This window comes from Psychroserpens sp. BH13MA-6, from assembly GCF_052983595.1.
In genome coordinates this window covers 230687-288357 of sequence record NZ_JBRJGE010000001.1, presented here as the reverse complement: position 1 = coordinate 288357, position 57671 = coordinate 230687, and the positions used below count along the sequence as shown (strand labels likewise).

The 57671-nt window shown below is 36.1% G+C and carries 50 protein-coding genes and 1 tRNA gene (2 of these 51 running past the window's edge); 34 read left to right on the top strand and 17 right to left on the bottom strand.

Translation table 11 applies throughout. The features are described from left to right. The 11 genes from murD to ACU8DI_RS01260 all read left to right on the top strand — a co-directional run. Positions 1–899: the 3' portion of a UDP-N-acetylmuramoyl-L-alanine--D-glutamate ligase gene (gene murD / locus ACU8DI_RS01310; RefSeq protein ID WP_447110929.1), read on the top strand. The gene continues 433 nt to the left of window position 1, outside the view; only the last 899 of its 1332 coding nucleotides appear in the window; its start codon lies off the left edge, out of view; the stop codon is at positions 897–899. Positions 900–911: 12 nt separating this feature from the next. Then, complete coding sequence (locus tag ACU8DI_RS01305) at positions 912–2105, top strand: FtsW/RodA/SpoVE family cell cycle protein (RefSeq protein ID WP_447110928.1); 1194 nt, start codon at positions 912–914, stop codon at positions 2103–2105. Then, entirely contained in the window at positions 2105–3202 is a 1098-nt protein-coding gene (gene murG, locus ACU8DI_RS01300) for an undecaprenyldiphospho-muramoylpentapeptide beta-N-acetylglucosaminyltransferase (RefSeq protein ID WP_447110927.1), read from the top strand. Before ACU8DI_RS01305 ends, murG begins: the two co-directional genes overlap by 1 nt. Beyond that, positions 3199–4551 (top strand): UDP-N-acetylmuramate--L-alanine ligase, encoded by a 1353-nt coding sequence (murC, locus tag ACU8DI_RS01295; protein WP_447110926.1) that lies wholly within the window; start codon positions 3199–3201, stop codon positions 4549–4551. The genes murG and murC overlap by 4 nt, the downstream gene beginning before the upstream one ends. Continuing rightward, the gene (locus ACU8DI_RS01290; protein WP_447110925.1) at positions 4541–5260 is read left to right on the top strand and encodes a cell division protein FtsQ/DivIB; all 720 of its coding nucleotides are present in this window, start codon (positions 4541–4543) and stop codon (positions 5258–5260) included. Before murC ends, ACU8DI_RS01290 begins: the two co-directional genes overlap by 11 nt. Positions 5261–5263: 3 nt before the next feature. Next, positions 5264–6604, top strand: coding sequence for a cell division protein FtsA (gene ftsA / locus ACU8DI_RS01285; protein ID WP_447110924.1), 1341 nt, complete (start codon positions 5264–5266; stop codon positions 6602–6604). Between the two features lie 79 nt (positions 6605–6683). Beyond that, complete coding sequence (gene ftsZ, locus ACU8DI_RS01280; protein WP_447110923.1) at positions 6684–8621, top strand: cell division protein FtsZ; 1938 nt, start codon at positions 6684–6686, stop codon at positions 8619–8621. Positions 8622–8769: 148 nt separating this feature from the next. Further along, positions 8770–9222 (top strand): GatB/YqeY domain-containing protein, encoded by a 453-nt coding sequence (locus ACU8DI_RS01275; RefSeq protein WP_447110922.1) that lies wholly within the window; start codon positions 8770–8772, stop codon positions 9220–9222. A 7-nt stretch (positions 9223–9229) separates the two neighbouring features. Further along, a tRNA-Arg gene (locus tag ACU8DI_RS01270) sits at positions 9230–9303 on the top strand. A gap of 184 nt (positions 9304–9487) precedes the next feature. Beyond that, on the top strand, positions 9488–9958 hold the full coding sequence (locus ACU8DI_RS01265) for a hypothetical protein (protein ID WP_447110921.1): 471 nt from the start codon (positions 9488–9490) through the stop codon (positions 9956–9958). Positions 9959–10097: 139 nt separating this feature from the next. Then, complete coding sequence (locus ACU8DI_RS01260) at positions 10098–10955, top strand: zinc-dependent peptidase (protein WP_447110920.1); 858 nt, start codon at positions 10098–10100, stop codon at positions 10953–10955. A 5-nt stretch (positions 10956–10960) separates the two neighbouring features. Here the strand turns inward: ACU8DI_RS01260 and ACU8DI_RS01255 are convergent, their stop codons facing one another. The 5 genes from ACU8DI_RS01255 to ACU8DI_RS01235 form a co-directional block, all read right to left on the bottom strand. Beyond that, the gene (locus tag ACU8DI_RS01255; RefSeq protein ID WP_447110919.1) at positions 10961–11542 is read right to left on the bottom strand and encodes a hypothetical protein; all 582 of its coding nucleotides are present in this window, start codon (positions 11540–11542) and stop codon (positions 10961–10963) included. Between the two features lie 80 nt (positions 11543–11622). After that, positions 11623–12693, bottom strand: coding sequence for a nucleotidyltransferase family protein (locus tag ACU8DI_RS01250; RefSeq protein ID WP_447110918.1), 1071 nt, complete (start codon positions 12691–12693; stop codon positions 11623–11625). A gap of 51 nt (positions 12694–12744) precedes the next feature. Next, positions 12745–13878: a hypothetical protein gene (locus ACU8DI_RS01245; protein ID WP_447110917.1), complete on the bottom strand. Its 1134-nt coding sequence runs from the start codon at positions 13876–13878 to the stop codon at positions 12745–12747. A 10-nt stretch (positions 13879–13888) separates the two neighbouring features. Beyond that, positions 13889–14050: a hypothetical protein gene (locus tag ACU8DI_RS01240; RefSeq protein ID WP_447110916.1), complete on the bottom strand. Its 162-nt coding sequence runs from the start codon at positions 14048–14050 to the stop codon at positions 13889–13891. 377 nt (positions 14051–14427) lie between these two features. Next, a complete protein-coding gene (locus ACU8DI_RS01235; RefSeq protein WP_447110915.1) occupies positions 14428–17976 on the bottom strand; it encodes a T9SS type A sorting domain-containing protein in 3549 nt (1182 codons plus the stop codon). 274 nt (positions 17977–18250) lie between these two features. Between ACU8DI_RS01235 and ACU8DI_RS01230 the strand changes: the two genes are divergently transcribed. The 21 genes from ACU8DI_RS01230 (at position 18251) to ACU8DI_RS01130 (ending at position 43079) form a co-directional block, all read left to right on the top strand. After that, positions 18251–19693, top strand: a complete 1443-nt coding sequence (locus ACU8DI_RS01230) for a lipopolysaccharide biosynthesis protein (protein WP_447110914.1) — start codon at positions 18251–18253, stop codon at positions 19691–19693. Positions 19694–19707: 14 nt separating this feature from the next. After that, a complete protein-coding gene (locus ACU8DI_RS01225) occupies positions 19708–20694 on the top strand; it encodes a GNAT family N-acetyltransferase (RefSeq protein ID WP_447110913.1) in 987 nt (328 codons plus the stop codon). Then, positions 20687–21697: a hypothetical protein gene (locus ACU8DI_RS01220; protein WP_447110912.1), complete on the top strand. Its 1011-nt coding sequence runs from the start codon at positions 20687–20689 to the stop codon at positions 21695–21697. Before ACU8DI_RS01225 ends, ACU8DI_RS01220 begins: the two co-directional genes overlap by 8 nt. A gap of 7 nt (positions 21698–21704) precedes the next feature. Further along, positions 21705–22625 (top strand): sulfotransferase domain-containing protein, encoded by a 921-nt coding sequence (locus tag ACU8DI_RS01215; protein ID WP_447110911.1) that lies wholly within the window; start codon positions 21705–21707, stop codon positions 22623–22625. Positions 22626–22688: 63 nt separating this feature from the next. After that, complete coding sequence (locus ACU8DI_RS01210; protein ID WP_447110910.1) at positions 22689–23789, top strand: glycosyltransferase family 4 protein; 1101 nt, start codon at positions 22689–22691, stop codon at positions 23787–23789. A 1-nt stretch (position 23790) separates the two neighbouring features. Next, positions 23791–24525, top strand: coding sequence for a sulfotransferase family protein (locus ACU8DI_RS01205; protein WP_447110909.1), 735 nt, complete (start codon positions 23791–23793; stop codon positions 24523–24525). Beyond that, positions 24522–25661, top strand: a complete 1140-nt coding sequence (locus ACU8DI_RS01200) for a glycosyltransferase family 4 protein (RefSeq protein WP_447110908.1) — start codon at positions 24522–24524, stop codon at positions 25659–25661. The genes ACU8DI_RS01205 and ACU8DI_RS01200 overlap by 4 nt, the downstream gene beginning before the upstream one ends. After that, positions 25639–26817: a glycosyltransferase family 4 protein gene (locus ACU8DI_RS01195; RefSeq protein ID WP_447110907.1), complete on the top strand. Its 1179-nt coding sequence runs from the start codon at positions 25639–25641 to the stop codon at positions 26815–26817. The genes ACU8DI_RS01200 and ACU8DI_RS01195 overlap by 23 nt, the downstream gene beginning before the upstream one ends. Then, entirely contained in the window at positions 26801–27874 is a 1074-nt protein-coding gene (locus ACU8DI_RS01190) for a glycosyltransferase family 4 protein (RefSeq protein WP_447110906.1), read from the top strand. Before ACU8DI_RS01195 ends, ACU8DI_RS01190 begins: the two co-directional genes overlap by 17 nt. Continuing rightward, a complete protein-coding gene (locus ACU8DI_RS01185) occupies positions 27858–29567 on the top strand; it encodes an asparagine synthase-related protein (RefSeq protein WP_447110905.1) in 1710 nt (569 codons plus the stop codon). Before ACU8DI_RS01190 ends, ACU8DI_RS01185 begins: the two co-directional genes overlap by 17 nt. Continuing rightward, a complete protein-coding gene (locus ACU8DI_RS01180) occupies positions 29564–30688 on the top strand; it encodes a glycosyltransferase family 4 protein (protein WP_447110904.1) in 1125 nt (374 codons plus the stop codon). Before ACU8DI_RS01185 ends, ACU8DI_RS01180 begins: the two co-directional genes overlap by 4 nt. Then, positions 30678–31844 (top strand): glycosyltransferase family 4 protein, encoded by a 1167-nt coding sequence (locus tag ACU8DI_RS01175; protein WP_447110903.1) that lies wholly within the window; start codon positions 30678–30680, stop codon positions 31842–31844. The genes ACU8DI_RS01180 and ACU8DI_RS01175 overlap by 11 nt, the downstream gene beginning before the upstream one ends. Next, on the top strand, positions 31841–32299 hold the full coding sequence (locus tag ACU8DI_RS01170) for an acyltransferase (protein WP_447110902.1): 459 nt from the start codon (positions 31841–31843) through the stop codon (positions 32297–32299). Before ACU8DI_RS01175 ends, ACU8DI_RS01170 begins: the two co-directional genes overlap by 4 nt. Further along, positions 32296–33525 carry an O-antigen ligase family protein gene (locus tag ACU8DI_RS01165; protein WP_447110901.1) on the top strand — a complete coding sequence of 410 codons (1230 nt, stop codon included), beginning with the start codon at positions 32296–32298 and terminating at the stop codon, positions 33523–33525. The genes ACU8DI_RS01170 and ACU8DI_RS01165 overlap by 4 nt, the downstream gene beginning before the upstream one ends. A gap of 4 nt (positions 33526–33529) precedes the next feature. After that, positions 33530–35668, top strand: a complete 2139-nt coding sequence (locus ACU8DI_RS01160; protein WP_447110900.1) for a bi-domain-containing oxidoreductase — start codon at positions 33530–33532, stop codon at positions 35666–35668. Then, a complete protein-coding gene (locus ACU8DI_RS01155; protein ID WP_447110899.1) occupies positions 35658–36863 on the top strand; it encodes a delta-aminolevulinic acid dehydratase in 1206 nt (401 codons plus the stop codon). The genes ACU8DI_RS01160 and ACU8DI_RS01155 overlap by 11 nt, the downstream gene beginning before the upstream one ends. Beyond that, a complete protein-coding gene (locus ACU8DI_RS01150) occupies positions 36853–37551 on the top strand; it encodes a WecB/TagA/CpsF family glycosyltransferase (protein WP_447110898.1) in 699 nt (232 codons plus the stop codon). The genes ACU8DI_RS01155 and ACU8DI_RS01150 overlap by 11 nt, the downstream gene beginning before the upstream one ends. A 23-nt stretch (positions 37552–37574) precedes the next feature. Continuing rightward, on the top strand, positions 37575–38663 hold the full coding sequence (gene wecB, locus ACU8DI_RS01145; protein WP_447110897.1) for a non-hydrolyzing UDP-N-acetylglucosamine 2-epimerase: 1089 nt from the start codon (positions 37575–37577) through the stop codon (positions 38661–38663). A gap of 120 nt (positions 38664–38783) precedes the next feature. Then, positions 38784–39920: a glycosyltransferase family 4 protein gene (locus ACU8DI_RS01140; RefSeq protein ID WP_447110896.1), complete on the top strand. Its 1137-nt coding sequence runs from the start codon at positions 38784–38786 to the stop codon at positions 39918–39920. Between the two features lie 61 nt (positions 39921–39981). Then, on the top strand, positions 39982–40743 hold the full coding sequence (locus ACU8DI_RS01135; protein WP_447110895.1) for a polysaccharide biosynthesis/export family protein: 762 nt from the start codon (positions 39982–39984) through the stop codon (positions 40741–40743). A gap of 2 nt (positions 40744–40745) precedes the next feature. After that, complete coding sequence (locus ACU8DI_RS01130) at positions 40746–43079, top strand: GumC family protein (RefSeq protein WP_447110894.1); 2334 nt, start codon at positions 40746–40748, stop codon at positions 43077–43079. Here ACU8DI_RS01130 and rpe read toward each other — a convergent pair whose 3' ends face one another. The 10 genes from rpe to rpsO form a co-directional block, all read right to left on the bottom strand. Beyond that, positions 43080–43742: a ribulose-phosphate 3-epimerase gene (rpe, locus tag ACU8DI_RS01125; RefSeq protein WP_447110893.1), complete on the bottom strand. Its 663-nt coding sequence runs from the start codon at positions 43740–43742 to the stop codon at positions 43080–43082. It lies immediately after the preceding gene. Positions 43743–43935: 193 nt separating this feature from the next. Then, positions 43936–44799, bottom strand: coding sequence for a sigma-70 family RNA polymerase sigma factor (locus tag ACU8DI_RS01120; RefSeq protein WP_094967995.1), 864 nt, complete (start codon positions 44797–44799; stop codon positions 43936–43938). Positions 44800–44890: 91 nt separating this feature from the next. Beyond that, a complete protein-coding gene (locus ACU8DI_RS01115) occupies positions 44891–45265 on the bottom strand; it encodes a hypothetical protein (protein ID WP_447110892.1) in 375 nt (124 codons plus the stop codon). A gap of 233 nt (positions 45266–45498) precedes the next feature. Further along, on the bottom strand, positions 45499–46563 hold the full coding sequence (locus ACU8DI_RS01110) for a hypothetical protein (protein ID WP_447110891.1): 1065 nt from the start codon (positions 46561–46563) through the stop codon (positions 45499–45501). Positions 46564–46688: 125 nt separating this feature from the next. Then, on the bottom strand, positions 46689–47888 hold the full coding sequence (locus ACU8DI_RS01105; protein WP_447110890.1) for a glutamate-5-semialdehyde dehydrogenase: 1200 nt from the start codon (positions 47886–47888) through the stop codon (positions 46689–46691). Positions 47889–47909: 21 nt separating this feature from the next. Next, the gene (gene proB, locus ACU8DI_RS01100) at positions 47910–48689 is read right to left on the bottom strand and encodes a glutamate 5-kinase (RefSeq protein WP_447110889.1); all 780 of its coding nucleotides are present in this window, start codon (positions 48687–48689) and stop codon (positions 47910–47912) included. A gap of 2 nt (positions 48690–48691) precedes the next feature. Further along, complete coding sequence (proC, locus tag ACU8DI_RS01095; RefSeq protein ID WP_447110888.1) at positions 48692–49495, bottom strand: pyrroline-5-carboxylate reductase; 804 nt, start codon at positions 49493–49495, stop codon at positions 48692–48694. Positions 49496–49809: 314 nt separating this feature from the next. After that, positions 49810–51246 (bottom strand): glycosyltransferase, encoded by a 1437-nt coding sequence (locus tag ACU8DI_RS01090; protein ID WP_447110887.1) that lies wholly within the window; start codon positions 51244–51246, stop codon positions 49810–49812. Between the two features lie 175 nt (positions 51247–51421). Beyond that, positions 51422–53668, bottom strand: a complete 2247-nt coding sequence (locus ACU8DI_RS01085) for a polyribonucleotide nucleotidyltransferase (RefSeq protein ID WP_447110886.1) — start codon at positions 53666–53668, stop codon at positions 51422–51424. 197 nt (positions 53669–53865) lie between these two features. Beyond that, a complete protein-coding gene (rpsO, locus tag ACU8DI_RS01080; RefSeq protein WP_447111556.1) occupies positions 53866–54135 on the bottom strand; it encodes a 30S ribosomal protein S15 in 270 nt (89 codons plus the stop codon). 180 nt (positions 54136–54315) lie between these two features. Here rpsO and ACU8DI_RS01075 point away from each other — a divergent pair, with 180 nt between their 5' ends. Together ACU8DI_RS01075 and ACU8DI_RS01070 are read left to right on the top strand one after the other, a co-directional pair. After that, positions 54316–55161, top strand: a complete 846-nt coding sequence (locus ACU8DI_RS01075) for a hypothetical protein (protein WP_447110885.1) — start codon at positions 54316–54318, stop codon at positions 55159–55161. A gap of 166 nt (positions 55162–55327) precedes the next feature. After that, positions 55328–56425, top strand: a complete 1098-nt coding sequence (locus ACU8DI_RS01070; RefSeq protein ID WP_447110884.1) for a PAS domain S-box protein — start codon at positions 55328–55330, stop codon at positions 56423–56425. A gap of 89 nt (positions 56426–56514) precedes the next feature. Here ACU8DI_RS01070 and accD read toward each other — a convergent pair whose 3' ends face one another. Together accD and fbaA are read right to left on the bottom strand one after the other, a co-directional pair. Beyond that, on the bottom strand, positions 56515–57372 hold the full coding sequence (accD, locus tag ACU8DI_RS01065; protein ID WP_447110883.1) for an acetyl-CoA carboxylase, carboxyltransferase subunit beta: 858 nt from the start codon (positions 57370–57372) through the stop codon (positions 56515–56517). A 36-nt stretch (positions 57373–57408) separates the two neighbouring features. Then, on the bottom strand, positions 57409–57671 hold the 3' end of the coding sequence (gene fbaA, locus ACU8DI_RS01060; protein WP_447110882.1) for a class II fructose-bisphosphate aldolase. The gene runs 805 nt beyond the window's last position; the window shows 263 of its 1068 coding nt (coding positions 806–1068); its start codon lies off the right edge, out of view; the stop codon is at positions 57409–57411.

The following is a 57671-nucleotide window of genomic DNA, read 5'->3' as shown; positions in this document are numbered from 1 at the left end:
TAGAGAAAGATTATGCCAATTATGTTCTGGAGATAAGCAGTTTTCAGTTAGATGGTATCATTGATTTTAGGCCAAATATTGCCGTATTAACCAATATTACACCTGATCATTTGGATCGCTATGATTACGATTTTGAAAAGTACATCGCTTCAAAATTCAGAATAACAGAGAATCAAACTAAGTCAGACTATTTTATATATGATGCTGATGATCCTGTTATAGTTGAATGGTTGAAACAACATCCAGTTCAATCCACATTATTGCCATTTTCATTGACAAAGGTCATCGAGAATGGCGCGTATTTAGACAATAATAAAATTAAAGTAACAATAGATAACAATCAGATAATTATGCCGACAGCAAATTTAGCATTAGAGGGAAAACACAATATTAAGAATGCCATGGCTGCTACCACAGTCGCGCACTTACTAAAAATTAGAAAGCAAACCATTCGTGAGAGTTTAGAGAATTTCCAAGGTGTAGAACATCGGCTGGAGCATGTCCTAAAAATTAATAAGGTACAATACATTAACGACTCCAAAGCCACCAATGTGAATGCCACCTATTATGCATTAGAAAGTATGGATACACCAACCGTTTGGATTGTGGGTGGTACGGATAAAGGGAATGATTATCAGGAGCTCTATCAGTTTGTTAACGAAAAAGTTAAAGCCATCATTTGTTTAGGTGTTGATAATGAAAAGTTAATGAAAAATTTTGGTGGAATGGTTGATATCATAGTGGAAACACAATATATGAGTGAAGCCGTTAAAATCGCTTACAAAATCGCTCAGGCTGGTGATAGTGTCTTATTATCTCCTGCTTGTGCCAGTTTTGATTTATTCGAAAACTACGAAGACAGAGGGCGACAATTTAAAGAGGCCGTAAGAAATTTATAGACTAGTAACATCGTGCAAGCACTATTTAAAAACATAAAGGGCGATAGGTTAATTTGGGCAATAGCAGCGCTATTGGCTATTTTTTCATTCCTGCCAGTGTATAGTGCAGCTAGTAATTTGGCTTATGTTGGTGGCACAGGAAATACATTTGGTTTTTTTCTAAAACACTTTATGCATTTGTTTTTAGGATTCGCTATCATGTATGGCGTTCACAAAATACCGTATCGCTATTTTAGAGGCTTATCCATGATCATGATTCCTATTGTTTTGGTATTATTGGTGGTAACCATGCTTCAAGGTACAACCATAGATGGTGCAAATGCGAGTCGGTGGATTCAAATTCCCTTCGTAGGGATGTCTTTTCAAACGTCTACGTTGGCAGCGGTCGTGTTGATGGTATATGTCGCTAGATATTTATCGAAAATACAAGATAAAGAAGTCACATTTGTTGAAACCTTATTACCGCTTTGGGCGCCTGTATTCTTTATTTTGATATTAATTCTTCCTGCCAATTTTTCCACGACGGCTATCATATTTTTAATGGTGATGATGTTGGCTTTTATTGGAGGTTATCCTATCAAATATTTAGTTGTAGTAATTGGAAGTGGTATTGTAGCGCTTACGATGTTTATTTTGGTTGCCAAAACCTTTCCTACTATTATGCCTAATCGTGTTGATACTTGGATGAGCAGAATTGAAAATTTTGCGAATGGCGAAGATACAGAAGCCGATTATCAAATTGAGAAGGCTAAAATTGCCATTGCATCTGGAGATGTATTTGGTAGAGGACCAGGAAAAAGCCAGCAGAAGAATTTCCTTCCTCAATCATCCTCAGATTTCATTTTTGCGATAATCATAGAAGAGTATGGTCTTCTAGGAGGTTTATTTCTATTAGCCCTTTATTCATGGTTGTTATTTAGAATCGTTATTGTGTCTCAAAAGTCGGACACAGTTTTCGGAAAACTACTAGTGCTTGGTGTTGGCTTGCCAATCATTTTTCAAGCACTTATCAATATGGCAGTGGCTGTGGAATTATTCCCAGTAACAGGCCAGACATTACCACTTATAAGTAGTGGTGGAACTTCCATTTGGATGACCTGTTTGGCTATAGGCATCATTTTAAGTGTAAGTGCGAAACGCGAACAATTAAAGGAACAAGAAATACAAGAAGATAACCCATTGGAAATTTTAAGCGAAACCATATAATGAGTCACTATAAAATCATATTGTCTGGTGGTGGAACAGGAGGTCATATTTATCCTGCAATTGCGATTGCCAATGAGCTTAAATCTCGTTTTCCACAAGCCGAATTTTTATTCGTGGGTGCATCAGATCGTATGGAGATGGAAAAAGTTCCTCAAGCTGGATATGAGATTGAAGGATTATGGATCTCTGGTATTCAGCGTAAACTCACCTTAAGCAATTTGGCTTTTCCATTTAAATTGGTAGCGAGTTTATTAAAATCAAGAAAAATAATCAATACGTTTCAACCAGATGTGGCTATTGGAACAGGAGGCTATGCTAGTGGTCCGCTTTTAAAAACAGCCGTGTCAAAAGGAGTGCCTAGTTTAATTCAGGAGCAAAACTCTTTCCCTGGTATTACCAACAGGTGGTTGTCTAAGAAAGTCGATAAAATATGTGTGGCCTATGATGGTCTCGAGAGCTTTTTTCCTAAAGAGAAAATCATTTTAACAGGAAATCCTATTCGCAAGGATTTATTACAAATAAGAAACAAGGAAATTGAAGGAAAGGACACCTTCTCCTTAATTCATAGCAAACATACCCTTCTTGTTTTAGGTGGTAGTTTGGGTGCTAGACGAATTAATCAGTTCATTGAATCTAGGTTAGAATTTTTCAAATCAATGAATATCCAAGTGATTTGGCAATGTGGAAAACTCTATTATCAGCAATATAAAAATTACAACGATTTGGAACATGTTCAAGTGCATGCATTTTTAAATCAGATGGACATGGCCTATGCCGCGGCTGATGTCATCGTATCACGTGCAGGTGCCAGTTCAGTTTCTGAATTATGTGTGGTTGGAAAACCTGTGTTATTTATTCCTTCACCAAACGTGGCTGAAGACCATCAAACAAAAAACGCCAAAGCTATCGCAGATAAAAATGCTGCCATCCTTATTAAGGAAAGTGATTTGGAAACAGCGTTTGACGCAGCGTTTTCTGAATTGATGAATTCAAGTGAAAGACAAGAGTCGTTACGTCAGAATATTAAAGCATTGGCTTTAGAGCATGCAACCAGTCATATTGCAGATGAAGTTGAAAAACTATTAAGAAATAAATGAATTTAGAGCAAGCACATAATGTTTATTTTATTGGCATCGGAGGAATCGGTATGAGTGCCCTTGCTCGTTATTTTAAGGCGAAAGGCTTAACAGTTGGTGGTTATGATAAAACAAAAACTGAGATAACCGATGCGCTTTCAGACCTTGGAATTTCTATTCATTATGAAGACAATATCGCATGTGTGGATCACACATTTTTGGATAAGAACAAGACCATGGTGGTATATACACCAGCCATCCCTAAAAGCCACAAAGAATTACATTATTTTCAATCGGAAGGCTTTGATGTAAAAAAACGTTCTGTTGTTTTGGGAGAAATTACCAATCTCACATTTTGTTTGGCGGTTGCAGGAACACATGGAAAGACCACGACAACAAGTATACTCGGACATTTACTAAATGAATGTGATGTTCAAGTCACGGCTTTTTTAGGTGGAATTAGTGAAAATTATGATTCAAATCTGATTATTAATGGCACGGAAGTCACAGTAGTTGAGGCCGATGAATTTGATCGTTCGTTCTTAACACTGTCTCCTGATTATGCTTGTATTACATCTATGGATGCGGATCATTTAGATATCTATGGTGATGCCTCATCACTAAAGGCATCTTTTGAAGCCTTTTCAAAAAAGCTAAAGCCAAATGGTAAATTGTTTGTGAGAAATGGACTTCCTATTCAAGGAATTACCTATGGAATAGAGGATGATTCGGATTATTCAGTAAAAAACTTAAAAATAATAAATGGTAGCTATGTGTTCGATGTTAAAACACCGCATAGACTATTGGAAAATTTCAAATTTAACCTACCTGGTAGACACAATCTGTCGAATGCACTAATAGCCTTGGCGATGTCTGTAGAATATGGCCTCCCTCAGCCGCAGCTCGCCAAAGCTTTAGCATCCTATAAAGGGGTGAAACGCAGATTTACCTATCAAATAAAAAGTGACGATTTAGTGTTTATTGATGATTATGCCCATCATCCAGAAGAAATCAATGCTGTTCATCAAGCTGTAAGGGAAATGTATCCTGAAAAAAAGGTGTTAGCAGTATTTCAGCCACATTTGTTCAGCAGAACAAAAGATTTCGCGATGGAATTTGCTAAGGCGCTTTCAAAATTTGATGACATCATATTACTGGATATCTATCCAGCACGTGAATTGCCCATGGAAGGAGTGACGTCACAATGGTTACTTGATAAAATTGAAAACCCCAATAAAAAGCTTGTTGAGAAGTCTGATTTGGTGGCAACTATAAAGGCGTCTGATGCCTTCGTAGTCTTGACTATTGGAGCAGGAGACATTGGAGAAGAAGTGAAACATATTAAAAAAGCATTGAGTCTTGCGAGTTAATTATGGTTACATAAAAGTTGGGTTATTGCTACTGCTAGTGGTTTTTCTTTATGCCTTTTCATCGGTACGAAATTCAGCTAGGAAAGTGGGATTGCCTGATATTAAATTCGTGGGAGATGATAATCTTTTTATTACTCACGAGACTGTTAGTAAATTGTTAATACAAAATCAAGAGAGCGTTACGAATAAGCCTAAAGATATTATAGATTTGAATCGATTGGAATCTGCCCTAAACTCCAATCCAATGATCAAGGAAGCGCAAGTGTTTATGAGTGTTGAAGGCTTGGTTACCGCTGAAATTGAACAAAAAAAACCTATTGCAAGAGTAAGTACAAATGCCTCTTATTACATTGACGAGACAGGTTCGTTTATGCCTTTGTCAACAAATTATACGGCACGTGTGCCTTTAGTTACTGGATTTGTAGAGAAGAATGATTTGGAAAATGTATATGCTGTTGCCGAGAAAATTCAGGATGATGAATTTTTATTGAAACATGTTGTTGAGATTCATCAAAATCAGGACAAAACCATTGATTTAAAATTAAGGTCCCATGATTTTAGTATCCATTTGGGAACCTTAAAGTTATTGGATAAAAAAATAAACAATCTAAAAGCGTTTTATAAAAAAGCGATGGAAGATGGTATGCTTGATATGTACAAGCTAGTGAATTTAAAATTTGACAAGCAAGTGATTTGCACCAAAAAATAAGTGATGGAGAATAATAAAATTTCAGTTGGACTGGACATTGGAACCACAAAAATTGTGGCTATGATTGGTCGGAAGAATGAATATGGCAAAGCCGAAATTTTAGGGGTTGGAAAATCCAAAAGTTTAGGAGTTCATAGAGGTGTGGTCAATAATATAACGCAGACAATTCAATCTATTCAGCAAGCTGTTCAGGAAGCAGAAGCTGAAGCAGGAATGAAGATTGAAGATGTGACGGTTGGTATTGCTGGTCAGCATATTCGCAGTTTGCAGCATAGCGATTATATTACTAGAGCGAATTCAGAATTAGTTATTGATGAAGATGATATTGATCGATTAATCAATCAAGTTCATAAACTAGTGATGTTACCTGGTGAAGAAATTATTCACGTCTTACCGCAAGAATACAAAATTGATGGGCAAGCTGAAATTAAAGAGCCTATCGGGATGTATGGTGGTCGATTAGAAGCTAATTTTCATGTGGTGGTAGGGCAAGTTTCTTCCATACGCAATATTGGTCGCTGTGTTAAAAGTTCGGGATTAGAGTTAGAAGGCATTACGCTGGAACCCTTGGCATCAGCCAATGCGGTATTAAGTCAAGAAGAAAAAGAAGCAGGTGTTGCTTTGATTGATATTGGAGGTGGTACGACAGATTTGGCAGTATTCAAAGATGGCATAATTAGACACACAGCTGTTATTCCTTTTGGAGGTAATGTGGTGACAGAAGATATCAAAGAGGGATGCTCAATAATTGAGAAACAAGCCGAATTATTGAAAGTAAAATTTGGTTCGGCATGGCCAGGGGAAAATAAGGATAATGAGATTGTGTCCATCCCAGGATTACGAGGTAGAGAACCTAAGGAAATAACCTTAAAGAATTTATCCAAGATCATTCACGCGCGTGTGGTAGAAATTATAGAACAAGTCTATGTTGAAATTAAAAACTACGGCCACGAAGAGCAAAAGAAAAAATTAATTGCAGGAATTGTATTAACTGGAGGTGGTAGCCAGTTAAAGCACTTGAAGCAATTGGTGGAATATATTACTGGAATGGATACTAGAATTGGGTATCCTAATGAGCATTTAGCAGGAAACAGCGATGATGATATCGCTAGTCCTTTATTCGCTACGGCCGTAGGTTTAGTGATAGATGGTCTTAAGCGACAAGAACGCAAGCGTGTAGAAAAAGAAGTAGAGGAGATGGAACAAGAAGCTTTAGAGGAACAAACCGAAGCCTTTGCCAACCAAGAGGAGGTGATTGAAGAACAACCTCCAAGAAAAGAGCGCAAAACGTTTTTGGATAAATTAACAGAACGCGTAAAAGATTTTTTAGATAACGCAGAATAAAGAACATAAGCATCTCCGATTGGGTAGGACTATTGGAGATATTGGGGAAAATAATTATAAATACAGTAAAAGAAATTTTATGAGCAACAACAATGAGTTAGGCAACATTGCATTTGATTTACCAAAAAACCAATCCAACGTCATTAAAGTGATTGGAGTTGGTGGAGGAGGAAGCAATGCCATTAATCACATGTTTTTACAAGGGATTAAAGGTGTTGATTTTGTCATTTGTAATACAGATGCCCAAGCACTGCAAAACAGTGGTGTCCCGAACAAAATCCAATTAGGAGTCAATTTAACCGAAGGTTTAGGTGCAGGTGCCAACCCAGATGTGGGAGAGCAAGCTGCCTTAGAAAGTCTAGAAGATTTACGTCGCATGCTAGATACCAATACCAAAATGGTATTTATTACAGCTGGTATGGGTGGTGGAACTGGAACAGGAGCAGCACCTATTATTGCTAAACTGGCAAAAGAACTAGATATTTTAACTGTGGGAATTGTCACTATGCCTTTTCAATTTGAAGGGAAGACGAGAAACGAACAGGCGCAGAAAGGGGTAGAAACCCTGCGTGCTCATGTCGATTCACTTGTGGTAATTAACAACAATAAATTGCGTGAAGTCTACGGAAACCTCGGTTTCAAAGCAGGATTTTCTAAAGCGGATGAAGTCTTGTCTACGGCCTCAAGAGGTATCGCAGAAGTCATTACGCATCATTATACGCAAAACATCGATTTACGTGATGCTAAAACGGTTCTTAGTAATAGTGGAACCGCTATTATGGGATCATCAACGGCTTCAGGAAAAACAAGAGCTCAAGAGGCTATCATGAAGGCATTAGACTCACCGTTGTTAAACGATAATAAAATCACAGGAGCCAAAAACGTATTGTTGCTTATCGTTTCTGGATCTCAAGAGATTACTATCGATGAAATTGGTGAAATCAATGATCATATTCAGAATGAAGCTGGACACGGAGCGAATATCATTATGGGTGTTGGAGAGGATGAATCTCTTCAGGAATCTATTTCTGTGACCATCATCGCCACAGGTTTTGATATCGACCAACAGCATGAAATTTCCAATACGGAACAAAAAAAGGTGGTACATGCTTTAGAAGAAGACCGCAATGACGATGTGATTGTAAAGGAGAATGATCCTGCGATTATTACGCCTGATATTATACTTGAAAATGAAGAAGATAAGGCGCCAGATGTTGTCATTCATACCTTAACAGATGATGAAGATGTCGAAGCGACGAATACCATGGATACAGATCTCATTACAACAACAGATATCATTAGAAATATCAACGTGGTTTATGACGAGGTATTAGATCATTTGACGTCCAACACAGAGGATTTCATTATTACACCTATTCAAGAGCAAAAGGAAGAAATCACGGAAGAAGTAGAGGAAGAACAAATTACTTTAACTTTTGACTTGCCGCTATCGTCGATGTCTGACAATGACGATGAGGCATCAGTGGAAGAAGAAAAGACCATATTTTCACTTGAGGAATCAGATGACTTAAAATCTATGGAAGTTAATGAACATGTTGAGATTATTCCAGTGACTGAAGCGAATGAAGAAGGTGAAAAGCGTTATGCACTCGATGATTTTATGACCTATGAGTCTGCTATGAATGAATCAGCGAAAGTGCAAACCAAGCAAGAAGTAGAAGAAGAGATTGTGTTCGAAAAGAAGACCATCGAAACAGAGACTCATGAGGAGCCAACAAGTGATGAAATTGACCCAATGAACAGTCCTATTTCAGATTTATTGAAAGAACGAGCTGATGAAAGACGACGTAAAATGAAAGATTTCAATTACAAGTTTAATACGGCAAAAATAGATGAAATTGAAAAAGAACCTGCCTATAAAAGACAAGGTGTGAATTTAGAAGATGCACAGCATTCTTCAGAAACCAACGCTTCTAGAACATCGGTGACTACTGACGACAACGATGATATTCAATTAAGAAGTAATAATTCATTTTTACACGACAACGTAGATTAATAGCAAATTTAGTTTAGTGTTTCACACTTTGTTAAACCCGAAAGGATGAGATAGACCTTTCGGGTTTTTTTATGTCACAATGTTATCGAGTCATGGCAAATAACAGGACTTTTTTTATATCTTCGCAGTGCAATTTAAATCAGGTGTTATGAGTTTACAAAATGACGTTATGGCTGCCATGAAAACAGCGATGAAGGAAAAGGATCAAGTGGCTTTAGAAGCTTTAAGAGCTGTCAAATCAGCCATACTTTTAGCTAAGACATCCTCAGGTGGTGGTGAAGAATTGACGGAGGAGGAAGAGCTTAAAATTCTTCAGAAGTTAGTCAAGCAACGTAAAGATAGTGCGGCTATTTATTTAGAACAGGACCGAAAGGATTTAGCATTGCCAGAAATTGATCAAGCAGAAGTCATTAGCCAGTTTTTACCTGAAGCTTTGAGCGAAGAGGAAATTGAAAAGGTGGTGGTTATGACCATCGATCAAATTGGTGCTGAAGGCATGAAAGATATGGGTAAAGTGATGGGTATTGTTAACAGGGAATTGGCTGGTCAAGCGGATGGTAAAACGATTTCAAATATTGTCAAGGCAAAATTAACGGAATAAGCATACTGGCCTCGTAGTTCAACTGGATAGAATATCAGATTTCGGCTCTGAGGGTTGGAGGTTCGAATCCTCTCGAGGTCACTAAAATTCTTTTGTTGCCCCATGTTTCCTTTGAAGCGTGGGGTTTTTTATTTAGTAAATGCCGCTTGTATTTATATAGCGAATCTCTATTATTTCAGCTTAGTAAAAGACGTGACTTGTGATCATATTTAAAAATGCATTTAGATAAATCGTCTATCTTTAACAAAGAATAATTTAGTATCATATGAAGCGGTTTTTATTTGGCATAATTTCATTTTCCTGCTTGGCTTTTTTTGTTACGACTTGTGATAAGTACGAGTCTGAAGACTTAGTAGTACTAGAAGAATTATCAGTTCTGGCTCAGGAATATTACAATAATGATTTATCAAAGGATGCTATAATTTCTCACTATGAGCAAAAAGGCTATAAATGTTATTTCACCAATGATTACGATGAATATTACATAAATAATTTTTTAATAGAGACTTCTCTAGTTTACGAAAAGTCAAAAAATTGGTATTATGATATGACATTAAGACAAACCGTGTCGGTATCTGAAATCAGTAAGATTTATGAGGTATCTATTTCTATTGATACAACCAAAAACATTAACGCGAAGATTAGAACAAGTACCACCTTAGTTGGCATCAAGTTATTTGATATGAAAAAGTATGATATGTCAAAGTACGATTCTGTATATGATATTGGTCGATAGCTATTAGATGCTTTTAAAAGGATATCTTGTGCAAATGAGCATTGTTATTAAGATGCTAACGTTTCTTATGAAGGCATAAGAAATTTTGAACTAATTTTTCATAGACAAGTCTAGTATATTTTTTCAGTATATTTAAGGAATGATTTTAGCCCTAATTCAAGAAGAAGGCATCTCACCTATACTTCAAACTGTTTTGTTAATCATTTTTATGCTTGGTATGGTAGCCATTGTGCTATCCCGTTTCTATGTGTTTTTTGAGGAACAATATGCCATGCGGATGAAGCGTCCATTTTTCGTTCATTTTTATCTCTTTAAAAAGACCTTGAATAAATCGGAAAGACGAGTTTTAAATCAGCGGTTTGGGTTCTATCAAAAATTAAATCATATTCAGAAAAAACGATTTGAACATAGAGTAGCCAGGTTTCTATCTAAAAAAGAGTTTATCGGACGAGAAGGCTTTATAATTACTGCTGAAAGTAAGGTGTTGATAGCAGCTACAGCCACGATGCTAACCTTTGGTTTTAGAAATTATAACATTGATCTCGTTGAAACTATTATTGTGTATCCTGCTGCTTTTTATTCTCATTCAAATGAAACTTATCATAAAGGAGAATTAAATCCAAAACTACGAGCGCTAGTATTGTCTTGGGAAGATTTTGTACATGGCTATGATATTGCGCGAGATAATTTAAATTTGGGTATCCATGAGTTTACACACGCCATTCACATAAACAGTTTGCAAAGCACCGATGTAAGTGCCTTAGTATTTAAAAAGTCTTTTGAGGAACTAACAGATTTATTAACTGCCGAACAGGCATTAAGGCAAAAATTAATAGCTTCTAGATATTTTAGACCTTATGCTTTTACCAACCACTATGAATTTCTTGCTGTCATCGTAGAGACCTTTATTGAAACTCCAGATGATTTTAAGCAACAATTTCCTAGGATTTACAAGAAAACCAAGGAAATGCTAAATTTTAACTTTGCGGATTATTAATGCAACTATAGTTTGAATACAACGTAAGCCATGTATTGAAAATGGTTGTTGTCAAATCTATTGTCTTTGTGGTTAAATGCGAATTTTCCAACACCCTGAAGGCTTAAGCCAATAGTCGGGCTTACCCAAATGATGCCTCCTAGAACCAAATTGGCCGAGGTGTTTATTTCATCAACGGAGAAAATACCGAGTCCTCCACCAGTGTACAGATCAATCCATAAAGTTTCTGGGAATAACTCATCAGAAAAGTAATATTTTAAATACGTATTGGTTGAAAAGTAACTAAATGCTTCTGGCAGCGCGCCATTATCGATTGTAGATGTGATTTTAAATCTGTTCAATGTAAAATCCTGCTCTATTGATAAATTTCTAGACCATCGTCTTTGAACTGCCACTGCAAAAGGACGGTTAAATTCGAATTCACCCAGTTTCGCAAATGGATTTCTAGTTCCTAAACTTCCAACAGCGTTTACACCAACATTTATCGTCCATGATTCGATGCTTCTATAGTCTCTTTTAGTTAATTGGGCCTGGCCGTCAAAACTAAATAAAGCTACTAAACATAAGAATAAAATTGCCTTTTTCATAAGTAATATAATGTGTAAATTCAAAGGTATGTTTTGAATAAATATATTGCAAATATACCTTAAAGTTATAATTTTTTGAGTTAACCCTTAAGGAATTTCGTTTTTAATTCCTTAAATATGCGTCTTCTGTCTTTATAAACCGCAAATCTATAATTTTTATTGCTAAGTAAGGTGCTTAATCGAGAAGGAATTAGACGCATATAGGCATTCCATGTTAATAAGGTCTTTCTTAAATTGTTACGAGACTTTGAATGAAGTCTAGATTGGAAGCGTTTGAGCTTTTTAGGGTTAAAATTAGCTGTCTTGAATATATCAAATAGGAGGCTGTGAAGCGTCATATAAGAAGTGATCACCTTTTCGTTGTAATTTTGATTGAGTGCTGGATGGTGATGAATAAGTACTATTAAATCATAGGCGCTTCGCATTCCTAACTTCGAGTAGTAGTGGCCTTCATCATTAATTTGAAAATTAAGAATGTTATGTAAGAATAGATCTTTGTTACTAGGAATAGGAATACGCTCTTTGTATTGTTTGTTCTTTAAAATGGAAGGACTCAATAAATAGTTAGAAACGGGTTTGTTTAAAACATATTTGTGAAGTTCAATGGCGCATAGTCCATCCTCTTTAACCAATCGATTTAAATGTTTGTGCTCAAAAAAACCCGACTTTAGCCCAGATGTCTTTTCGATATAACCATGGTCTTTTAGCAGTTGATAGGCGCTTTGAATATGGTCGTGGCTGACAAGAATATCAATGTCTCCAAGCATGCGTTCTCCTAGATGCTCATAATAACCACTTACAAGCATTGCAGCACCTTTTAAGAAAGTATAGTCAATATGCTGCTTGTTAAAAATATCGGATATCGTCTGTACATCTATTAATAAGTCTTGGTTGCGATTTGTATTGATCGCTGTGAGTTGCTTTAAGTAGATTTCTAACTCTTTTGGTATATATTCTAGTAGGTTCTTTTGTTGTAGTCTGGCAAAAACGGTGGTTAAAATAAGGTGGTCACTGGCAATTACTACCAAAGCATCCCAATCGATATCTTCGGAAACAATTTGATGTTTTAAGGTTTCCGTAGGATAATCAAAACTGAGAATGTCTGCAATTAAATGTAAACTGTCTTTGTATGTGTTTAGGTTCTTTGCCAAAATCATATCATTCTAAGCCAAAAATAAGGAAAGTATCTATTTACTTGCTCTTTAAGCGTTAAATAGTGTCTTAAACTCAGCGATAGCATAATCGTTGTCGCTATAGTCGAGTTGGAAATAGGTAACAGATTTTAACCACTCTAAAAATCTGAACGCATGATCTTGGTGTGGAGAAACCCAAGAGTCTGGTATGAGTGTCTCTAGTGCTTTTTCAGCTGAAGTTTGCTCAAGCAATGAAGGTTTACTAGGTGCATACTTAACAGATACTATTTTACGACATGGCAATTTCGTATGGCCTCCTTTGATCTCGGAAATGGGAGGCACATATTTAATGGGTATATTTTTAGTCCCATTTTTATAAGTGGTTAAATTCTCAAAGCCTTTTATTTTAGCCGACAACATATCGAAAGCTCCTTGCTTCACTGATATCGCTGCAGGAAAAGCATACAACATCGCGTCCTCATAAAATGGTGTGAAGTCATCTGCTAGGACGTCAAAACCTTCAGCCATGAGTAAGGCAGTTAAGGTGCTTTTCCCATTTCCAGAATTCCCAATTATCATGATCGCTTCTTTGCCATTACTAACTGTAGATGCATGGAATGAAGCCACCCACTTCTCAATTGAGGTTTCGTGAATCAAATTGGTGAATTCCATGGCGAATTGGCCTTGAAGTAAATGGTATTGATTCACACTGTAACTTTTCACATGTTGCTTGTTTTTGCACATATGAAGCCTATTATCTAGCTGAAAAATATCAAATACGGTATTTACTGACTTTGATGGTGTTACTTGAAGGTGTTCTAGTGGTGGATGGAACAATCGCAAGATGGTTTCCGAACCAAAATTTATAGTGATCGTGGTGCCCTGAATTTGATAGTCTTTGGAAAACCATGGGTCAGGAATGGTATCAACCTTGACGTGTGTGGTTTTGACATCCTCGATACGATTGGCCTCTTCTAAAAAGTTTGAAATCTCATTAAAGAGCTTGAATGACGTTGCTTCATCAATGTTTAGTATATTTTGAAGCTGGTCAGTAAAAGTTGTTTTATCGTCGGCACTGAGAAAGACCTCAATGAGTCGATACACGTTTTTGGATACCACGGTATATCTATTCGAAACTTGAAACCATAAAACTACAGTGTCATCAAGTTCCATTACATACTTCGGAGTGAGATCCGTTTTCAAAATATCTTAATTAATCAAAAGGGTTTCCTCCTGGATCAGGTGGAGAAGATGCGTGTGCCTTTTTTGGATTCAAAATAAGAAATGTACCCACAGCTGTAAGTGCTGCGTACTTGCCCATTTTTTTCATGGCTTCCTTACGAGTAATTTGATTCTGAGGACTATTTCTTTTCATTAGAATTTTTAATAGGTCAAAAATAAATAAAATATTGTTATTTGGTCGTATAATTGATTTTAATTTCTATAAAACCGTCTAGATTATAACAATTTTTTAAGATTTATTTTGATTGTTGTTTGTGATTTTTATCGTGCGCTTTAGTTTATTTACGAGTTAATGGTTAGTTCGGTTTTTCAAAACTAGACCATCTGTTTAATTGTTGGTTGTTAGATCATGTTTCTTTTAAACAAGATAAAAAATCTTATTGATAGTCAGGTTTATTTTGTATCCAACATGTTACAATTCATGTGTTTGTGTCAAAGAAATTATGAAAAAAGCACACGATGACGTGGCGTGTGCTTTTTTTCTTTATGTGAACCTCAAAAGGTTACCATTTACTTAATAATGACTTTTACAGATTTCTGTTGTGCTTTATCCGAAATTTTCACGACATACACACCTGCATTAACATTTGATATATCTATTTGATTGTTTAAGGTATTCGAATCCAATGCCACACGCATGATTACGCGACCTTGTACATCATAGATTTCAGCAACAGAAGCACTGTTTAAACGTCCTTTGACAAACAATGCCTTAGGTGATTTAGTGGTATAAATTTGAATACTACTAAAGTCTTCATCCGGAGTAGACAGGGCATCTTCAGATACTCGAAGGAAAAAGCGTCCTGTGCCAGATACATCTGTTGTTGGTGTAAATACATAGTCTGATGTATTGAGTAAAGTCATGGTGTTGGTAAGCGTATCTTCTAAATACACAGAAACCGACTCTGGAATATTCGCTTCCAAAATACTAATCGTAAGTTGCTCACCTTGGTTAGCATGCACTCCTAAAGGAAATACCGTGTTGTTAAGTCCAGAGTATGCCACAGATTGAGCTGCTAGATTGAGTCCTTCATTAGCTTCAACTAAATGCGAATACAAGGCAAAATCCGGAATTGTATTTCCGAATAAAGCTGAGTCATATCCAGGATCCATACCTAAGCTAGCATGATCATTAAAATAGATATCTGTCTTAGAGGTAGCGGTATCAGTTGTCATTTGTAATTTTAAATGTGCGAGGTTGTCAAGATCAGCCACTCGCCCAACAATAAAGTCATCATTCGTGCCAATAGTTCGCATACTAGGCTCAAAGGCAATCGTTCCACCTCCTGTGATAGAAGACACAAAGAAACCTTGTCCAGGTGCAATTTTAGCTGTTGGATTAGCATCTGCATACGCTTGATTCCAAACAACAAATCCGTCTAACACATCACCATCGTATCCATAGACTCCAAAATTAGCAGGATTAAATGCGCTCGAATTCGCCGCAAGAAAATCTGTTAATAAGATATAGGAAGGATAAGGATTACCAATGAGGTTAAACGTGTTGCTTGATCCAACCGTTATAGGAACAAATTGTGTGGTTGTGGCTACATCTCCAAAGAACTCAAACGTTGAACCCGTTGCTTCAGTAGACGCACTTCTATATCCTATTCCTGCTTGAATAACTGATGCGTCATCTGCTGCCGTATAATTGATGTATTCATTTGTGTTGTTGTCAAATGGACCAAATAAGAAAGAAGGTACACCGTCAATAGTTCCAGAAGGCAAATCAGGATTAGCCGTTCTGAATGCCAAAAATGTTTGATCAGGACTTGTAACAGGTGCCGAAATTAAATCATTCGATCCAGTAGTAGATCCTGTTGGTGCAATTTGGTTGACGTGTCTGTTATAGATTACTTCTCCTTGTGCATTACCTCCAGTAATTAAACTAGAATAAGAGGTAGAAACAGAGTTCAATTCTAAGGTTCCGAAGTTTACTAAACCAGAAACAGAAGTAATGGATTGTCCTGCACTTACAGTTGCGGTTGCTGCATCACTGATGTATAAGTTTTTAACTTCAATATCGGTTCCTACGATGTAAGTACCATCAAGTACATAGGCGTTTTCGGTGCCTGTGGTATCAGATGGCGGATTAGGTGACCATCCGTTATCCACATATAGAAGACCATCAAACACACTGATAAGTTTAAAATTATCAAATCCTGAGAAACCAGTACTGCCGTTGTCTCTAATACTCACTTCTAATGCTATTGTTGAAAGAGCATCTGGGATGTCAATAGTTACTGTGCCTTCATCTGTATCAATGGCTCCGCCACCATCTACAAGAAATACGTAAGGTTGCGGTACACCATCATAGATGAGTCGATATTTGGCGTCGTCCACATCATTTCCATAACCGTCAACATCCCAATCAAAAGAAAGTTTGACGTTTTCAAAATTGCTAATATCGATGGGATCAAGTGCTAGCGTTGCAAAATCTGAAGTACCATTCTCGCCTTCGTCATTTAAATCATTTTCACCAAAAATATTATTTGAGAACGACGGATTATCTAAAGGCGCTGCATCAGCGATATCTATAATACCATAGTAGCCATCAACGGCCCAACCATTATCAAATAAGGCAACATCGTTAGTGTAAGTCCACTCAGGAGTTGCACCGTCAAAGTTTTGTTGAGCAATAGTGATGATCGGTCCATCCACATCAAAAGGATTACTTATAGCTGGACTTAAACCACCACCAAAAGCTAAAATGGTCGTAACGGTTTCTTTTTCAGTAAAAACAATGGTATTGAGTATGGCTGTCCCATTCAACATCGTGTAATCAATAATTCCTGGTTCCATAGAGCCACTAGATACGACGGATACTGTCCCATTGTAATCTAAATCTTGGTTACTGTTAGTGTCCACAGCATAAACTACTGGAGATGGTGTCATTATTTCAAATTGAAATGTGTCAACAGGTTCTTGATTGAATATCAAGGCGTCTGCAATGACTTCAATTCTGTTATCATCAGCCACAATAGGTGTTTGTGCACCACCTGCATCAAAAGCAAGAAATACTGATCCAGTCGATCCATCTGCCGTCGCAGATGCTATGGTGAGTTGAATTTGATCATTATCTGTAACTGCCGTTTTGAAGGTGGCATAAATATCAAATGTTTTTGAACTGTCATCTGCAGCGGTTATCCCAGAAATATCCATAAATGACGTCAATTCTGAAACGGTTGTTACTTCAGAAACATTCGTCGTGCCATCAAAAATAGCTAAAGCTGCAATATTGGAGCTGTTAGCTACAGTAAACTCAAGGTCTGATAAAGTCGTACCAAGCGCATCTGGATCTGTTAGATCGTCTCCGCCATCTTGAACTGAGAATTCACCAATTTTAATGGCATTCGTCGTAGTTAAACCAGAAGTTGCACTGTAAGATAAGTAGTCAATATTGTCCGTTGGATCAAATGCCGTTGCCACAATATTAGATTCGGTGCTATTAGGTGTGACAGCATTAATGGTACCACTCATTCTGATACCAGGCAACGCTACGCCATATGCCGACCAACTTGGTTCCTGACGTACCCTTAACCAACTCCCATTGGTGAGTGCTCCCCAAGCATAGAGTCTAAAGGTAATAGTACCTGCAGTTCCAGAATTAATACTTAACCCAGTAAGATTCGTAATCTGAGGTGTTGAAGGCGGTAAAGTTTGCGTGCCGCCAACTGGAATTCCAGCCGTTGCAAAATTATCCAAGCTGTAAAACAGTTGCCAGTTTGCAGGCCCTTCAGAATTACGTCTTAATCTAATGTCTATGGATTGTATTTCGATATCGTTGGTTGCACTCGCTGTAGTAGACCATTGCATGTAGTCGTTTCCCGAAATAGCTTCTGCTAATGAGGTCCCAACCCAACTGTTGGAAGTAAAATCTGTTCCTGCTCTAAGAACGACACCCGATCCTCTTGTAATTCCTACAGAGGAAATAGAAGGATCATTTCCTGTTGCGGTCGGTCCGACAATATTGGCTCTATCAATAGTGACTATTGGGCCTTGGGCAAAACTGAATACAACGAAAAGCGTCGCTAAAACTGTTAAGTAGATGTTTTTCATAGCAAAATATTATTATTTTTCTGTCTTTATTTGCTTATTGATACAAACAAAAACGTAAATTCTTATGGGATGTCAAATATACTAAAAGATATTAGGATTAGTGTAAATTGACTAAAATTTAAAGACTTAAGTTTCTCATTAGTAATAAATTTCTTACAAAAATTATGCAAGTCCTTTATTGAGTTACAAATAATCTAATTATCATTAGAGGACGTCTTTTATTTGGAATATATTTGACGACTTAAACTAGTTATACCCCAAAATATATCACGTAGTGTCTGAAAAATCTTTAAAAAAACAAGTTGTTAGTGGCTTAGCATGGAGAGGGAGTGCAGATATTGCTCAGCAGATCTTACAGATTGTTTTTACCATCATTTTGGCGCGACTTTTAACGAGAGGTGATTTTGGTTTGGTGGCAATGGCACTTATAGTCAATCGCTTTGTGAAAGCCTTAACGAGTATAGGTTTTGGAGCCGCCATCATTCAGAGTCAAGAAATTACCAAAGGACAAATTTCTGCGATATTTTACATACAGTTAGCACTAAATATTCTGTTAACAACCATTGTATATTTTTGTTCTGGTTTAGCGGCTGCATTTTTTGAAGAACCTGGATTGGAACCTGTGATTCAAGCATTGGGATTCGTAATTGTATTGCAAACATTTCAGTTTCCTAATATTCTTTTGCGTAAGCGCATGGACTTTAAAGGGTTTTCAATAGCCGAGATTACCTCAATGGTTCTTTCAAATATTATTGCAATTATCATGGCACTTTATGGATTTGGCGTTTGGTCCTTAGTTTGGAGGTTAATCATCCAAAGAATTCTTTTTGGCGCTCTATCTTTTTATTTCGGCAAGTGGTTACCTACGAAACCCGAATTTAAAGGAATCAAACCATTTTTTAATTTTGGAATAAATATGTTGGGTGCTCACATCGTGTATTTCTTTGCAGAAAACATGATTGGTTTACTCACTGGCCGATTTTTAGGTAAAGAAATCATGGGATTATTTAATATAGCCTACAATTTGGCTATTGTCCCTGCGACTAAAATACAGTCTGTACTCACAAATGTCCTAACACCAGGATTTTCGAAATTGCAATATCATGTTGAAAAATTTAGGACTAATTATACTAAAGCACTTAACCTAACCTCATTACTCTTTATTCCTTTTATGGTCATGCTGATGGCGATTAGTAAAAATTTGATTCCTACATTTTATGGTGATAAATGGCAAGAAGCAGGTAATTATTTATTGATTTTGGCCGTGGTCGGTTTATTAAGAGGCTTATCTCATATATTGAGAAGTGCGATCATTGCTAAAGGAAAGTCACGTGTCATATTCATTTCTACTATAGTTGAAGTTGTAGGGTCATTGCCTATCATGTATCTTTTAATGCAAGACTATGGCATTTATGGATTAATACTCGGATATTTAATAGGAGCTATGTTTGGTTGGATATATACTTCTGTGCATTATAATAAGATATTGGAACAAAGAAATGCAGCTTTATCAGCCATAAAAGAGGCTATATTTATAGCAATAGTCATATTCGTCCCTGTTTATAGTATCAATTATTTAGGCGTGAATGCGTCTTTAGGTTTGGTAATTCAATTGATCTTAGGGTCCGTTATTTTTGTGGTGACGTTGAGACAATTGAAACGAGACCTTTTCGAGCAATTACTTTTGAAATTAAAAATTAAGAAAGTAAATAACTAATTATTGAAGTTTTTATGTATCAGGTAACCCTTCTGGATAAGACATCGAAAGACCAAGTAGACCAATGTTTGGACTTGTTATTAACAAGTTTTAAGGGAGATTTGGATTATTTTAAATGGAAGCATGATTTAGAGGGTCAATATCATTTGGAAGAGTATACGTTTTGTATTTTTCATGATCAATTATGTATTGCTACCACGCAAGTGATTGTGCATCAAATGTTCGTTTCGGGTCATACACATCGATTTGGACTTCTTTGTGATGGTGCTACGCATAAGGATTATAGAAGGTTGGGATTATTTGAAAAACTGCTCAGTCACATCAACCAATTCAGTCAACAACATAATATCGATTTCGTCTATAGTACTGGTAATAAAAAATCAAGAAAAGCACTTTTTAAATTAGGCTTTGAAGACTTTTTTACAACACTGAAAGCTTCCAAACGTATCAGATATAATCATCCGCTTTTAAAATTATATAATCTGACAAAATTGGCGATCGTAGGTTTATCGTTGCCAAAAACGCATGCTGTCAAACCTATTACTTTAGATGATTATGCCAAATACTACGCACAGCATAAAGGGGACATTGAGATATCATTCGATAAAAATAGCAACTATTTGAAATGGCGGTTGGATGAAACTACCGGAACTTATCATGTGTATGGTGTTTTTAATGATGCTGATATCGTTAATGGTGTTGTCGTTTTAAAAATCACGGATAATCGTTTATATATTATGGATTTATTAGCATCCAATTCTAAGGATATTGATAGCTTGTTAACCTATGTAGACGCCGTAGCAATTAATCACAAAGCCATTCATAAAATAAATGCCTCACACAATAATTTTGCAGCCTATAAAAACGAATTAATCTCGCACAAATATGACATGTCGCATCAAGATAATAGTGCATTAATTTATATTACAAATCCAGATTTTAAATTGTCTAATTTGTACCTTGAGAACATGCATTACATGAGAATTGATAAAAATGAATAAAAAAAAACCAAATATATATTTAGCGGTCACCATAGATACCGAATGTGATAAAGGCAAAAAATGGAAATTAAAACAACCTTTATCCTTTAAAAATATTTATAATGGAGTGGTGCATACTCTGCAACCAATTTTTGATAAACATCATGTTAAGGCGACTTATTTATTAAGTCCTGAAATTATGAGAGATGAAAAATCTGTAGACGTTTTTAAAAGTTTTGGTGATTCTGTTGAATTGGGAACACACCTTCATGCGGAGTTAATTGAGCCTCAAGCTAATTTTGAGTGTACCAACACGAGTCATTTTCAAAATGATTTTTCTCCAGAAGTAGAAAAAGCCAAATTAGAAAATTTGACCACTTTATTTAAAGATACTTTTGGATATCAACCCTTATCCTTTAGAGCAGGTCGATTTGGAATTAGTGCATATACCTTAAGTTTTCTTCAAGAGTTAGGTTATACGGTCGATAGTTCCGTGACACCTGATATGAAATGGACGAATCAGGTAAGTGGTAATGTTGCCAATTTTTTTGGTACGCCTTATCAACCATATTATCCGTCAAAAACTGATTTCCGAAGGAAAGGAGATATGGAAATATTGCAAGTTCCCGTCACTGTTATGAACCATAAGTTGTCCAACTTACCTTTGTGGCTTAAAAGAGGCATAAGATTAAATAAGTCTTATGAGCATGTTGTTTTTAATTATGCCACTAATTTTTCTAAACCGCAATGGTTACGGCCTACCTATTCTGATGTGGAGACCATGATGGATCTTACACATCGATATTTAAAAGTGACTAACGACAATGACCTATTTTTATGCATCATGTTTCATAGTAACGAGTTTGAAATTGATATGAGCCCTTACAGTCTTGTTCAATCGCAAATTGATAAAATCATTGATAGGTTAGACAGTTACCTCGATTGGCTTATTAAAACTTATCATGTGGAAGGTATCGGACTTTCTGAATTCAAGGATGTATTCGATAAGAAACAATTAAATTAAGTTGAAGATGCAAAGAAGAGACATTATTCATATTGGATACTTCAAAACAGGAACAACTTGGTTTCAGCAGGTGTTCTTTCCAAAAGTGACGAACACGGTTTTTAGTAATCAAGCCAACGCATCTTTAGATGATAACCTGATTATAACAAGACCTTACGACTTCTCTCCTGAAAAGACCTCGAGGGATGTACATGAGCTGTTTTCTGAACAACATAAGGACACACTAGTGTTGTCAAGAGAACGTTTATCAGGACATCCATTTACTGGTGGTTATGATGCGAAAGTCATTGCCGATAGACTCAAAGAAACGTTTCCGAATGCCATTATTGTCATTTTTATAAGAGAACAAAGACAAGCGATTGTTTCAACTTATAAAGAATATGTAAAAAGAGGTGGAACAGCACCTTTTGAAAAATGGATTTTCACTCACGAGAGAACAATTCCAAGTTTTCAATTAGATTACTTTAATTATCACAAGCAAATCAATTACTATATCAAGTTATTTGGTAAATCTCATGTGAAAGTTTATGCTTATGAAGATTTTAAAGACAATGCTCAACAGTTTTTAAAACAGTTTGCTGAAGATTTGGCGCTAGAGGTAGATCTTACAGCTTTTGATTTTAATCAAAAAGTTAATAAAGGCTTTTCAACCAAATCGCTCAATCTTATTAGATGGTCCAATCAGTTTTCAAAAAACAAAAACTTAAACCCTTATCCGGCAATTAAAATTCCTTTTTTAAGATTTCTTATTGAAAAGCTCTGTAAAACTTTAGACGGCATGTTTTATAATCAAAGAAATACTAGTTTTTTAAAACCAAAGACCTTGGCTAGAATTAATCATTTATTCGGTCCGAGTAATCATGAGCTCAATCAACTGCTTGATTTAGATTTGGAAAGTAAAGGGTATAACTGCAATAACAATAATTAAGATTTACGAACAATGCTAAATGTTGGTTTTATTACAAACAATCATTACCCTAGAATGGGAGGTATGGAATATTGTACCCATTTTTTGGCCAAACATCTAAATGAGATGGATGGTATTCATGCTTCCGTGGCTTGTGGTACATTAAGAGGTGTGCCTTCAGATTTCGAATATCCATACCCTTGCTATCGCGCGAAGAGCTTCTCTTTTTTAACGCCATGGTTAGCTCAGAAGAACCGAGAACAATTGGTAAAGAAGGAAAAGATTCAAGTATTTCACGGCCAAATGTTACATGGTGGTGGTTATGATGCTATGCGTTTAAGTCAGCAATTTGACTTACCATTTGTAGCACAATCCCATGGGGCAGACGTTCAAACTGTATCGGAAATAACCTATGGAGCTCTCAACGACAGTGCCAAGAAGCATCAAATAAAAGAGGTGTTGAAAAATGCGGATAGGCTTATTGCTGTGAGTAGTTTAAACAAACAACATATGGTAGATCTTGGTGCGCAACCAGATCGCATTGACGTTGTATTCAATGGGATTGCAATTAAAGAGATGAACGCGATTCCGTTTCATGATCTCAGACCTCAATTGGGTTTGAAGCCCGAAGATTTTGTCCTCATTTCTGTAGGTCGGAATAAGCCTATAAAACGCATGGAAATGCTATTTGAAGCTTTAAAAAAATTAAAAGATTATACATCGATTAAATGTATGTGTGTGGGACCAAAACAGCATCTTGAAACTTTAGCACAAAAATATGGTGTCACTGATAAGGTGGTTTTAGTAGGTTCCATTCCTGAGAATCATGATTTTAATGATGAACCGCCTTACCCAGATTTGATTAATGCTTACAGGTCAGCCAATGTATTTGTGTCCTGTTCATATGTAGAAGCTTTTAGCTGTGCAACGGCAGATGCTTTAGCCTGTGGAATTCCTGTTATTATTGGTAAATGCCATGGTGTTAAAGATGTTGTCAAAGATGGAGAAACAGGCTTGGTCATGCAGAAGGAGTCTGCAGATGAGCTCGCACAATTCATTTTACAACTCTATGAGGATAGGAGCGCATTAAAATCTAATGAAGAACAAATTAAACATTCAATAGCTCATTTGTCATGGGAGCATATTTCCGAACAAATGGCTCATATATACAAATCTCTAAAATAGGATGAAACGACTTTTTAATGTATTAAAAGAAATCTATGTTTGGTATTTTCCTAAAAAAGAAGCCAAGGTCTTCTGTATAGGGATGCATAAAACAGGAACCACGTCTCTGGCGAAAGCCATGTCTATTTTAGGTTATAGAGTGGTAGATTATCCTTCGGTGCGTTTAATTGGGTCACGATTCATGTGGTTTAGAGGAACACAACTGGATGATTACAATTGTTTTACCGATGCGACAGTCATACCATTATATAAGCGTTTAGATAAAAAATTTCCCAAGGCTAAATTTATTCTCACAACGAGAGATTTGGATTCATGGTTAGAGAGTTGTTCTAAATGGCCTAATTTCAACAGAGACAATGTTGTTGGTAAGCGAAAAATATATAGAGAACGCGTCCTTGGAGCTAAAACGTATCAAAGAGAAATTTTCCAAAAGACCTATGAGGCACATCATAAGGACGTTTACGAATATTTTAAAAACAGACCTGACGATTTATTAGTTTTAGATATTTCTAGTGAGAATAAATGGCAACATATTTGTGATTTTCTAAAGGTCTCACAACCAAACATGTCGTATCCACATTCCAATGATGGCGCTGCAAAAATCAAGATAAAAACCATTATTCATGAGCTGAATTTACCTTCGGAAAAAGTATCGGAAGTGCATCAACACTTTATTGATAAGACCGAAGTCACTAAGGACGATGTGATTAACTATTTAAAAGTTTCCGAAGAATGAAGATTGCAGTTTTAGCTCAGTTTTTTTTGGGTGATGAAACGGCACCCGTTAATGGGTCGTTGGTGCAATTATATAACTTGTCCAAGGCGCTGTCGATGAAGGATGTTGAGGTACATTATATCTGTACAACCAAAGGTGAAAAAAACACCGAAATAGAAATTATAGAGGGTATTCATGTCCATTGGATTATAATGAAAGAAGGCATTTTTGAATGGAAACGCTTAATGCCTTTATATCAAAATCAATTGAAAAACATCCAGCCCGATGCCTTATATGTGAGAGGACGAAATGTCTTGCAATACGTGGCAGGAACCTATGCTCGTAAACATGATAAAATATTCGTTTGGGGAACGAATGGTGACGATAGCGCAGAATCATGGAAAAATGTGAAACGCTTAAAGCAAGCTCCCAAATCCTTACTTAAAAAAGCCTTATTATATCCATTGAAAGCCTGGGAAGATCACTATATTAATCGAGGTATGAGACTACCAGATTACATAGTGAATCAAAATACAATTCAAAAAGAACAGACTTCTAAATTATTGAAACGTGAAGGCCTTGTTTTAAATAGTTATTATTTGGCGCCATCGGAAACTGATGAGGTGGTCAAAAATCAGGTGTTATGGATGGCGAGGTGGTCCAAAGAAAAACAACCAGAATTATTTCTTGAAATGGTTTCTAAATCTGAACATTCAGATATTGAGTTTGTGATGGCTGGAGGTTACAGCGATCATGATAATGCTTTAATTGATAGAGCTAATAATTTAGGCATAAAAGTACCTGGAAAAATCGATTATGGAAACGTGAATCGTTATTTTGCCAAATCTTTATTATTTGTAAATACAAGTTATAGAGAAGGGGTCTCAAATACGTTCATTGAGGCCATGTTGCAGGGAGTTCCAGTACTCTCCTTAAACTCAAATCCTAATAATTGGCTAACGGAATACAATATCGGGTTTTGTGCTAATGGCGATTTAAAACGATTAATGGCTCAAATGAATAGACTTTTAAAGAATAAGGAAGAATTAAAACAAATGGCTGATGATGCCAAATCTTTTGCCAAACATCAGTTCTCAAATGATACCATCATAGACGATTATTTAAAATTATTTAATGGCGATGCGGAAAGGAAGTAGTATTGTTTTTGCCATGCCATGGCATATTACAGAAAGAGGAGGAGGTGCTGAAGTGCAAGCGAATTATCTCTCTCAAGAATTGGCAAAACGCGGATTCAAGGTCTCCTACATTTGTCAGACCATCGAGCCTAACAAGGTAGATACCGTCGAAACTATTGGTCAAGTTTCTGTGTATTGGTTGAGACCTTCTGGTCGCTTTCCTTGGCGAGATCAAAATAAATATCTAGCTCCTTTGAGAGAGATTCAGCCTGATTATATATTACAACGATTATCGTCAAATGTTAGCTATGTGTTAGGCAATTTTGCTAAAAAGAACATGTGTCAGTTCATCTGGGTGTGCACAGATAATATGTCGCCATTTAAGGATTTTCATCAGGCAAAATTCAAGAAGTATTTCTCTGTAAAAAAGTTAGGGTTTTTAAAATACAATGTATTCTTGATGAATGCCAAAATCATGGATTGGTATCGAAATAAGGGTATGAGCCATGTCGATTTAGCCTTACATCAAAATAAAACACAAGAAGCCTTATTGAAAAAAGAATTTGGATTAGACTCCCAAAAGCTCATTTCTGGACATCCTGAGCCACAACGTACTTTGGAAGCCAACGAACGATTTCAAAAAAAGACCATATTGTGGTGTGCTAATTTTGGAAGACATAAGCGACCAACTATGTTTGTAGAGTTAGCCAAGCGTCTAGAGCACACAGATTATAACTTTATAATGGTAGGAGGACATAGTGATAAAGCCTATGTGGCTTCCATTCTGAAAGACGCACCCAATGATCTAAAAACCACTGGGCATTTATCATTCGATGATGCTTTAAACTATTTTTCTGAAGCAAGTATCTTTGTCAATACATCCGCTCCTGGTGGTGATGGCTTTCCAAATACTTATATCCAAAGTTGGTTGCGAGGCGTTCCTGTTATCAGTTTTGGATTTGATCCTGATGATGTGATTGCTCAAAACAACTTAGGAACAGTTGTAGATAATGTAGATGAAGCCACGATAGCGATTGAGCGATGGCTGTCTAGTGCACCTGATTATGTCACAAAATCAAATGCCATTGTTGATTTTGCTAAGTCACATTATACCATTGAAAAATTAACAGATAGTTTTCTAGAATTAACAGCGACGATAGATGCCAAAAATTTGTAAAGTACTTCATGTGGTGAACTTATCATCATTTGGAGGGATTCAGAAATTGATTTTGGATCTCTCTGAAGAGTTGAATACCCTCGGAAATATTCAATGTCAGATGTTAGCGACTCATGAAGTTGATGTCGATAAAGAGACACTACCCACTAATGTGAATATCATTAAGGTACATCATTTACCTTTTTTTAAGCGTATAAGTGTCATCTTCAAAATAATGAAAACTACAGACATTATTCACTTTCACGGGCCATATACGTTGTATCAAGCCATAGGTTTGTTCTCTAGAAAAAAGGTGGTGTATACAGAGCATAGTACTTTGCAAGTTGCCAACATAAAAAACTCCATAAAACATCTCATTCAAAAGCGAATCTTCGGGAAGTTTTATTTGGAATTTATTAATATGGTCATTTTTATTTCGGAATGGATAAAAAGCGATCTTAATCTCAATAACAAAAATCAATTGGTAATTTACAATGGTTTGTCTTATAAAGAGCCAAAGGTGGAAGTGCATCAAGATTTTATTTTGACGATTGCTGCAAGACTCGTGCAAAAGAAACGCGTGCGTTTAGCAGTAGAGCTCATGCACCTTTTAAAAAATGATCCGTCCATTAAATTGCAGGTCATTGGTGATGGTAAAGAACTTTCAAATTTGAAGTCAATGGCAGGAGATTTATTAGATAAAACGGTTTTCTTCTTAGGTTACAAGGAAAATGCCTATGATATCATCGCTTCTTCCGATTTGTATCTCATGACGACAGATATGGAAGGTTTTGGGTTAGTCATTCTTGAGGCCATGATGAGCGAGACCCTAGTTTTAGCCTTGGCTGATTCTGGTGGTCCAACTGAAATTTTACAACAAGACTTTCCGTCACTTGTAGTGGACGATGTTGAAGCTATGGCGAATGCCGTGCTCTATTGGAAGAATCATCCGTTAGAGAAAGTCAACGTAGAAAAAGACTTGAAACAATTGTATTTTGAAAAATATACAATAGAAATAATGACAAAAAAATATGCGGAAGTATATTTGAATTTAGCTAATAGTGGAAAACACAACTGATTTTATGAAAGGTATTCCAAGTTTTATAGGGTGTGTTCGTCGTAATTCGAGTCCTAAACAATCACATTTAAAAGGGTTGAACACCATTTTTGATCATGGTGACTTTACGCTATTTACCACCCATTCGAATGATTCAGAACTGAGAACATTTCATCATTCTGATCAAACTTTTTTATGGACTGGTGGATTAGACTTAGGAAGTGATTTTAATTTGACTACTTTCGATCATCACAAGGCAGATCATAAATTCGTATATGTCTCATACACTAATAATACCCTTGAATTACATACTGATCATTATTCTAAAATCCCTTTAGTTTACGCCCTACAAGATAACAACCTTTATTTTTCCAGTTCCTTGGAATTGTTGTTGAAATATATAGGCGGCGAAAAAAAACGCATTAACAAAAACGGTCTGTTATTCTATTATAATTTTGGATTTACGGCATTTGAGCATATGTTGTTGGAAGATGTAAAATCTTTGGCAGGCGGACAAACTTTAAAGTATGCTAATGAAGACTTGCAAATTGAGAGTTATTACACGGTTTACAACAATCAAGCCTATTGTTCTAAGAGTTTAGAGGATCACATGACCCTAATTGATCAATCTCTTTTAGCATCTACCCAATCTACTTTAGAACCTTATGAACACATCGGTATCGCCTTAAGTGGAGGTGTAGATTCAGGATATTTGGCTCAAAAAATTAGTGAGTGCGGCAAGTCGTTTAATGCGTATACCTTAGGGTTTAAAGATGATTATAACGAATTTGAACGTGTTGATTATTTATCTAAACGGTTGAATTTTACGACTAAGAAAATTATTTTAAGTCCGGAAGATATTGTGACTAATTATCTCGAGGCTAGTAAACATGCTAGTTTTCCTGTAGGATTTAATAATTCGATTTTGAATTTTATTTATAAGCAAGCACATAGCGATGGTGTGTCCATCATGTTCGATGGTGATGGTGCTGATCGTCTTTTTTTGGGCATGAATAAATATGTGCAACTGAAAAAAATATTGAAATTCTATGCTATGCATAAAGCATGTCATACCCATCACCTTATGGCAAAACTGTTGAAGATCATAAAGCATCCAACAGCTCAAAAACTGCGCTTTTACTTTGAAAAATTCAATAAAAATTTTCAGTTTTATGGAGAACGTAAATTGCCTAATACATTGGTGTATGATGAGGACTTCGAAAACTTGTTACATGATATTGCATTACCAAAGGAATTAAAATTGATAAATCATCCGATTGATAAATGGTTGTTTTTCTCTTTTTTCAGTGTGTATTATACACCTACATTTTTCTTTCATACGCCTTATGAGTTACAATTAAAACAAGGCATAGTTTCAAACCCACAATTTTGGTCAGATGATTTGGTGAATTTAGCCTTGAGTATTCCTGTAGATCAAAAGCTTCGTGGAAATACAACCAAACTAGTGTTACGTGAGGCTGCACAACAGAAAATTGATGATGGCTACTGGAATTTGTCCAAAATTGGTCTTCAGAATTCTTACAGTTATTTAAAGCAATCCGATCTTGGCAAGAGTTTTATCGCGGAACAAGTGCAAGAAATAAAAAAGGGAGAGGCATATCATGAATTAAAGGAAGCCATGCCAGACAAGACTATTGATGCAGAACGCCTAATACCATTTCATATTTGGAATGAAAATATGTCGCAAATATGAGTCGTCAATCTTCACATAATAAGACATTGAAGGTGTTGTGGCTGGCACCAAATTTCAACCATTATAAAGCCAGATTTTTAAATCATTTGGCAGAAGACGAAACCGTGAATTTAACCATATTATCAGGAACAGGACGCGATAATATGGGTGATCAAGAGATTGAAGAAAATTGGAGTTTTAAACATGTGAAATTGGACGTGAGTAAAAGGGATTTTGGGAAATCTCAACAAGTGAAACAGCATCTTAAGCGTATGTTTGCTGATTTTGATTGGATCTTATTACCTGCCGAGAAGAAGAATCTACCTTTGTTTTTATATGTTTTGAAATTAAGACGTCAGCATAGAAAGGTGCAACTTTTTTCCTACAATCACGCCAAATTAAAATCTAAGCAGAGTCTACTCAGTTTTTTAGATCGTTGGTTAAGTAAGTTTTTTAATAAACATTTGGACCGCGTTATTTTTTATAACGAAAATGCTTGTCAACAAGCGGTTCGGCAAAATTTGATTTCATTTGAAAAGGCGTTCTGGGCCAACAATACGGTAGATGACACAGAAATTGCAAAACACTATCAATTTGAATTGCCACCTGAAAAACCTTTGACATTACTTTTTATAGGAAGGCTGATAGCCTCAAAGCGAATTTCAGAAGCCATCGTTTATTTTGAAGCATTACAAGAACACTTCCCTCAGTTACGATTAGAAATTATTGGTGACGGACCGGAACGTGCTATTGTAGAGACTGCTATGGCGACAAATGCCCATATTAATTGGCACGGAACTTTGGTGGATGAAGCTGACATTGCTCCCATAATGAAAAAAGCGACCTTAGTATTTGTTCCTGGATTGTCTGGTCTTTCTATTAATCATGCGTTTGCTTACGGTAGACCGTATATCACATTGACAGCGGATAAGCATGGGCCAGAATTGAGTTATTTGGATCATGGTAGCAATGGTTATGTACTCGATGATCATTTGGATGAAGATGTTGCTAAGCTTAAGAGCATATTACAAGATAGAGACCAAATTGTTACCTTATGTAACAATGCTTATGATAAAGGTAAAATGCTGTCTGTTGAGCAGTGGGTAAAACAACTAAAGTCGAGTTTATTATATGAAGGATAAAAAACAGCGCATATTATTTATTGGACCAACACCTCCGCCTTATTCAGGTCCAGAGTTGAGTATGCAACAGTTTCTAGAATCTAAAGCTTTAAATGACGCTTTTGAAATCCATTTCTTAAGAACCAATTTTAGAACGGACAATACAAAGAAGGGGAAGTTGGATTTTTCCATGCTCACCAATTTTTTCATTTACTTTTCAAAATTATTCAAGTTACTTGTATTTAAAAAGCCTGATTGCGTTTATTATCCCATTACGCCCACGCAAATAGGTTGGATAGGAAGAGATGTTTGGACCATTTTAATAAGCAAGTTATTTGGTGCTAAAGTGATTATTCATTTAAGAGGCAGTCATTTTAAACTCAATTTTCAACAATTTAATAGTGTTATCAAAAAATTAGTGGGCTATAGCTTGTCGAAAGTGGACTGTGGCATTGTTCAAGCCAATTATCTTAATGATCAATTTGAACCCTACTTACCGAAAGAAAAGATGGCTGTACTTTATCAAGCTATGGATGTAGAAGAGTACACGTCTGAGTTTGATGATGAGGTAGACAATGGAAAAATTTTAATAATGGGCCACATGACGAAAGCCAAGGGATATACTGATATTTTAAAAATTATTCCTCAAATTTGTCAAGAATTTCCAGAAGCGAGATTTTATTTTGCAGGAAATATAAGAAAGGGTGAACGCGGCGTTTTTTATAACCAATTTACAGGTGATAAAATTGCATATGAAGATCCTTTTGAAGCGGAAGCACAAATTTTGAATTCTAAATATAAAGACCATTATGTCAACTTAGGAATCATTAGTGGTGCCGATAAAATGACACATTTAAGAACGACAGATATCTTTTTGACGGCTTCCTATTCTGAAGGATTTTCAAGATCACTTTTGGAGGCGATGTCGATGGGTAAACCAGCGGTATATACTCCAGTTGGCGCGCATCGGGAAGTTTTTGAAAATGGTGTTAATGGCTATGCTTGCATTCCAGGGAATTTAGAGCAACTTGAAGATGCATTGAAACGACTTTTAGCAAATAAAGAAAAACGCCGAAGTATTGGAGCCTTTAATAGAGACTATGTCGTTTCGAATTTTTCAATTGAAAAAATCGCGAACGATTTTAAGCAAATCATTTTAAATACCGTAGCAAAATGAAAATCATCATCCGAAAAATCATCCATTATTTAGGTAATGTATTACGATTTATGCACATGTCATTTCTACGTGCTTCTGGAGCATCTATCGGTAAGAACACAATGATAAGCCTAGGAGCTAAAATTGATGTGCGTCGTGGTAAGGTTACAATTGGTGACCATTGCTTAATAACGCACGGATGCTATATATTGTCTCATGATGGTGCGGCACATATTATAAATCCAGACGATAATGGTACGGGATACGTGACCATTGGAGATCATGTGTTCATTGGCGTAAATACGGTGGTTATGCGTAATGTGACTATTGGAAGCCACGCAATTATAGGTGCAGGATCAGTGGTTAATAAGGATATTCCTGAAGGTGTTGTTGCCGCAGGTAACCCGATAAAAATTTTAAAAACCTTGGAAAAACCTTACAGGCCACTACCAAAAAAGCATACGGACGTTACATGATATTAGTGCCATTGCTTATATTATTCACGATGGTCGTGGCGAAGCTTCAAAAAGGAGTATATGCTTCTTTTTTGTTTTTAGTAGCGACAAAATCCATAATGGATGCCTTTTGGGAATTCAAGTTTGGACCATTATCTATGTTGTCTATTCAAGGTGTTTTGATACCCGTATTGTTTTACAAAATTATTTTAACCAGAAAAGTCATTCCCAAATCTTGGTTGAGCACAGCAAAAATATATATTGTAGCCTTATCCTTAGGCCTTATTTGGTCCATTGCCGTCAATCCGATGGGAACTTTAGAAAACTTCATTTTGAGTGTGAATATTTATATTGGATTTATGCTTATTCCACTGTTAGTTCATGATCAGAAACGATTGAAACAATTTCTGATTGCGATTATGATCTGTGGTATATTCCCTATCTTGGTTAGTATGTATCAACTTCAAACAGGAGTTGTATTTCAAGACAGAGAGACCGTTGGTCTAACGCGTTATGTTGGCTTTTATCACGACGCATTCCCTGTAAGATTTTATGGCTTAATGACTTTATTTTCTGTATTATTATACCAATCCACATTTAAGATTGAAGGCCTGTTTATAAAACTATTTCTCATACTACTTACAGCCGGAGCATTTGTTTCGATTTATGCAGTTTTCAGCAAAGCTGCTGTGGGTATTATGGGACTTTGGATGGTTTTGTTACTGGTGTTCTCGAAATCTAAGATCAAACAAGCCTTTTCCATTATTATTGGCGTTGCCGTGATATTTTTGGTTTTTGGAGATGCCGTCTATGATAATTTGGAACAGTTGTTTAGTAAGGAAGTTGGCTATCAATCAGGTGAGGTTAAAGATGCGCGATATACACTCGCGGGAAGAGGCTACATTTGGGAGAATTATTGGCGGTTTTGGACAGATCAACAAAGTTTAATATTTCAATGGATAGGAGATGGGATCACGAGACCCGTTCATAATGAGTACTTGAGAGTGCTTATGGCAAATGGTATCATTGGTGTGCTTTTTTTGGTTGTTTTTATTTTTAGAAATATAGCGAATACCTTCAAAATGCATAAAAAGCTCAAGGTATTTGGTATGATGCTGATAGGAATGTACATTGTTGATAGCATAGGTTTAGTTCCAGGGGTCTATTATTATTATAATATTTTAGTTTGGGGTATCTTTGGCGCTCTGTTATTAAAACCTCAATTATTCATTAAAAAAACAGTATAAATAAATGCAACAACTAACTCAAAAGCTAGGCTCTGGCGATATGATCATTCAAGAGGTTCCTTATCCTCAATTAGGTAAGGGCATGGTAATCGTTAAAAACCATTATTCGATTATCAGTGCAGGAACTGAAGGATCTACTGTCGTTGCGGCACGAAAAAGCTTGATTGGTAAAGCTAAAGAACGACCACAACAGGTGAAGCAAGTGATAGATACCTTGAAAAAACAAGGTCCTATTCAGACGTATCGCGCTGTCATGAAAAAATTAGACGCTTATTCTCCATTAGGCTACAGTTGTGCTGGTGAAGTTATTGAAGTGGGTGAAGATGTTACAGCCTTCGAAATTGGCGATAAGGTCGCTTGTGCAGGTGCAGGTTATGCGAATCACGCCGAAATTGTTTCTGTACCTGTCAATCTGTGTGTCAAATTGGAAGCAACTGCTAATCTCAAAGATGCGGCCTATAATACATTAGGCGCTATTTCTATGCAAGGTGTGCGTCAGGCAGATTTAAGACTGGGTGAATCTTGTGTGATTATTGGCTTGGGGCTTCTCGGACAATTAGCAGCTTTAATACTGAAAGCTTCTGGAGTTAGGGTTATTGGAGTAGATGTTTCTGATGCCGCAGTAAAGCAATCTTTAGAAAATAATGTCGTCGATTTAGGTCTTACGAGAAGTGCCTCAGGCATTGAAACACAGATACAAGAATTTACAAATGGCCATGGTGCGGACGCGGTCATCATTGCAGCAGCAACGTCAAGTTTGGATCCTATAAATTTTGCTGGTGCCATTGCTCGTAAAAAAGGAAAGGTGGTTGTTTTAGGTGCTGTGCCAACTGGTTTTGATCGTGACCCTTATTGGTATCGAAAAGAGCTGGAACTGAAAATGGCATGCTCTTACGGACCAGGACGCTATGATTTAAATTACGAGGAGAAAGGTATTGATTATCCGTTACCGTATGTGCGTTGGACAGAAAAGCGTAACATGGAAGCCTTTCAAAAGTTGCTTGCAACGAATCAAATTAACATAGATTACCTCACAACACATGAGTTTGATTTCGAAAACGCTAAAGCCGCTTTTGATTTAGTGGTTTCTAAGACAGAACCATTTACGGGAATTGCTCTCAAATATGATAGTGCCAAACCAGCTGAAAAAACAAAGATTAGCACATCTGATACAGAGAAACTCGGAGAAATCAATATATCTTTTATAGGCGCTGGTAGCTATGCTCAAGGGAACTTATTGCCTAATATTCCAGAATCTGACAAGGTGGGTCGAATTGGAGTTCTTACAAACACAGGAACCACATCCAAACGTGTCGCTGAAAAATTTAAATTTCAATTCTGTGCCACTGAAGAGGCCGATATATTAAATGATAAAACAAATACCGTCTTTGTGGCGACCAGACATGATTCCCATGGTCCATACGTATTAAAAAGTTTAGAAGCCAATAAGCATGTTTTTGTTGAGAAACCTTTATGTTTAAAAGCATCGGAATTGACCAGCATTATTGAAGCTCAAACAAAAGCTAATAAAGCTGTGATGGTTGGTTTTAATAGGCGTTTCTCACCCTTGTCTGTCAAACTAAAATCGGCTTTTGGGAACCATCCTATGACGATGATTTACCGTATAAATGCTGGTGCGATACCGTCAGATAATTGGATTCAGGATTTAGAAATTGGAGGAGGTCGTGTTTTGGGTGAAGTCTGTCACTTCATAGATTATTTAACCTTTCTTAATGGCAGTTTGCCCATCAAAATATCAGCAACGGCTCTGCCAGATGCTAAGCAATTAAATGATACGCTCAATATTTTAATTCAATTTGAAAATGGTTCTTCAGGAGTTATTGGTTATTATGCCAATGGGTCTAAATCGATGACAAAAGAGTATGTTGAGGTGTTTTCTGCAGGTTTATCAGCAACTCTTAATGATTTCAAAGAATTGAGAATCTATGGCAAAGGGAAACCGAAAAAGAAGAAATTATTTAATCAGAATAAAGGACAAAAAGAAATGGTTACGGCTTTTGTAGATGGATTGCTTAAAGATGGAAATCCGCCAATAGCATTTGAAGAAATTGTTGCTGTCACTAAAGCGTCTTTTAAAGTATTGGAATCAATAAAAAGTGGAGGAGCACAAGTTGACATATAAAGTAACATCCAGTTTTCTCAAGCTTAAAACTTACTGTGAGGATGAAAAGTTGAAGGGATGGGATCCTTATGACGGACTCAATTCTAAAGTTTTTCAAGCCTTACCTTTAAAGCATTGGGACTTGGCTAGACTTGCCTGGATTCAAGGATTTAAAAGAAGTCCGATTAATTTCAGAACACTACTTTTAGTTCCAAAGGAGCATAATGCTAAAGGTGTGGCCCTTTTTTTATTAGGCTATTGTAGATTGTATCGACTGGCAGAACATGGCATCGAAGTCTTCGGGACGAAGGCTGAGCTTTTGGAACAAATCAAAGAGGTGTCTGAATTGTTACTCAACCTTAGAAGTAAAGGCTATTCTGGATCAGCTTGGGGCTATAACTTTGATTGGCAAGCTAGACGCTTATTTTTATTTCCAAAACACACTCCAACTGTTGTAGCGACATGTTTTTGTGTTGAAGCATTGTTGGAAGCTTATGAAATTACAAAGGATGAAGCGCTATTAAATGAAACTTTGACAGCTGCTAATTTTGTGACGAATGACTTATCTCGAACGCCTCATGGTGACGGTCTCATCTTCTCTTACAGTGTCAAGGATGGGAACAACACGGTCATTAATGCCTCGTTATTGGGTGCAAAAATATTGAGCTATTCTTATAAGTACACAAAAAATAAAGCACATGCCGATTTGGCAAAAAAAGCTGTGGTGGCTGCATGCGACTTACAAGAAGCCGATGGATCGTGGATTTATGGATTGCTTCCAGTACAGTCTTGGAAAGATAGTTTTCATACAGGATTTAATTTGGATGCCATAGCAACATACCAGTTATGCACTAATGATAAAAGTTTCCAATCATGCATTGATAAAGGTGTGGCCTATTATATCAAGCATTTCTTTGAGCCTAATGGGATGCCGAAATATTACAATCACAAAACCTATCCGATAGATATTCACTGTCCGGCACAAGTGATTGTCACGCTTTCTAAACTCGAAATGTTTGATGAAAATAAAGAATTGATAGATCAGGTTTTGGATTGGACTATAACCAATATGCAGCATAAGAAAGGCTATTTTTATTATCAATTGAAAAAAGGAATAAGTTCTAAGATTTCATATATGAGATGGAGCAATGCTTTTATGTTTAATGCCATGGCACATTACTTATGGCGCACAAAACTTGTAGATCATGGAGTCTAAATCCTTAAATGGCATCATAACATCTGCACCGAAATCTCGCGAAGAATTAATGTCATATGCCTTTGAACATCATAAAATTATGGTGGCTGTTAATGCTGAAAAAATTCTGCACGCCACAGAAGAAAGTCGTGAATTGATTAACCGAAACCTAGGCTACCCAGATGGCATTGGAGCCGTTTGGGCCTTGAAGAAAAAAGGCGTTAAAAACGTGGTGAAAATACCAGGTTGTGAATTGTGGTTAGATGTAGTCAAAAGCTATTACAAGACAAAGTCCTTTTATTTGATAGGTGGCAAACAAGCGATTATTGAAGCCACAGTAGCGCAGCTTCATAAAGACTATCCTGGAATACATATTTGTAATTTTAGGAATGGTTATATTCGTTCAGAAAAGGAGGAACAAGAATTGATTGCTGATATCAAATTACATGGTCCCGACGTCGTGTTTGTAGCTATGGGCTCTCCAAAGCAGGAACAGTTAATGGAACGTATCCAACAAACACATCAGGCGGTTTATCAAGGATTGGGCGGTAGTTTTGATGTCTATACAGGTCATGTCAAACGTGCCCCAAAATGGTGGGTTGATCATAATCTCGAATGGACATATCGCTTATTGAGTCAGCCTTCGAGAATCAAACGTCAAATTCATTTAGTGCGTTTTTTTGTTAATTTGCACCTCAATCGTTATTAAACGTATTACTAATAAAATTCAATATGTATAAAGTTACCATTATCGCTGGAGCGCGACCTAATTTCATGAAGATTGCACCCATTATTCATGCGATACAAACGACTCAGGAAACTATAGATTATAGATTAGTTCATACAGGACAGCATTATGATAAAAACATGTCTGGTAGTTTTTTTGAGCAATTAGAAATTCCTGAACCGCATGTAAATTTGGAGTGTAGTGGAGGGTCACAAGCCGAGCAAACCGCTAATATCATGGTTGCATTCGAAAAGGAGCTTTTAGCAAATCCTGCTGATTTAGTGTTGGTTGTTGGTGATGTGACTTCAACGATGGCTTGTGCATTGGTCGCTCAAAAACTGCATACAAAAGTTGCTCATGTCGAAGGCGGAATTCGTTCTGATGATTGGAGCATGCCAGAAGAAATTAACAGATTGGTGACAGACAGTATTACGAATTATTTTTTCACGACTTCGGAAACAGCGAACTCCAATTTAAGAAAAAGCGGTGTGGCGGATGATCAGATATTTTTTGTCGGAAATACCATGATAGACACCTTATTAAAGCAGCGACCTAACTTTAAGCAACCTGCTGTATGGAGCGAACTCTACTTAAAAGCGAAAAACTATATAGTGATGACGCTTCATAGACCAGCCAATGTGGATGAAGAATCACAGCTTAAAGCTATGATTGATGAAATTATTGCGCATTCAGAGAATTTGCCTCTCATTTTCCCAGTACATCCAAGAACTGCTAAGATCTTACAAAAACTAAACGTTAAGCATCCGCGATTACACATGATTGAGCCTTTGAGTTATTTAGAGTTTAATTATTTGGTAGAAAAGGCGAAGGCTGTGATTACGGATTCCGGTGGCATCACAGAAGAAGCTTCAGTACTTAGAGTACCATGCTTAACTCTAAGAGATAATACAGAACGACCAGAAACTATTACCCTTGGCACAAATGAATTGGTGGGAACCAAACCCGAACAATTAAAACCCTATTTAGATCGTCTTTTTAACAACAAATGGAAAGAAGGTCAAGACATTCCGTTGTGGGATGGACAAACTTCAAAACGAATCATTGAGAATTTGAAAGCCCATGTTATCAAATAGTTACGAAATTGATAATTGTTAAATGAGTTAAGCATATACCGAATGAAGTTAAAGGTATTACTGTATTAATTCGTATCTTGCAAGCCGTAATCTGAACAATAATTTGGTTACTTTTTTTTTATGATTCAAACTTTGATAGATAACTTTAATCCAGAGAATAGACCATTTGTGTGGTTGGTTTCTGCATTTGTGTTGGCCTTTGTTATTGCATACCAAACGTTTCCTACAATATTGTACGTTGCGAATAAAAAACACTTGATGGATGAGCCTGATAGTCGTAGTATGCATTCTAGAAGAACACCAACGTTAGGAGGAATAGGCATATTTTTCAGTATCGTTGTAGTTATGACTTTAGTGGGTGCTATGCTTAACACAAAGGTCTTGCTATTGGTGATGGGTGCCTTAACTATCTTGTTTTTTCTTGGTCTAAAGGATGACTTAACCGTATTGTCTGCACGTAAAAAGTTTCTGGGACAACTTTTTGCGGCTCTATTGTTAATTGTTTTTACAGATACACGAATTATTGGATTTTCTAAAATATTAGATGTCGACGTATTGCCGTATTGGATATCTATCTTTTTTACACTTTTCGTATATATATTAATCATCAATGCGTATAATTTAATTGATGGTGTTGACGGGCTAGCAGGTAGTGTAGCTTTGTTGATTAGCGCCGTTTTTACGGTACTATTCTATAATTCAGGAGCCTTGAGTTTAGCAACGATATCCGTGGCGTTGATTGGTGCCTTGGTAGCATTTTTAAGACATAACTTTTCTAGGGAACATAAAATATTTATGGGTGATACAGGATCTATGATTGTTGGATTCCTATTAGCATTTTTTACGATAAGTTTTATCTGTCAGTCTCAAATAAATGTCAATTCTGAATATTTCAGAGCCTCACCAGCTTTAGCTATCGCCATGTTATTTTACCCACTCATGGATACTCTTAGGATTTTTATTATTAGAATCATGGTATTGAAAAAAAGTCCATTTGAGGCCGATCAAAACCACATTCATCACAGATTTATAAAATCAGGATTTTCACATGTGCAAACAACTTTACTCGTGGTGGCGATTAATTTGCTGATCATATTTATTGCCTTTAACATGCTACACCTTAACTTAAACACACAAATTGGTTTGTTGTTTATTTACGGTTCACTTCTGTATTATCTTCCATTCTTTTTAAAACGAAGTTTCGCTGGACAAAAAAAAAAGTTGAAGCCTAGTATGTCTAAACCAAATCAAGTCTAAGCCCACTTTGAGTTTGCATTAAATAGATTATCTTTACAGCTTGATTCAAGAAAATAAATTTATGAAAATTAAGGGTCTCCTACTTATCGCATCTTTAGTGATGATGTCATGTGCTTCAAAAAAAGAAATTCTCTATTTACAGGATGCTGATCAGAATGATTCATCAACTATAAGTTATCAAAATGCGACCATTCAACCCAATGATATTCTTAAAATTTCAGTTGAAAGTTTAGTGCCTGAGGCTGCAATTCCTTATAACAGAGGATTAGGAAGTGGTTCACAATCGTTGACTGTTGAATTATTGAAACTTCAAGGTTACCTCGTGAAAAATAATGGCACCATCAATTTTCCTATTTTGGGACAAATTCCCGTTGCTAATTTGACAACATTTGAAATTGAAGAGAAAATAAAATCGATTTTGGTAGAAGGGGGTCACTTAAATAATCCTACGGTGGATGTGCGTCTTGTAAATGCCAAAGTAACTATTTTAGGAGAAGTGAAGTCTCCAGGAACTTATACATTCACTGAACAAAACATTACCATTTTACAAGGATTAGGATACGCTGGAGATTTGACTATTAATGGAAAACGAGAAGATATTATTATAACAAGAGATGTAGATGGTGTTCGTAAAATATCACATATCGATTTAACTTCTACCGATTTTATGAATAGTGAATTCTATTATATTAAACCTAATGATGTTATTATAGTTAACCCAAACAATCCAAAAGTGAAATCCGCTGGATTTGTTGGAAATGTCAGTATCGTACTAACGATTACGTCGCTAGTTTTAAGTTCAATCGTTTTACTTAGTCGCTAATCATGGATACGTCAAACAATAATAATCAGTTCAATTTTGCCGAAGATACTGGTGTCGATATCAAACAAGAATTTCTAAAATATTTGAGATATTGGCCTTGGTTTGTCTTGTCACTTGTTATGGCACTTATAGGTGCTTATGTGTATTTACGATTTGCACCGCGCATCTATCAGACAACGGCTAAAATGAAAATTTTAGATGAATCTGAAGGGCTCGAATTACCCACTTCCGCATTTGTTTTTAAAAGGGTTAATATCAACCTAGAGAATGAAATAGAGATTTTGACATCCTATCTCATTCTCGAACAAGTTGCCATGGATTTGAAATTGAACACCCGCTTTTATGAAGAAGGCACGATTCAAACGGCACAAATTGCTGAATTGCCATTTTATTATGAACAAATCATTCATCCCGACAGTATCACTTCTGGGATGTCTTATAGCATAGTGGTCAATCAAAATAATTTTGAAGTCACAAATCAAAAAACAGAAAAGACGTTTCAGTTTAAAAACCACGATAGCAGTGCCACTGAAAATAACTTGCCATTTAAGATCCACTTGAGCAATAAAAAGGCATTGAGTAGAATTAATGGTAAAAAATACCTTATAAAGTATGGCCCACTGAAAGCGGCAGCACTATCCTTAAAATCTCGAATAAAAGTGGAACCTGTTGGTGAGCAAAGTGACTTACTAAAAATGACAATAAAAGGGGAGAGCAAAGAGCGTTCAGAATGGATATTGAATAAATTGATGGATGTCTTCAATAAAGATGGCATAAATGATCGACAATTAGTTTCTAAACGCACATTAGCGTTTATAGATGATCGCTTCTTGTATCTAGCTAAAGAATTAGATTCCATAGAAATTGATCGTAAGGAATTCAAACAGCGTAATAATTTGGTAGATTTAACTGCTGATGCCGAATTAGGCTTGCAGCAACGATCTAAATCGGATGAGGAAGTTTTCCAAATAGAAAACCAATTAGCTATTGCTCAACTCATACAAGAAGCTTTAAATTCGAATGCTACTGATGGCCTTTTGCCAGCTAATATAGGATTAGATAATGGGAATATTAATTCCTTGATTAATGCTTATAATACAGCGATATTGGAAAGAGATAAATTGGTGAGTTCTGCAGGTGAAAACAACCCAACGGTTGCCTTAGCTCAGTCGAAAATAGAGGATTTAAGATCCAATATCACGCAGTCACTTAGATCTTATAACCAACAACTGAAAGTATCTCAAAGTCAGTTGCAAGGTCGTAATCAACGCTTTGTTGGACAAGTGTCACAGATTCCAGAAAAGGAGAAGTTATTACGAGCCATAGAACGGCAACAAAAAATAAAGGAAAGCCTTTATCTCTTGTTGCTTCAGAAGCGAGAAGAAGCGGCCATTAACTTAGCTATTACAGAGCCATCTATTAAGGTTGTGGATTATGCCATTTCAGGTTCTGGTCCAATTTCACCTAAATCCAATATTGTATATGCAGGCGCTTTATTGGGAGGTCTTTTAGTCCCGTTTGGAATTTTTTATCTCCTATTTATGTTGGACACTAAAATTCATGGTAAGGAAGATGTGTCTAAGGTGAGTAACACAGTGCCAATCATTGGTGAAATACCAGATATCAAGAAAAAAGATACACAAGTTTTTGAAAGTCCGAATGACCGTTCAGCGTTGGCAGAATCTTTTAGAATACTAGGCTCAAACGTCAATTATCTTTTACCGGTCAAAGAAACCGATAAAGGCAGCGTTATTTATTGTACCTCTACTATCAAAGGAGAAGGTAAAACATATATTAGTATTAATTTGTCATTGGCTTTGTCTAGCTTGAATAAGAAAGTACTTTTGATTGGCGCCGATTTAAGAAATCCGCAAATTCATGCACATATTAAAGCTGCAGACAAAAACTCACCTGGATTATCAAATTATTTACACGAATATGGTTTTGATTGGAAACAAAGTCTTGTAAAAGGTTTTGGTCAACATGAGAATCATGATATTCTCCTTTCAGGAAGTATTCCACCTAATCCGTCTAGTTTATTAACCAATGGGAGATTTACCGAGTTGATCAAGGAGGCCAGAGAGTTGTATGATTATATTGTCGTCGATACGGCTCCAACGATTTTAGTAACGGATACTATGCTTATTTCGCAATTGGCGGATGTCACAGTGTACATAGCCAGAGCGAATTTTACAGATAAAAAGCTATTGAATTTCTCCAAAGATTTATATGAATCTGGGAAGTTAAAAAATATGGCTTACGTTGTTAATGGCGTTGGTAATAACCGATCTTATGGTTATAACTATGGGTACAATTATGGTTACGGAAGCAAATAATTAGCTATTTGAAATCGTCCTTAAATGTTTGATGGTTTCGGTTTGATTGTCACTTTTAAAAATGTAGCTACCAGCTACTAATACATCTGCTCCAGCTTCAACAAGTGCTTTTGCATTTTTATCAGTTACGCCACCATCTATTTCTATTCGGGTATTTAAACCTTGTGCGTTGATCATTTGTCGTAATTTTTTAACACGATTATAAGTCATGTCTTCAAATTTTTGACCACCAAACCCAGGGTTAATTGACATTAAAAGTACCATATAACATTTTGGTAAGATGTCTTCAAGTACAGATATCGGTGTCGTTAGATTTAATACAACACTTGGCTTACAGCCTGCATTTTCTATTTGGGTTAGTGTTCTGTGCAAATGAACAGTGGATTCGTAATGAACCGAAATGATATCCGCTCCAACATTGGCGAACTCTTCAATATAACGCTCAGGTTTTTCAATCATCAAATGGACATCCAATGGTTTCGTTGCATGTTTTTTTATAGCTTGAATGACTGGCATTCCGTAGGAAATATTAGGAACGAAGTGACCATCCATTACATCAATATGGAACCAGTCAGCATCACTGTTGTTAACCATTTCTACATCGCGCTGGAGATTGCCAAAATCGGCAGCTAAAATTGAAGGAGCTATTAATGTTGTAGCCATAAAATATCTGTTGGATTAGTTTTGGGCAAAGATAATTAAAAAAACAAGTTTACTTGATTGGAATGACATCGAGATGTTATAAAAAAATGAACCCAGAGTAATCAGCTCTGGGTTCTTTCATCAATCAAAAAACGAACAGTTATGTGTAACTGTTTGTTACTGTAATTTAGTCGTAATAATTCGTATGTAATTACTAGCCTAAATAGGTTTTTAATATTTTACTTCGAGACGTATGTTTCAATCTACGAATCGCTTTTTCTTTAATTTGTCTTACACGCTCACGAGTTAAGTCAAATGTTTCTCCAATTTCTTCGAGTGTCATAGGGTGTTGATTACCTAGACCGAAATACAGGCGAATAACATCTGCTTCACGAGGCGTAAGGGTTTCCAATGCACGTTCAATTTCTGTACGCAAAGATTCATGTAATAAATCCTTATCAGGATTAGGCGATTCACCACTACGAAGAACATCGTAAAGGTTTGAATCTTCTCCTTCTACTAAAGGCGCATCCATAGAGACGTGACGACCAGAGTTTTTCATCGACTCTTTAACATCATTAATAGTCATATCCAACTCCTTGGCAATTTCTTCAGCACTTGGTGGACGTTCATGACTTTGCTCTAAAAAGGCAAAGGTCTTATTAATTTTATTAATAGATCCAATCTTATTTAATGGTAAACGCACAATTCGTGATTGTTCAGCTAGCGCTTGAAGAATGGATTGTCTGATCCACCATACAGCATAAGAGATAAATTTAAATCCACGTGTTTCATCAAAACGTTGTGCCGCTTTGATAAGACCTAAATTACCTTCATTAATTAAATCTGGTAAGGTTAATCCTTGGTTTTGGTACTGTTTCGCTACAGATACCACAAAACGTAAGTTCGCTTTGGTTAATTTTTCTAAAGCAATTTGATCACCTGCCTTAATGCGCTGAGCTAACTCCACTTCCTCATCAGCAGTGATTAAATCTACTTTTCCTATTTCTTGTAAATATTTATCTAAGGAAGCCGTTTCTCTGTTAGTAACCTGCTTCGTAATTTTTAACTGTCTCATTTAGAAATCTCCTTTAAATTTGGGTAAATGCACCGTACTATGTAGTTATACGTATCAAATCCAAAAAATGTTACAGGAAAACAAAATAAATTTAAATTTTAATCAAACTTTTGTTGGTAAGGTTGATGTCATCAAGCATTTCATTGGTAAACTTGTAATGACCTCTTGTGGTGATCAATCGGAATCTAGATGATTTTAAATTACTCAAGGTGTTGAGAAATAGCCATTTAGATTTCAATAATTTCGGCTTTTCACTCTTCAAGCTGATGTCGAAATAATGCTTTCGACCTTCTTTTTCAGCTACGATGTCTGGAGTAATGCTAATTTCACTTCCTTTTTTTGCAAAAGATTTTGGCGTTTCATAGCCTTCAACATCGGCTTTAATGTTTTCAAAACCACGCTGCTCTAAGTAGCTCACTGAATCTTTTAGTATGTCTTTGTATTTTTCTTTGTCTGAATATATCATAGCTTATAATATAACAAAAAAAATTAAATATGCAAATATTTTTAATGATTTCAATGCTTTGCTAAATGAACACGTCCACTATAGCCCCTTTGGATCACGTAATACATTTGATTGAATAAGGTCCTTAAATTTGATTCATAACTAGATAGGTTTTCTTAATCTAAAGTTAATACTAGAATCTGCTTTGGACTGCACAAGACTCTTGAGCGAGTCTTTAGATCATCATTTGGATATCATTCTTCGCAATTGATAACTGATAGTGTTGTCACAACATCATATTGAAGCTCATTTTCAATATCAATAATAGTAACGTAAATCGTTTGTTCTAGTTCTGATACTGTATAAATATCTTCAGAAACAATCGGATTTACCATATCGAGTGCGTCTTCTTCTGATTCATAGTATGTGATGGTAAAGTTCTCGTCTTCGAGATCTAATTCTAATGTATCAAAAATGCAGAATGTGTGATCATCTAGAATGAATTCTCCAATCCCACTATCTAATTCGGTTTCACAAGCTTCAAAATTAAAATTGCCACACTCCGTAAATGTTTCATCGCATCTTTGATTCAGCACAAGTTCAAGATTTTCATAGGTTAATAATAAAGAATTTTCATCGATATAATCAACCTTCCAGTCATGGTTAAAAAATGCGCCGATTTCTTCATCATCTATCAGGTTGATATTGATATGTAATTCATTTTCAATAATTAGTGGTGACCATGAACCTAAGATCTCTTCTTCGTCTATTGTTAATATAGTAGCGCCATCATTTTCATAAAAATAGTGGCCTAAATAGGTATTGTCGTAATTATAACTATAGCCAATTTTCCAGAAACAACTTTCAACTAGTACAAAACATTCCTGCAACATTTCTTCATTTAGGCAATTATCGATAGCATCTTTTAACTCTTCGGTTGTGTTTATTGTAAACTCTTCCCCTGACTCCAAAGTACTAGAAATAGGAAAACTGATACTTATTGAATGGTCTGTCTCTAAATCATCTAGTAATGTGCTGAATGTTTCATCATCTGTTACGTAATAGGTCTCTTGATAGAGATCCATATCGTCAAATATATATAGGGTTAAAGGGTAAATAAAATCAATACAAGCGATACTTTGATCTGGTCTTTCAGTATCATTGATAATACCCTTGATGTTCTCATATAGTTCGGCGTCTTGACGAATCACTTCTACTGAATTGATGTCAATAGCTGTATTTACGAAATCATCTTGATCATAAGAACAGGCTGTGAATAAAGTGGAGATTAAAATAATAGTAGCTAAATATTTGTTCATAACTGTGTTGTTTGGTTTCTAAGAAAATCACCCTGCTTTCTTATGAAATTTTATTGAATCATTGAATTTAACTAAAAAATGGCCATTTTAAAATTGAAATGACCATTTGTGATGTTAAAAAATTCTTAAACTCTAACGTGTCCATCGCCGTAAACATAGTACTTATTGGTCACTAGTTGCTTTAGTCCTAGTGGTCCTCTGTGATGTAATTTATCGGTACTAATGGCTAATTCTGCACCAACACCCATTTGTCCGCCATCGGTAAATCGCGTTGAGGCATTGTGGTATACGGCAGCACTATCAACGCGTTCCATAAATGTTTTAGCGCTCTTTTTATCTTCAGTGATAATGGCTGCTGAATGTCCTCCAGAATATTGGTTAATCATCTCAATGGCTTCATCGGCATTATCAACTTGAGCGATTAAAAGTTTCATCGCTAAGAATTCCTCGTACCAAATGTCTTCATCTGAGACCTTATTCGCATTTGGAAGGACTTCCGCTGTTTTTGTATCCACCACAACTTCTACATTTAATTTTGAAAGAATCTTTTCTAATTCATTTACCTTAAACATGTAGTTAGGTAGATTTTTATCAATCAATACTTTATCCAGAGCATTGCAACCAGAAATTTTATCAGTTTTAGCGTTGACGATCACTTTTACGGCTTTTAACCAATCGGCATCTTTTCCTACGTATAGGAAGTTGTTTCCACGACCACTAATCAACACAGCGCAGCTTGCGTGATCTTTTACGAATTTGATTAATCGTTCACCTCCTCGTGGTACAATTAAATCTAATTTTTCAGGTGGATTTTTCAAAAATTCTTGGGTTTCTTCACGTTTTAAATGAAGTAATTTTATCCAATCTTCTGACAAGTTATTTTCGCGTAAGGCCTCATGCCAGCACTTTTCTAAAATAAGATTACTGTTTAAAGCTTCTTTTCCGCCTTTCAATAAAATTTTATTATTCGCTTTAAATGCCAAGACAGCAGCTTCGATGGTCACATCTGGACGCGACTCATAAATAATCATGATGGTCCCGAAGGGCGCTGTTTTATTCGTGATTTTTAGTCCGTTGTCGAGTGTAATGTTCGAAAGATTTTGACCAACAGGGTCTTTTTGTGCTTTAACTTCTTCAATCGCCCTAATCATATCATCTACTTTGGCATTGTCAACCACTAATCGATCATACAATGCTTGGTCGTCTTTATCAAAAGCCGATAAGTCTTTTTGGTTTTCAATGATGATTTGTTTGCGCTCTCGATCAATGATGTTAATCATTGACTGAAGTACCTTATTTTTTAATTTTGTACTTAATAATTTCATAATTTATCTATGATGTTTTTATTAGTGAATAAATTTTGTTCCCACTTCTTTATTATCGATAATATCTACAATAACATTTTCACGTTTACCATTAGCGATATAAGTTGGAATATTTTTTCTAGCTGTTCCTTTGGCAATTCTCAATTTTGAAGCCATACCACCACGTCCTTCACCTTCTTTTTTGTTAGAAGCTTGGACATATTGCTCTACATTCTGAGTCACTTTGACCTCATTCAATTTTCTTGAATTGTCATCATCAGGATGTCCTGTGTAAAGTCCGTCGGTATCAGAAAGAATGATTAATCGGTCAGCATCTAATAATTCAGCAACTAAACTTGCTAGTTCATCATTATCTGAAAACATCGACATGGTTAATGAAACGGCATCATCTTCATTAGCAATAGGAATCACGCCTTCAGAGAGTAAGCCTTCATAACAATTAATCATATTTTCACGATGTTTACCAGGATCAAAATCGCGCTTAGTGGCAAGTACTTGGGCACATCTCATGCCATAATCATGAAAAATACTATAGTAATGACGCATCATTCTCGGCTGTCCTACAGACGAATACACCTGTCGACGAATCGATGAATCTTTGATATCTGTGTCTCCTAAGACTTCCTTGCCAGCAATTGCTGAACCAGATGACACAAGGATTACCATAATATCGCGCTCATACAATACAGAGATTTGTCGAACGAGTTCTCTTAGAACAGGTCCTAATATGCGATTATCTTTATTAGTCAGAACGTTCGTTCCAACCTTGACTACAATACGTTTGGGTTCTTGTTTATCCATGATTATTTTTTTCCTAGTTCTACAGCTCTGTCAAAAGCAGCGTATGCGGCTTCTTGGATGAGCTCTTTTACATTATTATCTTCCATAGAATCGATAGCGGCTTGTGTGGTGCCACCTTTTGAAGCCACTTTGTCTATCCATGATTTGGGTGAAATGTTATTTTCATTGAATAGGGTAATGGCACCCTCAAAAGTGCTGCTTACCAGTACTTTAGAATCGTAATCTGAAAACCCCATTTTCAGTGCTGCTTCTAGCATGGACTGCATGAAATAAAAGACGTATGCAGGACCACTACCTGAAATACCTGTAGAAGCATCAATAAAATTCTCTGTTTCAACGTGAATTGATGTTCCCGTGGTATCCAAAAGATTTCGAACCATAATCAATTCTACTTTAGAAACCTCTTTAGATTCGGTATAGGACGTCACTCCTTTTCCAACCTGAGCAGGTAGGTTCGGCATGGTTCTAATCACTTTTAAGGCATTCAATTTATCTTTAATGGTGTCTATAGTGACTCCAGCCATCAAGGAAACAATTAATTGCTCCTTATTAAGCATAGGTTTCATGGTTTCAAATAATCCGTCACTATGATATGGTTTTACGGCAATGAATACTATATCTGCTTTTGGAAGACAATCATCTAAATTGTCAAAAACATCAAAGCGTTCGTCTTGACGTAAGGTTTCTATCTTTTTTGGATCAGTGTCAAAAATTCTGAGTTTGTGTTTACTTAATAATGGTGAGTTGGCCATTCCTTCTGAATAGGTCAATCCCATATTTCCTGCTCCAATTACTAGTACTTTCATTTTTATATATCTTCTTTATGATAATTGATTATCAATTATTTCAGTGTATATACATCAAGGACTGTACGACAGTGCCATATTTTTCAAAGAATTTCAAATTTTCATGAATTTGATACCTTAAAGTCTATTTTTTGTGGCATTATCAGTTTTTTGCGCTAATTGTTAAGGAATTGTCAATACGGATTTGAACAGTTTTTTGAAAAAAGCTGACAGCTTGTCGGGTTTTGTTAATTTGTCCGTAAGAAATTTCGTCGAAACTCATAAAAAAAAGCCTGTTTCGTATCACAGGCTTTTTAGTAATTTAAATGTCTTTACTATCGTTTTTCAGGTAAACCACGTGTGAGCCATCCTCGTCTATTTGCTGTGGCAATGGCATATGGTGTAATCCAAAATAAGGCAAACGTGTAGAGGATACTGTAAGAATATGCCCAAATAGCTTCTTTAATCTCATAGCGGTGCGCATAAAATAGTACCGAAAAAGTGGATGTTACTAAAATACTGAGTAAGGTAGAACCTAAAAATAATAAAGGGTGCGTCAGAATAAAGAATAACATAAATAATATGAATGGGTAACTCATGAGGATTCTTGCAGACTGACTCAAGAATAACAATCGACTTCCTAATTTGCTTTCTTCTTTGAAGTTGGTAAAGACATATTTAGCCATGGCAATGTTTTCACGAACATTACTACGACCCCATCTAATAAACATTTTATAGAGTCCAGGATACGCTTCTGGAACATTCGTGTATGCCACAGCATTTCTTTGAAAAAGGACATGTTGCCCTTGTTTGAGAATCATGTTGGTCATGGCGCGATCTTCACCAATGTCTGAAGGTTGTCCCATAAACGTTTGATTGATCCATTCCGGAAGACATTCAAATACGGCCGAACTTCGATAGGCAGCCAGTGCTCCAGGTGTACACAATACAGAGTTTAAATGACTTTCAGCCGATCGTACAAACTCAAAGCTCATCACAAAACTCACATCTAACATTTTGGGAAGCATTTCCTTTTGATTGTTCAAAACACGAATATTGCCTGCAACGGCACCGCACTTTTCATCTGTAACAAAAGGGCTCACGAGGTTTTTAATGGTATTTGGATTGACTACAGAGTCACTATCTACCGTAACAAATACTTCACCAGTTCCTAAACGGAAACCACGATAGAGCGCATGACGTTTCCCCTTATTTTCTGGTTGCTGTAAAATTTCTAATGACTCACCTAAGTGTTGTTTAGCGTCCTGCATCCAATACCATGTATCATCCACGCTTCCGTCGTCAATAGCTAAAATTTGGAGTTTTTCCTTTGGATAATCACTTTTAGATAAACTCATGAGGGTATCCCAAACCTGCTTGCCTTCATTATAAGCTGGCACGATGATAGTACATGTTGGTAATTCTTGATCTGAAACGGCATCGATAGATTTGTACTTGTAATAATGGTAGGCCAAATAGAGAAGAAAGAATATTTTAAAGGCAAATAATATTCCAGCAGCTGTCATAAATATGAATCCAATAGAGGTGCTTTGCCTGTTGGCATTGAAGTCTTCAAAGTCTGTATGAAAGGTAGCGAAAAAATAAAGTCCGATACCTATTAAAACAAACGTACTTATAAGTACTATACGGTTGTGTGGACTTTCGGTTTTACCATTACTTAAGAATAAAGAACCGATACTATTACTAATACGATTGGTTTTTAAGTTACAATCTGTTTTTAATGATTTTAGAGTAATTTTATTTGTGAACATCTATTAATATTACTGTTGTTGTACTGAGTTTGTTAGATGTACGTTACGGTGCTCATTTTAGATTTTAACGGTTCTTTATTTAATATTTATTTAAGAAAACTTTTATTGATTACATGAAAAAACCCAACTAGTAAAAAACTAATTGGGTTTAACTTATTTAAAAAAATGATATGGATTAATCCTCCTTTTTATCATTTCTTGGTTTGCGATCATCACGGCGATTATCACGTCCGCGATTATCTCTACCTCTGTTGTCTCTTCCGCGATTATTATCTCTTGGAGGTCTTTCCTTAAAACCTTCTGGTTTTGGTAATAGGGCTTTACGTGACACTTTCTCTTTTCTTGTTCTCGAGTCGATTCCGAAGTATTTTACATCAAACACATCTCCCATATTAACCACATCAGAAACATTTTCAGTACGTTCCCAAGCTAATTCAGATACATGTAATAAAACTTCATTTCCTGGTGCTTCAGTATATTCAACAACAGCACCAAAATCTAACATTTTAATAACTTTCACTTCGTAAACGCTTCCAACTTCAGGCTTAAATAATAACGAATCGATTTTTGCCATAACAGCATCAATTCCTTTTTTACCAACACCTAAAACTTCTACAATACCTTCTTCAGTCACTGGATCTTCATTGATAACGATCGTCGTATCAGTTTCTTTCTGTAATTCCTGAATCACTTTTCCACCAGGTCCAATTAACGCACCAATAAATTCATTAGGGATACGTCTTGTGACCATTGTTGGTGCATGTTCCTTAACCTCTGGGTTTGGCTCAGCGATGGTGTCAGTCAATTTACTTAAGATATGTAAACGACCATCACGTGCTTGTTTTAGGGCGTTTACTAAGATTTCATAGGATAAACCTTTTACTTTGATATCCATTTGACATGCTGTAATACCATCGGCAGTTCCCGTGACTTTAAAGTCCATGTCTCCTAAGTGATCTTCATCACCTAAAATATCAGATAAGACAGCATATTTTCCACTATCGGCATCAGAAATTAATCCCATAGCGATCCCAGAAACAGGTTTCTTCAATTGTACACCTGCATCCATTAATGCCATAGTTCCTGCACAAACGGTAGCCATAGAAGAAGAACCATTGGATTCTAAAACTTCAGAAACGACACGAACCGTATACGGACATTCGTCAGGCACCATACCTTTTAAAGCACGTTGTGCTAAGTTGCCATGTCCTACTTCACGACGAGATGTGCCACGAATAGGTCGTGCTTCACCTGTTGAAAACGGTGGGAAGTTATAATGTAAATAAAAACGTTCTTCACCTTCAAAAGATGGCATATCAATTTGGTTAGCTTCTCGAGAGGTTCCTAGTGTTACCGTTGCTAAAGCTTGAGTTTCTCCACGCGTAAAAATGGATGAACCATGTGTTGATGGTAAGTAATCAACTTCACACCAAATAGGTCTAATTTCATCCGTTTTACGTCCGTCTAAACGTAAGCCTTCATTTAAAGTTAAATCACGAACGGCTGCTTTTTCAGCTTTACTGTAATATTTGGATATTAAGCCACCAAAATCTTCCAACTCTTCTTCTGAAAACGTTGCTTTGATTTCTTCTTTGATTTCTCCAAAAGCTGCTCCTCTTTCATGTTTAGCTGAACCGGCTTTTGCAACAGCATACACTTTGTCGTATGCCATGTCGTAAATCTTTTTTTCTAATGCTTCATCTTCACGCTCTGGTTCATACTCACGAACTTCTTTTTTACCGAAAGCTTCTGCAAGTTTTACTTGAGCAGCACACTGTACTTTGATAGCTTCATGAGCAAACTTAATTGCTTCAGTCATTTCTTCTTCAGAAATTTCATCCATCTCACCTTCTACCATCATCACAGAATCGGCAGAAGCACCAATCATCATATCGATGTCAGATTCTTCTAACTGTGAACGTGTAGGATTAATGATAAATTCACCATTAACACGACCAACTCGAGCTTCTGAGATAGCGCATTCAAAAGGGAAATCTGATAACTGGATTGCAGCGGATGCAGCAAGTCCAGCCATAGCATCTGGCATCACATCGTCATCATGTGACATTAATTGAATCATCACTTGCGTTTCGCTATGATAATCTTTAGGGAAAAGTGGACGTAAAACACGATCAACTAATCGCATTGTCAATACCTCACCATCACTTGGTCTAGCTTCTCTTTTAAAGAATCCTCCAGGATAACGACCAGCAGCTGCAAACTTTTCTCTGTAATCTACCGTTAACGGTAAAAAGTCGACATCTGATTGCTTGTAATTGGAAACAACTGTACATAATAACATACATTTTCCAGATTGAACAACAACAGAACCATGAGCCTGTTTTGCTAATTTTCCGGTTTCAATAGAGATTTCTCTACCGTCACCAAGGTCTATGACCTCTTTGTAAGTTTGTGGAATCATAAATTTTTAATTCAATTCCAGCACTATTAATGTGCTAGAATACTGTTAAACAATGGTCGTTGTGTTGTTGTAGTTGTTGTGATGACATGAAAATGTCTGACCAATGAAAAACTAATATCAGCTTCTTATTTGCGATAGTTTAGACTCTGTCGCAAGAGTTATTTATATAAAAAAAGAGGCACGAAGCCTCTTTGATCTTATTTTCTTAATCCTAATTCTTTAACTATGGCACGATATCTCATGATATCTTTCTTAGTTAAGTAATCGAGTAATGCACGACGCTTACCTACTAATTTTACTAGTGAACGCTCTGTATTGAAATCTTTACGATTATTTTTCAAGTGTTCCGTTAAGTGGTTAATTCTGTAGGTGAACAAAGCAATTTGTCCTTCTGCAGAACCTGTGTCTTTTGCATCTTTACCATGTTTCTTAAAGATGGCTTCTTTTTCTTTTTGATCTAAATACATGCTAATATTGTTGTAAATGATTGTTATGTACGTTGAAAGTCGATCTTTCAAGCGGCAAATATAGTAATTTTTAATGATTTACAACGAATAGCCTTTATAGTTTTGTTTTTTTTAGTTTGAAATTAAACGAATCGTGACGACCATAGTCTTAACAACATATGAACATTAAAATTAGCAATTATGAATGCAATGACAATGAAAACAAAATGGATAATGGCCTTTGTGGTTTTAGGTTTGACATTTACAAGCTGTAGTAAGGATGACACGACGACGGAGAGTCCTCAAAACATGGAAATTTCTGAGGTGCAGTTATCATCAGAGATTGATGCAGCAGCAACAGTGATTGGTGATGTGATCATCAATGCTTATGAATCACAGGAAGCTTTCGATTCTAATCGTGTAGCTGAATCCACAACTGATCTGCCAGAATGCGTGTCGATTTCGGTGGTAGCCCAACAGTTTTTTCGGGAAGTGACCTTAGATTTTGGAACAGAAGGTTGTATGGTACAAGGACACCTTTTACGAGGACAAATTGTATTTACATACACACGAAATCCAGAAGCACAAGAGCTTTTAATTACTTACGATTTATTGGATTTCTATTTTGACGCCAAAAATGTTATTGGAAGTAAGACGCTCTTAAGAGAGTTGTCTAATGAAGATGGTCATCCTCAATTCACTCATACCTTAGATCTCACGGTGATTTGGCCTAATGGTGCTCAAGCAAGTAGAGAAGGTTTGAGAGTAAGAGCATGGGTAGAAGGTTTTGGCAGTGGTGTTTTTAGTGACAATGTTTTCGAAGTAACAGGAAATTGGTCAACGACTTTTATCAATGGGAATACACATTCATATCAGGTTTTAGTCCCATTACGTAGAGAAGTTATTTGCTATTATTTTGTAAGTGGAAGTGTTGATGTACAACGTACAAATTTTGGCGGTACATTTGATTATGGTGACGGCGTTTGTGATAATAATGCCACATTTACCTTTAATAACGGAACTGTTATCGATGTAACTTTGAATTAATTATTCGGTATTAAACGCTTAGAATTGAGCCCCTTTTCTTACAAAGAATGGTGGGCTCTTGTTTTTTATGGATTTTATTTTTGGGTCAAATCTTTCTGTAATAACGGCAATTATTAAAGTTTTAAATCGCTTAATTTGATGATTATTAATTCATTACCTCATCGTTATGCCAAAAAGACTACATACCGTAAAATCTGAGCTCTTCGAGAATATTTTTAAATATGCCAACGGCGGCATTGCTATTGTGGGTCTTGATGGCAGTTGGGTAGAAGTAAATGATAGCCTCACACAATTATTAGGTTTTAGCAAAGAGGAACTTTACAACATGTCCTTTCAGGATATTACGCATAAGGATGATTTAGATAATGACATTCAGCACGTTCATGATTTATTGGATGGGAGGATAACGAAGTTTCAAGATGAAAAAAGATATTTTCATAAAGACGGACATGTGATATGGGCTTTAATATCTGTTTCCCTCATGTGTGACAAAAATGGCAACCCCATGTATTTCATTTCTCAAATAGTTGATATTTCAGAACAAAAGGAAGCGGAACGTCAATTAGAATTGCTCATGCAGGTCGCAGAGCAGCAAAATAATCAATTATCGAATTTTGCTCATATTGCCACACATGATATTAGAACGCATATTGGAAATCTCAATACGCTTACTGAGTTTATTGAAGATGAAAATCAAGATGTGAGTAGCTGTGAAAACTTTAAGATGTTAAAAGAATCGCTATCAAATTTGAATGATACTTTAGATCATCTAAATCAAGTCAGAAAGAAAAATTTGTCGAATTTAGGGAGCCTAAAAGCTTTAAACTTGTCAGAGTACATTCACAATGCTATTTATAATGTCACTGCCATTGCTAATATATATGACTTTAAAATTATTAATAGTGTTAATTCCAAAATAGAGGTATTGGGAATTGAAGCCTATTTAGATAGTATAATCTTGAACTTTTTGACCAATGCTATTAAGTATCGAGAGGAAGAACGACAGTCGTATTTGCAAATTGATGCTTTTGAAACGGATGATGATGTCGTTATCACTTTCAAAGATAATGGGATGGGAATTGATCTTGAGAAACACGGTGATGATTTATTTAAATTAAATAAGACCTTTCATAAAAAAAAGGATTCAAGAGGCGTAGGCTTGTTTATAACCAAAAATCATATTGAGAGTATGGGAGGAAAAATTGAAGTAGCAAGTAGAGTGAATGTTGGCACCTGTTTTACAATCACACTGAGGCGTGCATGATTATTGTTTTTAATTGAAGAAATTTATTTCATAAAAAAACCTCACATGTAATATACCATGTGAGGTTTTTTTATCATTACTTATAGCTTTTATTCTCTTAATGGTTGATTCGTGATTAAATCGATGTATAAATTCACTTTCTTTTTTAAATCCTTTCTGTGTGTTATAAAATCTAAGAAACCGTGTTCTAAAAGAAACTCTGAAGTTTGAAATCCTTCAGGTAATTCTTGACCTGTTGTGTCTTTTACGACTCTCGGTCCTGCAAAACCAATTAAGGCGCCTGGTTCACTAATATTAATATCTCCTAGCATAGCAAAAGAAGCCGTTGTTCCACCTGTTGTTGGATCTGTACATAAAGAGATGTAAGGAATACCAGCATCAGACAGTTGGGCTAATTTTACAGAAGTTTTTGCTAATTGCATTAATGACAATGCTGCTTCCATCATTCGTGCGCCTCCAGATTTGGAAATAATCATGAATGGCAACTTATTTTTTAGAGCATAATCTGCGGCTCGTGCAATTTTTTCACCAACAACACTTCCCATGGATCCACCAATAAATGAAAAGTCCATGCAAGCAATCACTAAATCTTTACCCATAGATTTACCTACAGCTGTTTTTACCGCATCTTTTAAATTGGTTTTATCTTGAGCTGCTTTTAATCGGTCTGGGTATTTTTTAGTATCCTCAAATTTCAAAGGGTCTTTTGAGGTTAGGTTTTTATCTAGTTCCTTGAACTTATTATCATCAAAAAGAATTTCAAAATATTCTTTACTTCCAATTCTAACATGATAACCGTCTTCTGGGCTTACATAAAAGTTTTGCTCCAATTCTTTTGTGTCCACAATTTTACCTGTTGGAGATTTGTACCACAAGCCTTTAGGTGTGTCTTTTTTCTCTTCAGTAGAGGTGTGAATCCCTTTATCTTTTCTTTTAAACCAAGACATTAAACGACATTTTAATTATTAGTTAGTTGTGCAAAGTTATAAAGTATTTACATTATTAAGGTCTTCAAATGCCTTTTTTAACCGTTCAACAAATGCATTTTCCCCTTTTCTCAGCCATACTCTTGGATCGTAGTACTTCTTGTTAGGTACATCTTCACCATCAGGATTACCGATTTGTTTTTTAAGATAGGCTTCGTTTTCACCCATATAATCACGAACACCACTCATGAATGCATATTGCATGTCTGTATCAATATTCATTTTGATAACACCATAACCAATGGCCTCTCTAATTTCCT

What these genes read in the sequence shown, in the direction of transcription:
- murG (WP_447110927.1), top strand. Translation starts at nt 2,105, where the DNA reads ATGAGTCACTATAAAATCATATTGTCTGGTGGTGGAACAGGAGGTCAT.
- murC (WP_447110926.1), top strand. Translation starts at nt 3,199, where the DNA reads ATGAATTTAGAGCAAGCACATAATGTTTATTTTATTGGCATCGGAGGA.
- ftsA (WP_447110924.1), top strand. Translation starts at nt 5,264, where the DNA reads ATGGAGAATAATAAAATTTCAGTTGGACTGGACATTGGAACCACAAAA.
- ftsZ (WP_447110923.1), top strand. Translation starts at nt 6,684, where the DNA reads ATGAGCAACAACAATGAGTTAGGCAACATTGCATTTGATTTACCAAAA.
- ACU8DI_RS01275 (WP_447110922.1), top strand. Translation starts at nt 8,770, where the DNA reads ATGAGTTTACAAAATGACGTTATGGCTGCCATGAAAACAGCGATGAAG.
- ACU8DI_RS01265 (WP_447110921.1), top strand. Translation starts at nt 9,488, where the DNA reads ATGAAGCGGTTTTTATTTGGCATAATTTCATTTTCCTGCTTGGCTTTT.
- ACU8DI_RS01260 (WP_447110920.1), top strand. Translation starts at nt 10,098, where the DNA reads ATGATTTTAGCCCTAATTCAAGAAGAAGGCATCTCACCTATACTTCAA.
- ACU8DI_RS01255 (WP_447110919.1), bottom strand. Translation starts at nt 11,542, where the DNA reads ATGAAAAAGGCAATTTTATTCTTATGTTTAGTAGCTTTATTTAGTTTT.
- ACU8DI_RS01240 (WP_447110916.1), bottom strand. Translation starts at nt 14,050, where the DNA reads ATGAAAAGAAATAGTCCTCAGAATCAAATTACTCGTAAGGAAGCCATG.
- ACU8DI_RS01235 (WP_447110915.1), bottom strand. Translation starts at nt 17,976, where the DNA reads ATGAAAAACATCTACTTAACAGTTTTAGCGACGCTTTTCGTTGTATTC.
- ACU8DI_RS01225 (WP_447110913.1), top strand. Translation starts at nt 19,708, where the DNA reads ATGTATCAGGTAACCCTTCTGGATAAGACATCGAAAGACCAAGTAGAC.
- ACU8DI_RS01220 (WP_447110912.1), top strand. Translation starts at nt 20,687, where the DNA reads ATGAATAAAAAAAAACCAAATATATATTTAGCGGTCACCATAGATACC.
- ACU8DI_RS01215 (WP_447110911.1), top strand. Translation starts at nt 21,705, where the DNA reads ATGCAAAGAAGAGACATTATTCATATTGGATACTTCAAAACAGGAACA.
- ACU8DI_RS01210 (WP_447110910.1), top strand. Translation starts at nt 22,689, where the DNA reads ATGGAATATTGTACCCATTTTTTGGCCAAACATCTAAATGAGATGGAT.
- ACU8DI_RS01205 (WP_447110909.1), top strand. Translation starts at nt 23,791, where the DNA reads ATGAAACGACTTTTTAATGTATTAAAAGAAATCTATGTTTGGTATTTT.
- ACU8DI_RS01200 (WP_447110908.1), top strand. Translation starts at nt 24,522, where the DNA reads ATGAAGATTGCAGTTTTAGCTCAGTTTTTTTTGGGTGATGAAACGGCA.
- ACU8DI_RS01195 (WP_447110907.1), top strand. Translation starts at nt 25,639, where the DNA reads ATGGCGATGCGGAAAGGAAGTAGTATTGTTTTTGCCATGCCATGGCAT.
- ACU8DI_RS01190 (WP_447110906.1), top strand. Translation starts at nt 26,801, where the DNA reads ATGCCAAAAATTTGTAAAGTACTTCATGTGGTGAACTTATCATCATTT.
- ACU8DI_RS01180 (WP_447110904.1), top strand. Translation starts at nt 29,564, where the DNA reads ATGAGTCGTCAATCTTCACATAATAAGACATTGAAGGTGTTGTGGCTG.
- ACU8DI_RS01175 (WP_447110903.1), top strand. Translation starts at nt 30,678, where the DNA reads ATGAAGGATAAAAAACAGCGCATATTATTTATTGGACCAACACCTCCG.
- ACU8DI_RS01170 (WP_447110902.1), top strand. Translation starts at nt 31,841, where the DNA reads ATGAAAATCATCATCCGAAAAATCATCCATTATTTAGGTAATGTATTA.
- ACU8DI_RS01165 (WP_447110901.1), top strand. Translation starts at nt 32,296, where the DNA reads ATGATATTAGTGCCATTGCTTATATTATTCACGATGGTCGTGGCGAAG.
- ACU8DI_RS01160 (WP_447110900.1), top strand. Translation starts at nt 33,530, where the DNA reads ATGCAACAACTAACTCAAAAGCTAGGCTCTGGCGATATGATCATTCAA.
- ACU8DI_RS01150 (WP_447110898.1), top strand. Translation starts at nt 36,853, where the DNA reads ATGGAGTCTAAATCCTTAAATGGCATCATAACATCTGCACCGAAATCT.
- wecB (WP_447110897.1), top strand. Translation starts at nt 37,575, where the DNA reads ATGTATAAAGTTACCATTATCGCTGGAGCGCGACCTAATTTCATGAAG.
- ACU8DI_RS01140 (WP_447110896.1), top strand. Translation starts at nt 38,784, where the DNA reads ATGATTCAAACTTTGATAGATAACTTTAATCCAGAGAATAGACCATTT.
- ACU8DI_RS01135 (WP_447110895.1), top strand. Translation starts at nt 39,982, where the DNA reads ATGAAAATTAAGGGTCTCCTACTTATCGCATCTTTAGTGATGATGTCA.
- ACU8DI_RS01130 (WP_447110894.1), top strand. Translation starts at nt 40,746, where the DNA reads ATGGATACGTCAAACAATAATAATCAGTTCAATTTTGCCGAAGATACT.
- rpe (WP_447110893.1), bottom strand. Translation starts at nt 43,742, where the DNA reads ATGGCTACAACATTAATAGCTCCTTCAATTTTAGCTGCCGATTTTGGC.
- ACU8DI_RS01120 (WP_094967995.1), bottom strand. Translation starts at nt 44,799, where the DNA reads ATGAGACAGTTAAAAATTACGAAGCAGGTTACTAACAGAGAAACGGCT.
- ACU8DI_RS01115 (WP_447110892.1), bottom strand. Translation starts at nt 45,265, where the DNA reads ATGATATATTCAGACAAAGAAAAATACAAAGACATACTAAAAGATTCA.
- ACU8DI_RS01110 (WP_447110891.1), bottom strand. Translation starts at nt 46,563, where the DNA reads ATGAACAAATATTTAGCTACTATTATTTTAATCTCCACTTTATTCACA.
- ACU8DI_RS01105 (WP_447110890.1), bottom strand. Translation starts at nt 47,888, where the DNA reads ATGAAATTATTAAGTACAAAATTAAAAAATAAGGTACTTCAGTCAATG.
- proB (WP_447110889.1), bottom strand. Translation starts at nt 48,689, where the DNA reads ATGGATAAACAAGAACCCAAACGTATTGTAGTCAAGGTTGGAACGAAC.
- proC (WP_447110888.1), bottom strand. Translation starts at nt 49,495, where the DNA reads ATGAAAGTACTAGTAATTGGAGCAGGAAATATGGGATTGACCTATTCA.
- ACU8DI_RS01090 (WP_447110887.1), bottom strand. Translation starts at nt 51,246, where the DNA reads ATGTTCACAAATAAAATTACTCTAAAATCATTAAAAACAGATTGTAAC.
- ACU8DI_RS01085 (WP_447110886.1), bottom strand. Translation starts at nt 53,668, where the DNA reads ATGATTCCACAAACTTACAAAGAGGTCATAGACCTTGGTGACGGTAGA.
- rpsO (WP_447111556.1), bottom strand. Translation starts at nt 54,135, where the DNA reads ATGTATTTAGATCAAAAAGAAAAAGAAGCCATCTTTAAGAAACATGGT.
- ACU8DI_RS01075 (WP_447110885.1), top strand. Translation starts at nt 54,316, where the DNA reads ATGAATGCAATGACAATGAAAACAAAATGGATAATGGCCTTTGTGGTT.
- ACU8DI_RS01070 (WP_447110884.1), top strand. Translation starts at nt 55,328, where the DNA reads ATGCCAAAAAGACTACATACCGTAAAATCTGAGCTCTTCGAGAATATT.
- accD (WP_447110883.1), bottom strand. Translation starts at nt 57,372, where the DNA reads ATGTCTTGGTTTAAAAGAAAAGATAAAGGGATTCACACCTCTACTGAA.